54 protein-coding genes are annotated in these 55492 nt (G+C 73.1%); 31 read left to right on the forward strand and 23 right to left on the reverse strand.

The window, feature by feature from the left end:
- Positions 1-158 precede the first annotated feature (158 nt).
- Positions 159-587, reverse strand: coding sequence for a type II toxin-antitoxin system Rv0910 family toxin (locus ACZ3X1_RS35570; protein ID WP_467283470.1), 429 nt, complete (start codon positions 585-587; stop codon positions 159-161).
- 182 nt (positions 588-769) lie between these two features.
- Between ACZ3X1_RS35570 and ACZ3X1_RS35575 the strand changes: the two genes are divergently transcribed.
- Together ACZ3X1_RS35575 and ACZ3X1_RS35580 are read left to right on the forward strand one after the other, a co-directional pair.
- Complete coding sequence (locus tag ACZ3X1_RS35575) at positions 770-1726, forward strand: EamA family transporter (RefSeq protein ID WP_362630096.1); 957 nt, start codon at positions 770-772, stop codon at positions 1724-1726.
- A 158-nt stretch (positions 1727-1884) separates the two neighbouring features.
- Entirely contained in the window at positions 1885-2895 is a 1011-nt protein-coding gene (locus tag ACZ3X1_RS35580) for a DMT family transporter (RefSeq protein ID WP_467283473.1), read from the forward strand.
- Here the strand turns inward: ACZ3X1_RS35580 and ACZ3X1_RS35585 are convergent.
- Positions 2877-3575, reverse strand: coding sequence for a pyridoxamine 5'-phosphate oxidase family protein (locus tag ACZ3X1_RS35585; RefSeq protein ID WP_356814114.1), 699 nt, complete (start codon positions 3573-3575; stop codon positions 2877-2879). The two genes, ACZ3X1_RS35580 and ACZ3X1_RS35585, sit on opposite strands and share 19 nt — an antisense overlap.
- 37 nt (positions 3576-3612) lie before the next feature.
- On the opposite strand from ACZ3X1_RS35585, the gene ACZ3X1_RS35590 reads away from it, so the two are divergent.
- A complete protein-coding gene (locus tag ACZ3X1_RS35590) occupies positions 3613-4947 on the forward strand; it encodes an aminotransferase class I/II-fold pyridoxal phosphate-dependent enzyme (protein ID WP_467283475.1) in 1335 nt (444 codons plus the stop codon).
- Positions 4948-5624: 677 nt separating this feature from the next.
- Here the strand turns inward: ACZ3X1_RS35590 and ACZ3X1_RS35595 are convergent.
- Positions 5625-6629 (reverse strand): DMT family transporter, encoded by a 1005-nt coding sequence (locus ACZ3X1_RS35595; protein ID WP_467283477.1) that lies wholly within the window; start codon positions 6627-6629, stop codon positions 5625-5627.
- Positions 6630-6703: 74 nt separating this feature from the next.
- Between ACZ3X1_RS35595 and ACZ3X1_RS35600 the strand changes: the two genes are divergently transcribed.
- Entirely contained in the window at positions 6704-7612 is a 909-nt protein-coding gene (locus ACZ3X1_RS35600) for a LysR family transcriptional regulator (protein WP_467283480.1), read from the forward strand.
- A 130-nt stretch (positions 7613-7742) separates the two neighbouring features.
- Here ACZ3X1_RS35600 and ACZ3X1_RS35605 read toward each other — a convergent pair whose 3' ends face one another.
- Positions 7743-8201 carry a pyridoxamine 5'-phosphate oxidase family protein gene (locus ACZ3X1_RS35605; RefSeq protein ID WP_356814119.1) on the reverse strand — a complete coding sequence of 153 codons (459 nt, stop codon included), beginning with the start codon at positions 8199-8201 and terminating at the stop codon, positions 7743-7745.
- A gap of 76 nt (positions 8202-8277) precedes the next feature.
- Here ACZ3X1_RS35605 and ACZ3X1_RS35610 point away from each other — a divergent pair, with 76 nt between their 5' ends.
- Both ACZ3X1_RS35610 and ACZ3X1_RS35615 read left to right on the forward strand, forming a co-directional pair.
- Complete coding sequence (locus ACZ3X1_RS35610) at positions 8278-8892, forward strand: cysteine hydrolase family protein (RefSeq protein ID WP_356814120.1); 615 nt, start codon at positions 8278-8280, stop codon at positions 8890-8892.
- Positions 8893-9200: 308 nt separating this feature from the next.
- Positions 9201-9629, forward strand: a complete 429-nt coding sequence (locus ACZ3X1_RS35615) for a subtilase-type protease inhibitor (protein ID WP_356814121.1) — start codon at positions 9201-9203, stop codon at positions 9627-9629.
- A gap of 53 nt (positions 9630-9682) precedes the next feature.
- Here the strand turns inward: ACZ3X1_RS35615 and ACZ3X1_RS35620 are convergent, their stop codons facing one another.
- Both ACZ3X1_RS35620 and ACZ3X1_RS35625 read right to left on the reverse strand, forming a co-directional pair.
- A complete protein-coding gene (locus ACZ3X1_RS35620; protein WP_467283486.1) occupies positions 9683-11113 on the reverse strand; it encodes a DUF2252 domain-containing protein in 1431 nt (476 codons plus the stop codon).
- 171 nt (positions 11114-11284) lie between these two features.
- Positions 11285-11623, reverse strand: a complete 339-nt coding sequence (locus tag ACZ3X1_RS35625) for a carboxymuconolactone decarboxylase family protein (protein WP_467283488.1) — start codon at positions 11621-11623, stop codon at positions 11285-11287.
- 314 nt (positions 11624-11937) lie between these two features.
- Between ACZ3X1_RS35625 and ACZ3X1_RS35630 the strand changes: the two genes are divergently transcribed.
- The 9 genes from ACZ3X1_RS35630 (at position 11938) to ACZ3X1_RS35670 (ending at position 20735) form a co-directional block, all read left to right on the forward strand.
- A complete protein-coding gene (locus tag ACZ3X1_RS35630; protein WP_467283490.1) occupies positions 11938-12909 on the forward strand; it encodes a hypothetical protein in 972 nt (323 codons plus the stop codon).
- A gap of 52 nt (positions 12910-12961) precedes the next feature.
- Positions 12962-14596, forward strand: a complete 1635-nt coding sequence (locus ACZ3X1_RS35635) for an MFS transporter (RefSeq protein WP_467283492.1) — start codon at positions 12962-12964, stop codon at positions 14594-14596.
- Positions 14597-14681: 85 nt separating this feature from the next.
- Positions 14682-15530 (forward strand): HipA family kinase, encoded by an 849-nt coding sequence (locus ACZ3X1_RS35640; RefSeq protein WP_467283495.1) that lies wholly within the window; start codon positions 14682-14684, stop codon positions 15528-15530.
- Positions 15527-15910 carry a DUF3037 domain-containing protein gene (locus ACZ3X1_RS35645; RefSeq protein ID WP_467283497.1) on the forward strand — a complete coding sequence of 128 codons (384 nt, stop codon included), beginning with the start codon at positions 15527-15529 and terminating at the stop codon, positions 15908-15910. The genes ACZ3X1_RS35640 and ACZ3X1_RS35645 overlap by 4 nt, the downstream gene beginning before the upstream one ends.
- Positions 15911-16031: 121 nt before the next feature.
- Positions 16032-16793: a 3-oxoacyl-ACP reductase FabG gene (fabG, locus tag ACZ3X1_RS35650; RefSeq protein ID WP_467283499.1), complete on the forward strand. Its 762-nt coding sequence runs from the start codon at positions 16032-16034 to the stop codon at positions 16791-16793.
- A 28-nt stretch (positions 16794-16821) separates the two neighbouring features.
- A complete protein-coding gene (locus ACZ3X1_RS35655; RefSeq protein WP_356814127.1) occupies positions 16822-17583 on the forward strand; it encodes an SDR family oxidoreductase in 762 nt (253 codons plus the stop codon).
- A 152-nt stretch (positions 17584-17735) separates the two neighbouring features.
- Complete coding sequence (locus tag ACZ3X1_RS35660) at positions 17736-19319, forward strand: ABC transporter substrate-binding protein (RefSeq protein WP_467283501.1); 1584 nt, start codon at positions 17736-17738, stop codon at positions 19317-19319.
- A 110-nt stretch (positions 19320-19429) separates the two neighbouring features.
- Positions 19430-20098 carry a uracil-DNA glycosylase gene (locus tag ACZ3X1_RS35665; RefSeq protein ID WP_356814131.1) on the forward strand — a complete coding sequence of 223 codons (669 nt, stop codon included), beginning with the start codon at positions 19430-19432 and terminating at the stop codon, positions 20096-20098.
- Between the two features lie 94 nt (positions 20099-20192).
- A complete protein-coding gene (locus ACZ3X1_RS35670) occupies positions 20193-20735 on the forward strand; it encodes a hypothetical protein (protein WP_467283502.1) in 543 nt (180 codons plus the stop codon).
- A 420-nt stretch (positions 20736-21155) separates the two neighbouring features.
- On the opposite strand, the gene ACZ3X1_RS35675 is transcribed toward ACZ3X1_RS35670, so the two are convergent.
- Together ACZ3X1_RS35675 and ACZ3X1_RS35680 are read right to left on the reverse strand one after the other, a co-directional pair.
- Positions 21156-21695, reverse strand: a complete 540-nt coding sequence (locus tag ACZ3X1_RS35675; protein WP_467283504.1) for a hypothetical protein — start codon at positions 21693-21695, stop codon at positions 21156-21158.
- Positions 21696-21816: 121 nt separating this feature from the next.
- Positions 21817-22341 (reverse strand): DinB family protein, encoded by a 525-nt coding sequence (locus ACZ3X1_RS35680; RefSeq protein WP_356814680.1) that lies wholly within the window; start codon positions 22339-22341, stop codon positions 21817-21819.
- Between the two features lie 83 nt (positions 22342-22424).
- Here ACZ3X1_RS35680 and ACZ3X1_RS35685 point away from each other — a divergent pair, with 83 nt between their 5' ends.
- Positions 22425-23330, forward strand: coding sequence for a Gfo/Idh/MocA family protein (locus ACZ3X1_RS35685; protein ID WP_356814682.1), 906 nt, complete (start codon positions 22425-22427; stop codon positions 23328-23330).
- On the opposite strand, the gene lnt is transcribed toward ACZ3X1_RS35685, so the two are convergent.
- The 5 genes from lnt to ACZ3X1_RS35710 form a co-directional block, all read right to left on the reverse strand.
- Positions 23275-24840 carry an apolipoprotein N-acyltransferase gene (gene lnt, locus ACZ3X1_RS35690; protein ID WP_467283506.1) on the reverse strand — a complete coding sequence of 522 codons (1566 nt, stop codon included), beginning with the start codon at positions 24838-24840 and terminating at the stop codon, positions 23275-23277. The two genes, ACZ3X1_RS35685 and lnt, sit on opposite strands and share 56 nt — an antisense overlap.
- Positions 24841-24963: 123 nt before the next feature.
- Positions 24964-25431: a nuclear transport factor 2 family protein gene (locus ACZ3X1_RS35695; RefSeq protein WP_356814678.1), complete on the reverse strand. Its 468-nt coding sequence runs from the start codon at positions 25429-25431 to the stop codon at positions 24964-24966.
- Between the two features lie 69 nt (positions 25432-25500).
- Positions 25501-25668 (reverse strand): hypothetical protein, encoded by a 168-nt coding sequence (locus ACZ3X1_RS35700; protein WP_362630404.1) that lies wholly within the window; start codon positions 25666-25668, stop codon positions 25501-25503.
- Positions 25669-25783: 115 nt separating this feature from the next.
- Positions 25784-26662, reverse strand: coding sequence for an undecaprenyl-diphosphate phosphatase (locus tag ACZ3X1_RS35705; protein ID WP_356814676.1), 879 nt, complete (start codon positions 26660-26662; stop codon positions 25784-25786).
- A gap of 48 nt (positions 26663-26710) precedes the next feature.
- A complete protein-coding gene (locus ACZ3X1_RS35710) occupies positions 26711-27439 on the reverse strand; it encodes a TVP38/TMEM64 family protein (protein WP_356814675.1) in 729 nt (242 codons plus the stop codon).
- Between the two features lie 49 nt (positions 27440-27488).
- Between ACZ3X1_RS35710 and ACZ3X1_RS35715 the strand changes: the two genes are divergently transcribed.
- The 4 genes from ACZ3X1_RS35715 to ACZ3X1_RS35730 all read left to right on the forward strand — a co-directional run bounded on the left by ACZ3X1_RS35715 (position 27489) and on the right by ACZ3X1_RS35730 (position 31472).
- The gene (locus tag ACZ3X1_RS35715) at positions 27489-28205 is read left to right on the forward strand and encodes a DNA alkylation repair protein (protein ID WP_467283510.1); all 717 of its coding nucleotides are present in this window, start codon (positions 27489-27491) and stop codon (positions 28203-28205) included.
- 264 nt (positions 28206-28469) lie between these two features.
- Positions 28470-29651, forward strand: a complete 1182-nt coding sequence (gene tuf, locus ACZ3X1_RS35720; protein WP_356814673.1) for an elongation factor Tu — start codon at positions 28470-28472, stop codon at positions 29649-29651.
- 91 nt (positions 29652-29742) lie between these two features.
- The gene (locus ACZ3X1_RS35725) at positions 29743-30600 is read left to right on the forward strand and encodes a patatin-like phospholipase family protein (protein ID WP_467283512.1); all 858 of its coding nucleotides are present in this window, start codon (positions 29743-29745) and stop codon (positions 30598-30600) included.
- An 80-nt stretch (positions 30601-30680) separates the two neighbouring features.
- The gene (locus ACZ3X1_RS35730) at positions 30681-31472 is read left to right on the forward strand and encodes a spermidine synthase (protein WP_356814681.1); all 792 of its coding nucleotides are present in this window, start codon (positions 30681-30683) and stop codon (positions 31470-31472) included.
- Here the strand turns inward: ACZ3X1_RS35730 and ACZ3X1_RS35735 are convergent.
- Entirely contained in the window at positions 31459-32832 is a 1374-nt protein-coding gene (locus ACZ3X1_RS35735; RefSeq protein WP_467283514.1) for an MFS transporter, read from the reverse strand. The two genes, ACZ3X1_RS35730 and ACZ3X1_RS35735, sit on opposite strands and share 14 nt — an antisense overlap.
- Positions 32833-32909: 77 nt before the next feature.
- Positions 32910-33950, reverse strand: coding sequence for a DUF8017 domain-containing protein (locus tag ACZ3X1_RS35740; protein ID WP_467283516.1), 1041 nt, complete (start codon positions 33948-33950; stop codon positions 32910-32912).
- Positions 33951-34046: 96 nt separating this feature from the next.
- Here ACZ3X1_RS35740 and ACZ3X1_RS35745 point away from each other — a divergent pair, with 96 nt between their 5' ends.
- The 4 genes from ACZ3X1_RS35745 (at position 34047) to ACZ3X1_RS35760 (ending at position 38284) form a co-directional block, all read left to right on the forward strand.
- Positions 34047-34499, forward strand: coding sequence for a DUF4442 domain-containing protein (locus tag ACZ3X1_RS35745; RefSeq protein WP_467283517.1), 453 nt, complete (start codon positions 34047-34049; stop codon positions 34497-34499).
- Between the two features lie 200 nt (positions 34500-34699).
- Positions 34700-34900: a type II toxin-antitoxin system VapB family antitoxin gene (locus ACZ3X1_RS35750; protein ID WP_356814668.1), complete on the forward strand. Its 201-nt coding sequence runs from the start codon at positions 34700-34702 to the stop codon at positions 34898-34900.
- A gap of 116 nt (positions 34901-35016) precedes the next feature.
- A complete protein-coding gene (locus ACZ3X1_RS35755) occupies positions 35017-37554 on the forward strand; it encodes a glycoside hydrolase family 3 C-terminal domain-containing protein (RefSeq protein ID WP_467283518.1) in 2538 nt (845 codons plus the stop codon).
- A gap of 58 nt (positions 37555-37612) precedes the next feature.
- The gene (locus tag ACZ3X1_RS35760; RefSeq protein WP_467283520.1) at positions 37613-38284 is read left to right on the forward strand and encodes a DedA family protein; all 672 of its coding nucleotides are present in this window, start codon (positions 37613-37615) and stop codon (positions 38282-38284) included.
- 131 nt (positions 38285-38415) lie between these two features.
- Here the strand turns inward: ACZ3X1_RS35760 and ACZ3X1_RS35765 are convergent, their stop codons facing one another.
- A complete protein-coding gene (locus tag ACZ3X1_RS35765; protein ID WP_467283522.1) occupies positions 38416-38961 on the reverse strand; it encodes a gamma carbonic anhydrase family protein in 546 nt (181 codons plus the stop codon).
- Between the two features lie 138 nt (positions 38962-39099).
- On the opposite strand from ACZ3X1_RS35765, the gene ACZ3X1_RS35770 reads away from it, so the two are divergent.
- Positions 39100-39918, forward strand: coding sequence for an acyltransferase (locus ACZ3X1_RS35770; RefSeq protein ID WP_467283524.1), 819 nt, complete (start codon positions 39100-39102; stop codon positions 39916-39918).
- 11 nt (positions 39919-39929) lie between these two features.
- Here the strand turns inward: ACZ3X1_RS35770 and ACZ3X1_RS35775 are convergent, their stop codons facing one another.
- A complete protein-coding gene (locus ACZ3X1_RS35775; RefSeq protein WP_467283526.1) occupies positions 39930-40796 on the reverse strand; it encodes an EamA family transporter in 867 nt (288 codons plus the stop codon).
- A 106-nt stretch (positions 40797-40902) separates the two neighbouring features.
- On the opposite strand from ACZ3X1_RS35775, the gene ACZ3X1_RS35780 reads away from it, so the two are divergent.
- Positions 40903-41547 (forward strand): helix-turn-helix domain-containing protein, encoded by a 645-nt coding sequence (locus ACZ3X1_RS35780; protein WP_356814662.1) that lies wholly within the window; start codon positions 40903-40905, stop codon positions 41545-41547.
- Here ACZ3X1_RS35780 and ACZ3X1_RS35785 read toward each other — a convergent pair.
- Positions 41544-41948 carry a CoA-binding protein gene (locus ACZ3X1_RS35785; RefSeq protein ID WP_356814661.1) on the reverse strand — a complete coding sequence of 135 codons (405 nt, stop codon included), beginning with the start codon at positions 41946-41948 and terminating at the stop codon, positions 41544-41546. The genes ACZ3X1_RS35780 and ACZ3X1_RS35785 overlap by 4 nt on opposite strands.
- Before the next feature lie 248 nt (positions 41949-42196).
- On the opposite strand from ACZ3X1_RS35785, the gene ACZ3X1_RS35790 reads away from it, so the two are divergent.
- The 3 genes from ACZ3X1_RS35790 (at position 42197) to ACZ3X1_RS35800 (ending at position 47086) form a co-directional block, all read left to right on the forward strand.
- A complete protein-coding gene (locus tag ACZ3X1_RS35790; RefSeq protein WP_467283528.1) occupies positions 42197-42823 on the forward strand; it encodes a YigZ family protein in 627 nt (208 codons plus the stop codon).
- Positions 42824-42908: 85 nt separating this feature from the next.
- Positions 42909-44078 (forward strand): exonuclease SbcCD subunit D, encoded by a 1170-nt coding sequence (locus tag ACZ3X1_RS35795; RefSeq protein WP_356814659.1) that lies wholly within the window; start codon positions 42909-42911, stop codon positions 44076-44078.
- Positions 44075-47086 (forward strand): AAA family ATPase, encoded by a 3012-nt coding sequence (locus ACZ3X1_RS35800; protein ID WP_467283530.1) that lies wholly within the window; start codon positions 44075-44077, stop codon positions 47084-47086. The genes ACZ3X1_RS35795 and ACZ3X1_RS35800 overlap by 4 nt, the downstream gene beginning before the upstream one ends.
- On the opposite strand, the gene ACZ3X1_RS35805 is transcribed toward ACZ3X1_RS35800, so the two are convergent.
- Positions 47076-47522, reverse strand: a complete 447-nt coding sequence (locus ACZ3X1_RS35805; protein WP_356814657.1) for an Lrp/AsnC family transcriptional regulator — start codon at positions 47520-47522, stop codon at positions 47076-47078. The genes ACZ3X1_RS35800 and ACZ3X1_RS35805 overlap by 11 nt on opposite strands.
- A gap of 94 nt (positions 47523-47616) precedes the next feature.
- On the opposite strand from ACZ3X1_RS35805, the gene ACZ3X1_RS35810 reads away from it, so the two are divergent.
- Positions 47617-48132, forward strand: coding sequence for a rhodanese-like domain-containing protein (locus ACZ3X1_RS35810; RefSeq protein WP_356814656.1), 516 nt, complete (start codon positions 47617-47619; stop codon positions 48130-48132).
- 89 nt (positions 48133-48221) lie between these two features.
- Here the strand turns inward: ACZ3X1_RS35810 and ACZ3X1_RS35815 are convergent, their stop codons facing one another.
- The 4 genes from ACZ3X1_RS35815 to ACZ3X1_RS35830 all read right to left on the reverse strand — a co-directional run bounded on the left by ACZ3X1_RS35815 (position 48222) and on the right by ACZ3X1_RS35830 (position 54405).
- Positions 48222-49925 (reverse strand): DUF885 domain-containing protein, encoded by a 1704-nt coding sequence (locus ACZ3X1_RS35815; RefSeq protein WP_467283532.1) that lies wholly within the window; start codon positions 49923-49925, stop codon positions 48222-48224.
- A gap of 306 nt (positions 49926-50231) precedes the next feature.
- Positions 50232-51671: a GNAT family N-acetyltransferase gene (locus ACZ3X1_RS35820; RefSeq protein ID WP_467283534.1), complete on the reverse strand. Its 1440-nt coding sequence runs from the start codon at positions 51669-51671 to the stop codon at positions 50232-50234.
- A 111-nt stretch (positions 51672-51782) separates the two neighbouring features.
- Positions 51783-53366 carry an alkaline phosphatase D family protein gene (locus tag ACZ3X1_RS35825; protein WP_467283536.1) on the reverse strand — a complete coding sequence of 528 codons (1584 nt, stop codon included), beginning with the start codon at positions 53364-53366 and terminating at the stop codon, positions 51783-51785.
- A gap of 163 nt (positions 53367-53529) precedes the next feature.
- Positions 53530-54405 carry an alpha/beta fold hydrolase gene (locus ACZ3X1_RS35830; RefSeq protein WP_467283538.1) on the reverse strand — a complete coding sequence of 292 codons (876 nt, stop codon included), beginning with the start codon at positions 54403-54405 and terminating at the stop codon, positions 53530-53532.
- Positions 54406-54692: 287 nt separating this feature from the next.
- On the opposite strand from ACZ3X1_RS35830, the gene ACZ3X1_RS35835 reads away from it, so the two are divergent.
- The gene (locus ACZ3X1_RS35835; RefSeq protein ID WP_362630199.1) at positions 54693-55460 is read left to right on the forward strand and encodes a GntR family transcriptional regulator; all 768 of its coding nucleotides are present in this window, start codon (positions 54693-54695) and stop codon (positions 55458-55460) included.
- The last annotated feature ends 32 nt before the right edge of the window (positions 55461-55492 follow it).

The following is a 55492-nucleotide window of genomic DNA, read 5'->3' on the forward strand; positions in this document are numbered from 1 at the left end:
AGGGCCCCGGCGGTGAACACCCCCGCCCCAAACAGCCGAAACCATCGCCGGCCCCCCCCCACCTCCCCCCGCCGGCCCGGGCGGGGGGGGGGGCCCCCCCCGCGCCCCCCCCCCGGGGGGGCCCGCCGCCCTTCGGGTACGGGTGACCGGGGGCGGGGTCAGGCGACCAGGCCGGCGAGCTTGCGCAGTGACTCGTTCAGCGCGGCGGTGGCCGAGTCCTTCAGCTTGCCCGCCATCAGGGAGACGGCCGCCCCGGTGAACTCACCGTCGATGCGGACGGTGGTGGCCCCGCCGTCGGGCGTCAGCGTGTAGCGGGTCAGGACTGCGACGCCCATCGGGCCCTTGCCGGTGATGGCGAAGAGGCGTTCGTCCTCCAGCTCGGAGACGGTCCAGAGGACCTCGGCCGGGAAGCCCATCATCTTCATGTTCTCGGCGAAGGTGGATCCGACGGCCAGGGTCTGGGGGCCGCCCTGCGGGAAGTTCGTGTGGGTCATGCTCCACTGCCCGTAGGCGTCCCAGTCCGTCAGCCGGGACCAGAGCTTCGCGGCGGGCGCCTCGATGCGTGATTCCGCGGTGACTTCAGCCATGCGACCACCCCTTCTCGTCGGATGCGTGCGCGGAAGGTAGCCCTGGCGACCGGAACATTCAATACTGACGACCTGTCAGATCGGGTGGTGTCCGGGCCTGCCCCGCGGGACGTGATCTCAGGTGTGTCTCAACAGGTGTCACCGCAGTGACGCTCCTGACCCGCCCCTGTCATGATGGCGGGATGCAAGCGTCAGGGAAAAACGCCGGACTGGGCCTCGCCCTCGTCTCGGCGTTCGCGTTCGGTGGTTCCGGAGTGGCGGCGAAGCCGCTGATCGAGGCGGGTCTGGACCCCCTCCACATGGTCTGGCTCAGGGTGGCCGGCGCAGCGCTCGTGCTGTCCCCGCTGGCCTGGCGCCACCGCGACCTCCTCCTGCGCAGGCCCGCGCTGCTCGCCGGCTTCGGCCTGGTGGCCGTCGCCGGTGTGCAGGCCTTCTACTTCGCCTCCCTGTCCCGGATCCCGGTCGGCGTGGCCCTGCTGCTGGAGTACCTGGGTCCGGCGCTGCTGCTCGGCTACATCCGCTTCGTACAGCGCAAGCCGGTGACGCGGGGGGCCGCCGCGGGCGCGGCCGTGGCCGTCGTCGGCCTGGCCTGCGTGGTCGAGATCTGGGCCGGACTCAGCCTGGACCTGCTCGGTGTGCTCTTCGGCCTCGCCGCGGCCTGCTGCCAGGCCTTCTACTTCGTCTTCGCCGACCAGGGCGCCGACGGCGAGGACGCTCCCGACCCGCTCGGCGTGATCGCCTACGGAATGCTCATCGGTGCCCTGGTGATGACGGCGATCGCCCGGCCGTGGGAGATCGACTGGCATGTGCTGGGCGGCGAGGCCTCCGTGGGCGGCACCATGGTGGCCGCGCCGGTGCTGCTCGGCTGGGTCGTGCTCGTCGCGACCGTCTTCGCGTACGTGACCGGCGTGGTCTCGGTACGCAGGCTCTCGCCCCAGGTCGCGGGCGTGGTGGCCTTCCTCGAGGCCGTCGTGGCCACCGTGCTGGCCTGGATCCTGCTCGGCGAGCACCTCTCGACCTGGCAGATCGCCGGCGGAGCCCTGGTACTGGGCGGTGCGTTCATCGCGCAGTCCTCCCGGCCGGCCCCGAAGCCCGCGGCGGAACCGGCCCCAATGGACCGCGAACCCACGAGGGCCTAGTGTGACCGGCATGCATTCGACCGTGCTTCCGCCTCCCGCGTCCTAGCGGGCGGCGCCCCACGATGACGGCCAGGCCCGGGCAGTGCTCGGGCGGGCCGGTGCTGCCCGCGAAGCGATGACCGGATCTCTCATCCTTCACGCACGCACGGAGAACACACGTGTCGAACCATTCGCCCGCTGCCGGGCGCAGTCTGCTGTACCTCGTCGTCGCCGGAGCCGCCTGGGGCACCGCCGGGGCGGCCGCTTCCCTCCTCTTCCTGGCCAGTGACCTCGGCCCGCTCGCCCTGTCGTTCTGGCGGTGCGCGGGCGGGCTCGTGGTGCTGCTCGGGGTGCTCGCCCTACGGCGGAGCCGTCCCGGGTGGGCGCGGGCGCGGGCTTCCGCGGTCTCGCAATCCGCGGGCTCCCTCATCGTGACCGGGCTGTTGTTCACCGTCTTCCAGGCCGCCTACTTCGCCGCCGTGCGCGAGACCGGGCTGGCCGTGGGCACCGTGGTCACCCTCGGCGCCGGGCCCGTTCTCATCGCGCTCGGAGCGCGCTCCCGGATGGGTGAACGCCTCGGCCGCGGCGGCGCGGTCGCCGTCGTGGGCGCGCTCGCCGGACTCGCCGTCCTGGTCCTGGGCAGCGGGGGCGCCGAGGTGCGCCCGCTCGGTGTCGGCTGGGCGCTGCTGTCGGCGTCGGGGTACGCGGGGATGACCCTGCGGGCCCGCCGGCTCGGGCGGCTGGGGGCGGGCGGGGACCCGCTGGTGACCACCGCCTGGTCCGTCGCGGTGGGCGCGGTGTGCCTGCTGCCGCTCGCCGCGGCGGAAGGGCTGCTGCCGCACACCGCCGAGTTGGGGCGGGTGCTCTGGCTGCTGCTGTACGTCGCCACCGTGCCGACGGCGCTGGCGTACGCGCTCTACTTCACAGGCGCCGCGGCCGTGCGTGCCGCGACCGTGTCGGTGATCATGCTGATCGAGCCGGTGAGTGCGGCGGCGATCGCCGTCCTCGTGCTCGGGGAGCGGCTGACCGGAGCCGTGGTGCTGGGCACCGTACTGCTGCTGGCGGCGGTCGGTGCGCTGATCGTGGCGGAGTCCCGCCGCCCGGCGGGCCGGCCCGCGGAGCCGGCCGAGCCCGCCGAGCCCGCCGGGCCCGCCGCCGGGCGGCCGGTTGCTCAGAGCGCGGTGAGGTAGTCGGGGACGGCGATGCCGGGGTCCAGGTCCTCGGCGGGCACGGGGGTCCCGTACACCCTGCTGACCGGGACCACGCCCGCCCAGTACGGCAGGCCCAGGTCCTCGGCATCGTCGTTCGACGGTCCCGTCCGGAGCTTCGCCGACACCTCGTCCAGGTCCACCCGGATCACCGCGGTGGCCGCGAGTTCCCTGGCGTTGGCCGGCCGTACGTCCCCGGAGCGGCCCGGGGCGACGGCGTCGATCATGGCGTCCAGCGCCGTCCGGCACTCGTCCTCGTCGGTCACCTGGTGGGCGGTGCCGTGGACGACCACCGAGCGGTAGTTGAGCGAGTGGTGGAAGGCCGAGCGGGCCAGCACCAGGCCGTCGACGTGGGTGACGGTGACGCAGACGGGCAGGCCCGGGTCGGTGCGGCCGGCCGCGAGCAGGGGGCGGGACCCGGTGGAACCGTGCATGTAGAGCGATTCTCCGACCCGGGCGAACAGCGTCGGCAGGACCACCGGCGCGCCGTCGCGGACGAAGCCGAGGTGGCAGATGTAGGCCTCGTCGAGTATCGAGTGCACCGTGTCGCGGTCGTAGCGCGCCCGGTCGCGGGAGCGGGTGGGGACCGTGCGGTCGGTGGGCTCGTACGCACCGGTCGTCCCGGTGCTCTGCGTCGTCTCCGTGGCAGACGTGGCGGTCATGGTGCGGACTCCATTGCACTAGTGCATAATGTCGTTTGTGCTAGGAGAGTATCGGATTACAGGGCGCCGCACATCTGAAATCGCGGCCAGCGTCGAAGCGGGCGTGGCATCCGGGGCGCTGCCGCCCGGATCGCTGCTGCCGCCGATGCGGGAACTGGCGGGTGTGCTGGGCGTCAACCCCAACACCGTGGCGGCCGCCTACAGGACACTGCGCGAGCGCGGGGTCATCGAAACGGACGGGCGCCGCGGAAGCCGCGTGCGCTCGCGCCCGTCGAGCACCCCGCGGGACGCGCTGCGGATGGCGGTGCCGCCCGGCGTAAGGGACATCGCGCAGGGCAATCCGGACGTGTCGCTGCTCCCGTCGCTGGACGGGCCGCTGGCGGCCGCCGCCCGCCGCTACGGGCGGGCGCCCACCCTCTACGGGGAGGACCCGGTCGCGCCCGACCTGGCGCGGATCGCCCGCGCCGACTTCGACGCGGACGGAGTGCCGTCCGGGCCGGTGGCGGTGACCTCGGGTGCGCTGGACGCGATCGAACGGGTCCTTACCGCCCACCTGAGGCCCGGGGACGCGGTGGCGGTCGAGGACCCGGGCTGGGGCGGCGCGCTCGACCTCGTCCCCGCGCTCGGGCTGCGGACACTGCCGGTGGCGGTGGACGACGACGGGCCCCGGGCCGACGCGGTGGCCCGGGCCCTCGCGGCCGGAGCGCGGGCCCTGATGGTGACCTCCCGGGCGCAGAACCCGACCGGCGCGGCGGTGAGCGCGGAACGGGCGGGCGAGCTGCGCGAACTGCTCGCGCGGCACCCCGGCGTGCTGCTGATCGAGGACGACCACGGAAACGGGATCGTCGACCTGCCGTTGCACCCGCTGGGCGGGGTGACCCGGCACTGGGTGCTGATCCGGTCCACGGCCAAGGCGTACGGGCCGGACCTGCGGCTCGCCGTGCTGACGGGCGACGAGGTGACCCTGGACCGGGTGCGGGGACGCCAGCGGCTGGGCCCGGGGTGGGTGAGCCGGCTGCTCCAGGACGCGGTGGCGGAGCTGTGGACCTCGCACGCCGTGGACCGGGCCGCGGTCGCGCGGGCCTACGCGGAGCGGCGGGACGCGCTGGTGGAGGCCCTGCGGGAGCGGGGGGTACGGGCGCACGGCCGGAGCGGGCTGAACGTGTGGGTGCCGGTGGCCGACGAGACGGTGGTCGTCACGAGGCTGCTCGCCGCGGGGTGGGGGGTGGCCGCCGGGGCCGTCTTCCGGGTCGAGGCGGGACCGGGGGTGCGGCTGACGGTGTCCCAGCTGGAGGTCGCGGAGGTGCCGGTGCTGGCGGACGCCGTGGCCGCGGCGGTCCGGCCGGGCGTGGCGGGCGGACGCGGCGACTGACTGCTGGTCGCGTCCGTCGGTGCGCCGGTCGCGCCCCGGGGACCCGCGCGATGCCCGCCCGGTGGTCCTGCCGACAGGACCACCGGGCGGGCATCGCGGTCCTGCCGGCGGCGCGGGGCGAACCGGTCAGGCGGTGAGCTCCAGCAGGCCCTTCCTGGGGAGGACGAGACCACAGAGGGCCACCGCCGCGCCCAGGCCGCGGAACACCGTGCGGGACAGCGGCGACGGGCGCGTCATGAGGGTCGGCGCCGGCTCCGGGCTGCCGCGGTCGAGCCGTCCCGGAGCGCGTCGGCATCGTCGGCCCGCCGTTCCAGCGCCATCGCCGAGCCGCGGACGTCGGGCGCGACAAGGACGCCACCTGCCGTCGGCATCAGGCCGCAGGCCGGGGACAAGACGCCGATGCCCGTGTAGGGCTCCCGCAGGACGTGCGATCGCCACCAGGGGGGTGTTTCGTCGATCAGGCCGGGCTCGCGCGCCCCGGCACCGCGCCTCGCCGCGTCGTTCTCGGTCGACGCCGCTCCGCGTCGCCTCCCCCGTCCGCCTTGCGATGCTTCCCCTCGGCCCTGCGGGGCTGGGGAGGCCCCATGGCACCGGCCCCAGCTCCCGATCGGCCCGATCGGGAGCGCAGACACCGCTGAGGTCCGGCCGGGAGACTACGCGACGCTCCCCGGCCTTCCTCAGGCAGGCTTGCGGGAGGCGGCGCGGGTCTGGGCGAGGGCGGCGCCCGCCAGGACGATCGCGGCGCCGACCGGGGTGTTCCAGTGCAGCTGCTCGCCGAGGACCAGCACGCCCGCCGTGGTCGCGATGACGGGGATGAAGTAGGTGACCATCTGGGCGGTGGTCGGGCCGACCTCCGTCACCAGGCCGTACTGCATCTGCAGGGCCATGCCGGTGCCGAGGGCGCCCAACGCGACCACCGACAGGGTCGGCCAGAGCGGGAACGAGGCCGGGGTGGAGGTGAACAGTGCGCTGACCAGTGCGAGCTGGAGGGTGGAAACCATGAGCTGGCCGCCGGTCAGGGCCACCGGAGAGCCGGGGGTACCGGCCAGCGTACGGCGGACGTAGATCCAGCCGACGGGGTAGCAGAGCGAGGCCAGCAGGGCGAACGCGGTGCCCTTGCCGTCGACGCCGGAGAAGCCGTTCCAGGCGCCGAGCACGGTCAGCACGCCGAGGAAGCCGAGGCCCAGGCCGGCGAAGCGGCGGCGCGTCGGGCGGTCCTCGGAGAGGGCGATCAGCGACAGCGCCATGCCCCACAGGGGGGACGTGGCGTTGCAGATGCCGGCCAGGCTGGAGGGGATGCTCAGCTCCGCGTACGCGAAGAGCGAGAAGGGCGCGGTGTTGAGCAGGAGCGCCGCCACGGTGAGGTGGGCCCAGGTGCGCAGGCCCCGGGGGAGCGGCTCACGGCGGACCAGGAGCACGGCGAGGAGGGCGAGCGCCCCGAACAGGACCCGGCCCAGTGCCACCTGGAAGGGCGCGAACGCCTCGGTGCCCACCTTGATCAGCAGGAAGCTGAAGCCCCAGATCACCGAGAGGATCGCGAACCGCATCCGCCAGTCGAGGAGGCCGCGCCGACGGGTGGCCGTGGCCGGAGCCGTCGCGGCCGCCGTCCCGGTCACGGTGGCGGTGGCGGCCACCGGGGAAGAGGTCGGAAGGGTGGGCCGAGGGGCCGCGGGTGCGCTCATACGCCTTACTGTGCTCGTATCAACTTCGTAGGACAAGCGAGAGTTTCTCGGGATGACGACGTAGCATTGCTTACATGTTGAACCTGGAGCGCCTGCGCACCCTCGACGCCCTCGCCCGCCACGGTTCGGTCAGCGGTGCGGCCGACGGACTCCACGTCACCACCTCCGCCGTGTCCCAGCAGATGGCCAAGCTGGAGCGCGAGGTCGGCCAGCCCCTGCTGGCCAGGAACGGCCGCGGCGTCCGCCTCACCGACGCCGGACGGCTGCTCGCCGAGCACGCGGCCCGGATCATCTCCCAGGTGGAGCAGGCCCAGGCCGATGTCGAGGCCCAGCGCGGGTGCGCCGTCGGCGAGCTGCGCATCGGCGCCTTCCCGACCGCCATGCGCGGGCTGCTGCCGCGAGCCCTGACCGCGCTGCGCGCCGGCCACCCGGACCTGCGGGTGCGGGTGCGCGAGCAGGAACCCGAGGAGAGCATGGCGGCCGTCGTGCGCGGCGACCTCGACATGGCTCTCGCGATCGACTGGCACAACAAGCGGATGCCGGTCCCAGCGGAGCTCACCCGCACGCACCTGCTGGACGACTCCGTCGACATCGCGGTCCCGTCCCGGCACCGGCTGGCGGACCGCAGCACGATCTCCCTCGCCGAGTTCGCGGACGACGAGTGGATCTCCTGGAACGAGGGCCAGTTCTGCCACGAGTGGCTGGTCTTCACGCTGCGCGGTACGGGCATCGAACCGCGCATCGCGCACATCGCCGAGGAGCACCACACCCAGCTCGCCTTCGTGGAGGCCGGACTCGGGGTCTGCGTCGCGCCGAAGCTGGGACGCGGGCCGGTGCCGTCGGGAGTGCGGCTGCTGCCCGTCTGCGACGCCGTACGCCGCCACGTGTACGCCGTATGGCGCGCGGACGCCGACCGCCGACCCTCCATCCGGGCCGCGGTCGACGCCCTCCGGGCGACGGCCGCCGAGCTCCAGCACGCCTGAGGGCCTGTCCCGTGATCCCCGGCGGGCTTCCGAGTACGTCCAGTACGCGGCGGGGTCCTCCGCCTCGCGCAGCACGGCACCCGACAGCGCCGGCGCGGCCGGCAAGATCCGAAAGAGACGACCTGCAGCGTCAGATCTTGCGGAAGTCCCAGGAGACCACCGTGTCGGGGGTGAGGCGGATCCAGGCGTGCCGTCCGTCGTGCGGCATCTCCTCGATCCCGAAGTTCTTGACCGGGAAGATCCGCTCGGGCTCCGCCAGTTCGGGGCACGGCTCGCCCGTGCGCGGGGCCTCTCCCACGAACACCGCGCTGCCGGACAGCTCCACGCCGCGCAGCTCGTGGTAGGACTCGCCCGCGTCCACGACCACCGAGATCCGCGGGTCCTTGCGCAGGTCCGCCCAGCGGCGGCTGCGGGTGATCGAGTACAGCCACAGCGAGGTGCCGTCCCACGCGAACCACAGGGCGCCCACGTGCGGGCGGCCGTCCGGCGACACCGTCGCCACCCGGCAGGTCCGCTGTTCCCGCAGGAACGCGTCCACTTCCGCCCCGCTCATCATGATGCGGCGCCCCCGCCGCTGAGTCTCGTCCATCGGTCCCGCACCCCTTCACATCTGACTATGTGTCAGGAATCATGAAGGCTCTTCCGACGCCACGCCAGGGGGAGTCATGCCGGATCTCGATCCCGCCACCACCGCGCTGCTCACCGTCGAGTGCCAGAACGGTGTCGTGGGCGAGGAGTCCGCGCTGCCCGAACTCGCCAAGGCGGCACGGGACTCCGGGATGCTGGGGCGGGTGGCCGCGCTGGTCGACGCGGCGCGCGGGGCCGGCGTGCAGGTGCTGCACGCGGTGGCCGAGCGGCGCCCGGACGGGCTCGGGGCCAACGGCAACGCACGGCTCTTCCGGGCCGCAGGGAAACTGCCCGTGCGGCAGCTGACCGGCACTCGCGCGGTGGAGGTGGCCGCGCCCATCACCGTGGCCGACCGGGACCTCGTCGTACGCCGGCTGCACGGGCTCTCGCCCATGGCCGGCACGGACCTCGACGCGCTGCTGCGCAACCTCGGGACGCGGACCCTCGTCGTCACGGGAGTCTCCTCCAACATCGCCATCCCGAACACCGTCTTCGACGCCGTGAACCTCGGCTACCAGGTCGTGGTCCCGGCCGACGCCATCGCCGGAGTGCCCGCCTCCTGTACCGCCGAGGTGATCCGCAACTCGCTCGCGCTGGTGGCGGCCGTCACCACGACCGAGGCGCTGCTGGACGCGTGGGCCCGCGCGAGCTGACCGGAGCGCACACATCCGGACAAGCTGGGTAGCCGTCCGGTGAACCCCGGGCGCCCAGCGGCGGTGCGGCGTCCGCAACGTCGCACGTCATCGCCGGGTTCCTGCGGCGGTCGCTGCGCGTGACGGCTCGGTCGCACCCCGTCTGAGCTGCTCGAACGACCATTCGGCAACCGGTATGCGAACAGGGTGTCCGTAAATCGGTCGTCGATGTGCAATGCCCCTTCGGCTCAGCAAGGATTCGATGCAACAAGACGCGATTACGTAAGTGTCCATCGCGTTCAACCATCGAATCGAAAGTGAGTCTTCTCGTGCGTCACCGTCGCTCAGCCGCCGTCTCCGCCGCCGCGCTCCTCTGTCTCGCCGGTGCCACCGGCATCGCGCAGGCGCAGCCCGACAGCCTCTACGCCCCCTCGGCCATGGTCTTCAGCGTCGCCCAGGGGGACGACGTTTCCGCGCCCACCGTCGTCCGCGCCACCACGGTCAGCTGCGCACCGGGCGCCCAGGGGACGCACCCCGACCCCAAGGCCGCGTGCGCGGCCCTGAAGTCCACCGGCGGCTCGTTCGACCGGCTGCTGTCCGCGCCGAACCCCGACCGGGCGTGCCCGATGCACTACGCCCCCGTCACCGTGTCCGCGGTCGGCGTGTGGGAGGGCCGCCGCGTGGCCTGGGACCACACGTTCTCCAACTCCTGCACCATGGCGGCGACCCTGAACGGCAACGCGGTCTTCGCGTTCTGATCGGGCGCCTCCCAGGACGGCGCCACGGGAGGGGGTGCCGTCCGGACGCGCGGTCAGGCCGCCGGAAGTTCCCGTACGGGCAGGCGGCCCGCCCGCACCGCGTCGACCAGGGCTTGGTGATCGCGTTCGTTCTGGTCGGCGTACGCCTCGGCGAACTCCGCGAGCGCCCGGTCGAAGACGTCGCCGCGGCCGAGGTAGGCGGCGACAGCCACCCGGTCGCCGGACCGGGCGTGCGCGCGGGCCAGGGTCATCCCGCAGGCGTTGCCGAAGGTCTCCAGCTGCCCGGGTGACATGGTCTCCGGCATCGCGACGCCCTTCCAGTCGCGCAACTGGCGGACGTAGAAGTCCCGCTTCCTGCCGTCGATGCCGTCCACCCGCTCCCAGCCGAGGAAGATGTCGCTCGCCGCCTGCATCAACCGCTGTCCCGAGACCACGCGTTCGCCCTGGTTCCGGTACAGGCTGGCGCCGACGTGGTCGGCGAGCACGGAGGTGTCGGCCTCCTTGGCCTGGAGGAAGAGCGGGTCGCGGCCGTCCCTGCCGAGCAGGAGCAGGATCCAGCACCGGGTGCCGACGCTGCCGACGCCCACCACCTTGCGGGCGACGTCGACCAGGCGGTAGTCCTCCAGCAGCGCGCGCCGGTTGCTCTCCAGTGTGCGGCCGTAGCGGCCGACCAGTGAACTCATCCGGTCCACGAGCTCGTCGCGCTCCTCATCCGGCAGCAGGTCGCCGAGGGGCACCAGCAGCGGGGGGTCCGCCGCGATCCGCGGGCTGCCGTCGACCACCTCGGTGAGCTTGTCGAAGACCTGCAGGCTGTCGCGCGACCGGGCCTTCGCCATCGCCGCGGCCAGCTTCTTGCGGCCGTGCTTGTCGAGCTGTTCGGTGACGAGGGCCTCCAGGCCCTCGGCGTCGATCTTCGCGTACCAGACGTCGAGATTGCCCATCCCGGCGAAGCGGATCATCGCCTCGCGGTACGAGCGCACCGCGGAGTTCACGATGCGGGCACGCTCGGCTTCGTCGAAGCCGTTCGCCCGGGCGGCGATGACCAGACTCGCGGACAGTCGTTTGACGTCCCACTCCCAGGGTCCGGGCAGCGTCTCGTCGAAGTCGTTGATGTCGAACATCAGCCGCCGCTCCGGCGAGGCCAGCAGGCGGAAGTTCAGCAGGTGCGCGTCACCGCAGAGCTGTACCGCGATCCCCGAGTCGGGGCTGCCGGCCAGGTCGGACGCCATGATCGCGGCGGCTCCCCGGTAGAAGCGGAACGGGGACTCCGTCATCCGCGCGTAGCGGATCGGGACCAGCTCGGGCACCCGCGTCGCGGACTGCGCCTCCAGGATCGCCAAGGGATCCGGCCTCGCGGGAGGGGGCTGGTACACGGCATGCCCTGACCGGGGGCAGCGGCTGCGGGCCTCCTTGCCGATGGCCGCGCGCTCCTCGGGCGTGGCCTCGGGCACCGCGCGCATCGCGGTGATCGCACTCCGGGGCATGGAGGCCTCCTGACTGACTGCCTCGCTGACTGACTGACGGGCCTGACCGATCCGCCTGCGCGCCCGACCACCCGACCGCCCGACCGTCCGCGTCGTACGCACGCCGCCCGCACCCCCGGGAACGGCTGCCGGGCCGGGCCCCGGGGCGCCTCTGGGCCGCTGCCCCACGTGTCAGCCCATGGCGTCCATCTCCGCCTGGGCCTCGGCCTCGGCGACGGCGATGGCCACGCCGAGCGCCCTGGTGATGTTGCCCGCGGCCGTCATGACGCGGGCGGTGCCGACGATGGGGGCGATGGCGACCAGGACGTCCTGCAACTGCTCCGCCGTCAGCCCGGCCTTGAGCGCCGGGTCGATGTGCGCGAGGTAGGAGATCGGGGGAGCGTCCGAGGCGGCGAGGGCCGCGATCCGGATCAGGAGCAGCATGTTCGGGTCCATCCCGCAACGCTCGAGCGAATCGCCCGTCATGGCGGCGAGGGTGTCCAGAACCGGGGTTTCAGATGCAGTGGACATGTCGCATGCCCTCCTGGGGTTTGGCGCGCGCCCTGGCGCGGGGACTGGGGCCAAAGGGGCGGCCGCCCCGAGTCCCGGCACGCCGCCTCGCCCTCAACTCTAGGTCTGCCCACCGCGGTGCGCGCGAGGGCGCTCAGCGGCCACCGTACGGGGCGGGCCCGGTACGCACGGACACCGTCCTGAGGGGTGCGCCGCCGGGCCCCGGTCCCGCCGCCCCGGTCTGCGGCAGACCCGTGCGGCCCACGGGGATGCGGGGGCGGAGCGTGCTGCGCAGCATGGAAGCAGCCTCGTCCGACCGGAGCCGGGAGCCTTCCGTGAAGAGACCGAGCCGCGCACCGGTGGCCCTCCTGACGGCCGCCCTCACCGTCCTCGCCGCGCTCACCGCCCTGCCGGGCGGCCCGGCGGCCGCGTTCACGGGGGACAACCACGAGGACATCACCCGGCGCGCCCTGCCGTGGCAGCCCGCCACGCTGACCGCCATGGCCGACGCCCGCGACGGGGCGGTCAACGCCGACGACAAGCGCCCGTACTTCGACCTCGGACCCCTGCACTGCGACAACGCCGACTACCTGCCGCCGCGCTACGCCCCCGACTACCCGCGCAGCCGGGACGAGGCCACCACCGAGCTCGTCGCCTGCGTCGGTACGTCCGTCGCGCGGTTCCGCAACGCCGTAAGGGCGGCCGACGGCCTCGTCGACGCCGACGGGCGGGTGCGCGCGGACCAGACCGACCTGTCGGTGCCCTGCACCTGGGACGAGCGGCCCGGACCGGCCAAGTGCGCCGTCCTCGAACAGCTCGGCCGCGGCTGGCACCCGCTGGAGGACTTCTACTCGCACTCCAACTGGGCCGACCGGGCCGCCCCCGGCGCGCTCGGGATCGCCAACCCGCCGGGGCTGGGCCGTACCCAGGTCGCCCCGTTCTTCGACATCCGCCGCTACAGCGGGATGAAGGACGCCGACTGGACGCGGGAGGTCCGGGACCTCGTCCCCGAGGACCTGGCGACCGGCTGCTACCCGGACTTCGACTCCACCGGGGTCAAACCCGCGAGCTGCGACGGCCGCGTCGCCCACAACCGGGACCTGAACAAGGACACGCCCGCGTCCGCCCGCGCGAAGACGGGCGACAACTTCCGCCGGGCCACCGCGGGGGCGACCGCGGAGATCACCCGCCAGTGGAAGTCCTTCGAGGACGAACTCCGCTCCGCCTACCCCGAAGGCCGGCGCGGCGCACAGATGGTCTGCGCCCTCGTCCACGACGACCCGGTGGCCGACTGCCCGTCCGGCTGACTTCCGGGCGGGTCGTCCGGCCCGTCCTGACGTCGGCTGGAAGCATGCACGCATGGCATCCAGGGCAGGGACGGCGACCGGGAACCCGGCGAAGGCGCGACTCGTCCTGATGACACTGGCGGCGGGCCAGTTCCTGATGGCGCTCGACAGCTCCGTCATGAACGTCTCCATCGCCACGGTCGCCGACGACATCGGCACGACCGTCACCGGGATCCAGGGCGCCATCACGGCCTACACCCTCGTGATGGCCATGCTCATGATCCCCGGCGGCAAGGTCGGGGTGCTGATCGGCCGCAAACGCGCCTTCCTCATCGGCTGCGTCATCTACGGCTGCGGCTCCCTCGTCACCTCGCTCGCACCCAACCTCACGGTGCTGCTGATCGGCTGGTCCTTCCTGGAGGGGCTCGGGGCCGCGCTCATCCTGCCCGCGATCGTCGCGCTCGTCGCCGGCAACTTCCCCGTCGAACGCCGCCCCGGCGCCTACGGCCTCGTCGCGGCGGCCGGCGCGATCGCCATCGCGCTCGGGCCCCTCATCGGCGGGATCGCCACGACCTACTTCTCCTGGCGGTGGGTCTTCGCCGGCGAGGTGCTGGTGGTGGCCGGCATCCTCCTGCTCGCCCGCCCCATCGCGGACGCCGTGGGCGAGGAACGTCCCCGCATCGACCTCGTCGGCGCCGTCCTGTCGGCGCTCGGGCTCGGGACCTTCGTCTACGGGGTGCTCCGCTCCGACGAGTGGGGCTGGTTCAGGCCGAAGGCGGGCGGGCCCGCCTGGCTCGGGGTCTCCCTGACCGTCTGGCTGATGCTCCTGGGGATCTTCCTGATCTGGCTCTTCCTCCGCTGGGAGCACCGTCTCGTGAGGCGGCGCCGGGAGCCCCTGGTCGACCCGGCCATGCTGGAGAACAAGCAGCTCGCCGGCGGGCTGACCATGTTCTTCTTCCAGTACCTCGTGATGATGGGCGTCTTCTTCGTCGTCCCGCTCTACCTGTCGGTGGCCCTCGGGCTGTCGGCACTGGCCACCGGCGCCCGGCTGCTGCCGCTGTCGGTGACGCTGCTGGCCGCCGCCGTCCTGATCCCGCGGTTCCTCCCGGACGTGTCGCCGCGCCGCGTGGTCCGGCTCGGGACCCTGGGCCTGCTCCTCGGAGCGGTGATCCTCATGGCGGCGCTCGACGCGGACGCGGGGGCGGAGGTGCTCACCGTCCCCCTGCTGCTGATCGGCTTCGGGATGGGCGCGCTGGCGTCCCAGCTCGGATCGGTCACCGTGTCGGCGGTGCCGCAGTCGCAGTCCGCGGAGGTCGGAGGCGTCCAGAACGCCGTCACCAACCTCGGCTCCTCCATCGGCACGGCCCTCGCCGGGTCGATCATGATCGCGGCGCTCACGTCCTCCTTCCTGACCAGCGTCCAGGCGAACCCGGCCGTCCCGAGCACCGTCAAGAGCCAGGCGACGGTGCAGCTCGCGAGCGGCGCGCCCTTCCTGTCGGACGCCCAGCTGCAGAGTGCGCTCGCCGAGGCAGGTGTCAGCCCGGATGTGACCGAGGCCGCGCTGCGGGCGAACGAGGAGGCGAGGCTGGACGGGTTGCGGGCGGCCCTCGCCATCCTCTCCTTCGCCGCGCTCATCGCGCTGTTCTTCACCCAGCGCATCCCGACGGCCCAGCCCTCCTCGACGGAGGCGGACCACCCGTCGGCGTGAGCATCGGACCGCCCGGATCCGCAGGATCCGCCCGGGGCGAAAAAACCTTTGATCGTCCACGTTGTCCGCCCTATAGCCTGGGAAAATGCTCACAGAAGTGATCGCGACCCGCTATGTGACGCCCCTGCGTGAGGGCGGCTCGCTCCCGGGGATCGTCGAGGCCGACGACCTCGGGACCTACGTCATGAAGTTCACCGGAGCCGGCCAGGGCCGCAAGACCCTGGTCGCCGAGGTCATCTGCGGCCGCCTGGCCCAGCGGCTGGGGCTGAGGGTCCCCACGCTGGTGCAGATGCAGCTCGACCCCGTGATCGGGCTCGCCGAGCCCGACCAAGAGGTCCAGGAGCTGCTCAAGGCCAGCGGCGGACTCAACCTCGGCATGGACTACCTGCCGGGCTCCATCGGCTTCGACCCGCTCGCGTACCGGGTGGACCCGGCCGAGGCGGGGCGCGTGATCTGGTTCGACGCCCTGATCAACAACGTCGACCGGTCGTGGCGCAACCCGAACATGCTGGTCTGGCACGGGGACCTGTGGCTCATCGACCACGGCGCCACCATGATCTGGCACCACAACTGGCCCACGGCGCAGGCCGCCGCCGCCAAGCCGTACAACGCCTCCGACCACGTCCTCGCCCCGGTGGGTCCGGACATCGAGGGCGCGGCAGCCGCGCTCGCGCCCCTGGTCACGGAGGAACTGCTCACAGAGGTCACCGCCGAGGTCCCGGACGAGTGGCTGGTCGACGAGCCGGGATTCGACACCACCGACGCGCTGCGCCGGGCCTACGTGGAGGCGTTGCTGCCGCGCGCGGCCACGATCCACGAGAGGATCTCGCTGGAGGCCGAGGTCAAGGCACCGGCCGGCCCTCCCGGCTGGCTCACCGACCACCTGCCGGAATGGCCCCACAAGACCCACACGAAGAAGAGCGGCGACGAGTGACCAAGCGGGACGTGTTCGAGTACGCGCTGGTGCGCGTGGTGCCCCGGATGGAACGCGGCGAGTGTTTCAACGCCGGCGTGATCGTCTACTGCCGGGCGCATTCCTACGTCGCCGCGCGCACCCACCTCGACGAGGCGAAGCTCCTCGCGCTGGACCCGGCGGCCGACGTGGCCGGCGTACGGGCCGCGCTGCGCGGGGTCGAGGGCGTGTGCGCCGGCGGGGAAGCGGCGGGGCAGGCTGCGGGTGACGACGCGGGGCGGCGGTTCCGCTGGCTGATCGCCCCGCGCAGCACGGTCGTGCAGCCGGGGCCGGTGCACACGGGCCTGACGGCCGACCCCGCGGCGGAGGTGGAGCGGCTGCTGGATCTCCTCGTCCGCTAGCCGGTGTCGAACCGGCGGCCGTTGACACGGGGTGCCAGGGCTCCTAGCGTCTCCTCAGCTGAAGCTACTAAGCGGTTGCTCACCTCTGGGCGGCCGCCTCTCTAGGGCGAGGAGAACCAGCATGTCCACCACCGAGCAGCGCGTCGCGATCGTGACCGGGGCGGCCCGGGGCATCGGCGCGGCCACCGCCGTACGCCTGGCCGCCGAGGGCCGCGCCGTCGCAGTACTCGACCTCGACGAGGCGGCCTGCGAGGACACTGTGGAGGCCATCGCGGCGGCCGGCGGCCGGGCCCTGGCGGTCGGATGCGACGTCTCGGACGGCGCCCAGGTGGAGGCGGCCGTCGAGCGCGTCGCCGCCGAACTCGGCGCCCCCACCATCCTGGTCAACAACGCCGGTGTGCTGCGCGACAACCTGCTCTTCAAGATGAGCGAGACCGATTGGGACACGGTCATGAACGTGCACCTGCGCGGCGCCTTCCTGATGTCGAAGGCGTGTCAGAAGTACATGGTGGAGGCCAAGTTCGGCCGCATCGTGAACCTCTCCAGCAGCTCGGCGCTCGGCAACCGCGGCCAGGTCAACTACTCCGCGGCCAAGGCCGGTCTGCAGGGCTTCACCAAGACCCTGGCCATCGAGCTCGGCAAGTTCGGCGTCACCGCCAACGCCGTCGCCCCCGGCTTCATCGTCACCGAGATGACCGCCCAGACGGCCGCCCGCGTCGGCATGGGCTTCGAGGACTTCCAGGCCGCCGCGGCCACCCAGATCCCCGTCCAGCGCGTCGGCCGCCCGGACGACATCGCCAACGCCATCGCGTTCTTCACCGGCGAGGCCGCCGGCTTCGTCTCCGGCCAGGTCATGTACGTGGCCGGCGGCCCCCTCAACTGACGCAACGACGAGAGGCAGGGCGTACGTCATGACGTACAGCGGTACCGACAGCGGCAAGGTCGCGCTGATCACCGGGGCGAGCCGGGGCATCGGCTACGGCATCGCCGAGGCGCTGGTCGCCCGGGGCGACCGGATCTGCATCACCGGGCGCAATGAGGAGGCCCTCAAGGAGGCTGTGGAGCTCCTCGGGGCGGACCGGGTGATCGGAGTGGCCGGCAAGGCGCACGACGAGGCCCACCAGGCCCTCGCCGTCGAGCGCACGATGGAGGCCTTCGGCCGGGTCGACTTCCTCGTGAACAACGCCGGCACCAATCCGGTCTTCGGCCCGATCGCGGACCTGGACCTCGGGGTGGCACGGAAGGTCTTCGAGACCAACGTGATCTCGGCGCTCGGATTCGCCCAGCGGACCTGGCACGCCTGGCAGAAGGAGAACGGCGGCGCGATCGTGAACATCGCCTCCATCGCCGGCGTCTCCGCCTCGCCCTTCATCGGCGCGTACGGGATGAGCAAGGCCGCCATGGTCAACCTCACCCTCCAGCTCGCCCACGAGATGGCGCCGGGGGTCCGGGTCAACGCGATCGCCCCGGCGGTGGTCAAGACGAAGTTCGCCCAGGCGCTCTACGAGGGCCGGGAGCAGGAGGCCGCGGCGGCCTATCCGCTCGGCCGGCTCGGGCTCCCGGAGGACATCGGCGGGGCCGCGGCGTTTCTTACATCTGCACAAGCGGAATGGATCACCGGGCAAACTCTGGTCGTCGACGGTGGGATGTTCCTCAATGCCGGGGTCCACTGACCGATAATCGGACACATTTGCCTCCGAAAGGGAGGTAAATGTGTATCGAATATGCACGGAACCGGTCAAGTGCCTCACGAAACCGACCCATTGGATTCGTGGGGCACTGCGGTAGGGTCTGCCGCACCCCTGGCTGATCGAGGAGCGTGCACGTGTTCAACCGGACCAGATGCCTGCAGATCACTGCGGCCCTTGCGTCCATATCCCTGCTCGCCGGTTGCGGCCTGCTGTCGGATGACGACGGCGACGAAGCGAAGCGGATCGTCGTCGGGACCACGAGCGCGCCGAGCACCCTCGACCCCGCCGCTGCGTGGGACGGCTCCTGGGAGCTGTACCGGAACGTCTACCAGACCCTCCTGGCCTTCCCCACGGGCTCCACCAAGCCCCAGCCGGACGCCGCCCAGAACTGCGAGTTCACGGACGGCGCGAGCCAGGCGTACCGGTGCACCCTGCGCAAGGGCCTGAAGTTCTCCAACGGCGAGCCCCTCGACGCCAAGGCCGTCAAGCACTCCCTCGACCGGATCAGGACGATCGGCTCCAAGGTCGGCCCGAAGGACCTCTTCGGCAGCCTCGACAAGATCGAGACCCCGGACGCGCTGACGGTGGTCTTCCACCTGAAGACCTCGGACGCCACCTTCCCGTACGTCCTCGGCTCCCCGGCGGCCTCGCTGGTCGCCCCCAAGGACTACCCGGCCGACAAGGTGCGCGAGGACGGCAAGATCACCGGCTCCGGCCCCTACGTGCTGGAGTCGTACAAGGAGGGCGGCCAGGCCGTCCTCAGCGAGAACAAGGGATACGCCGGCTTCGCGAAGCGCCAGAACAAGGCCGTGACCATCCGCTACTTCGCGGACTCCGAGAAGATGGTCGCCGCCCTGAAGGCCAAGGAGCTGGACGCCACCTACCGAGGCCTGTCCGCCCCGCAGATCACCGACCTGCAGAACCCCGCCGCGCACGCGCAGGGCGTCCAGGTCGTCGAGAACGTGGGCGCCGAGATCCGCTACCTGGTCTTCAACCCGAAGGACCCGGCGGTCAACAAGCTCGCGGTCCGCCAGGCCATCGCCCAGGTCATCGACCGCGGCACGCTCGTCTCCAAGGTCTACCAGGGCACCGCCGAGCCGCTGTACTCGATGGTTCCCAAGGGCGTCGTCGGCCACAAGACGCCCTTCTACGACAAGTACGGCGCCGCGGACGTCGGCAAGGCCAAGAAGATCCTCAAGGAGGCCGGCATCAACCAGCAGGTCGACCTGACCTTCTGGTACACCACCGACCGGTACGGCTCCTCCACCGCCGAGGAGTTCACCGAGATCAAGCGCCAGCTGGACGAGAGCGGCCTCTTCAACATCACCCTGCGCAGCCAGCCCTGGAAGGCCTTCCAGGAGGGCTACAAGGGCCAGGAGTACCCGGTCTTCGGCCGAGGCTGGTTCCCCGACTTCCCGGACCCCGACAACTTCATCGCACCGTTCGTCGGCAAGGAGAACGCGGTCGGCACCCCGTACGAGCAGAACGAGATCCTGACCGAGCTGCTGCCCAAGTCCCGCCGCGAGGGCGACCGCTCCACCGGGGTCCAGCAGTTCGAGAAGGCCCAGCAGATCTTCGCCGAGGACGTCCGGCTGCTGCCCCTGTGGCAGGGCAAGCTGTACGTCGCCGCACGCGAGGACATCGCGGGCGCCGAGCGGGCCCTCGACCCGCAGACCGCCATGCAGATGTGGGAGCTGTACCGCAAGACCAGCTGGTAGCCGCCGCCCGCCCGGGCGACCGTCCCGGGCGGCCGACGCGTTGTCAGTGGCCCCCGGTAGGTTCTGAGCAGTTGCACGAACTTGTACCGGAGGTTGTCGCCGTGACCCAGATGCTGCCCGAGTCCTGGCTCCCCGTCCTCGGCGGGGAGCTGGACCAGCCCTACTTCAAGGAACTCACCGAGTTCGTCGAGAAGGAGCGGGCCAACGGGCCGGTCTACCCGCCCCGCGAGCAGGTCTTCGCAGCCCTGGACGCCACACCCTTCGACCAGGTGAAGGTCCTCGTCCTCGGCCAGGACCCGTACCACGGCGCCGGCCAGGGCCACGGCCTGTGCTTCTCCGTGCGGCCCGGGGTCAAGACCCCGCCCTCGCTGCGCAACATCTACAAGGAGATGAAGGAGGAGCTCGGCCTGGAGGTCCCGGACAACGGGTACCTGATGCCGTGGGCCCGGCAGGGCGTCCTGCTGCTCAACGCGGTGCTCACCGTCCGCGAGGCCGAGCCGAACTCGCACAAGGGCAAGGGCTGGGAGAGGTTCACCGACGCCGTGATCCGCGCGGTGTCCGAGCGTCCCGACCCGGCCGTGTTCGTCCTGTGGGGCGCCTACGCCCAGAAGAAGATCCCGCTCATCGACGAAGAGCGGCACGTGATCGTCAAGGGCGCCCACCCCTCGCCGCTGTCGGCGAAGAAGTTCTTCGGATCCCGGCCCTTCACCCAGATCAACGAGGCCATCGCCGCGCAGGGGCATGAGCCGATCGACTGGCGGATCCCGGACCTCGGCTGACGTCCCACCGCGCCTCGGCGCCTTCACCGGTACCTCCGGCTAACTTCTTGACGACCGGACCGGAACGGGTCCGGCAGAGCAAGCCGGAGGCGCCGTGACCGAGCAGCAGGAGGCGTCGGAGGACGCCGTCATGACGAGGATCGGCCAGGCGGTCATCCTGCTGCACGCCGGTGACCGCGAGGAGGCCCGCAACCGGCTCGGCGCCATCTGGCAGGAGATCGGCGAGAAGGGGGACTGCTTGCACCGGTGCACCCTCGCCCACTACATGGCCGACGCCCAGGACGACCCCGCAGACGAGCTGGCCTGGGACCTGCGGGCCCTGACCGCCGCCGACGCCCTGGGCGACGGGCGCGGGGACGGGGACGACGGGCCCGGGACCGGGCGGCCGGCGCTGTGGGAGCCGCGTCCCGCGATGCGCGTGTTCTACCCCTCCCTGCACCTCAGCCTGGCCACCGACTACCTGAAGCTCCGGCGGCCACAGGCCGCCCGGATCCACCTGGCGCGTGCGCGCGCGGCCGCCGCGGCACTGGCCGACGACGGCTACGGCAACGGCGTACGGGCCGCCATCGCACGGCTGGAGCGCCGCCTCGCCGCGGAACCGGGCGCGGGGCCGCAGCCCTTTCCCGAACAGTCCTGAGGGCTGTCCCGTCATCCCCGGCGGGCGCACGACGACAGCTACGGCACCCCGCTGCGTTGTCGGAACTCCCGGATACGCCCGGTATCAGGACGCTTTCCGCCGTGCGATGCACCGCCTCTGACGCCGCGCGCTGATCCACCGGGGATTTCGGGACAGCCCTTGGGCCGCGTCCGCAAAGTCCCGCCTGCTCCGCGGCGCCTGCCGCCGCACCTCGCTGCGTTGTCGCGCCCGCCCGGATGCGCCCCGTCTCAGGACGCTCCTCCGCCTTGCGGTGCACGGCACCAGACGGCCGCGGGGCCCGGCTTCGGGCGGCCGGCGCTACCTTGCGCACCCGTCCGGGGATGGTTTTGCCGATCATGCCGGCTCGCGGCGCCCGGCATGATCGGCAAGGCACCCCTGGCAGGACGCGCCCCCGACGCCTCAGCCGCCGTGGACGCCCGCGCAGATCCGGGCTTCGGGGCTGTCTGGGTGCCAGCGGCCGTGGCGCCGGCCCAGCGCGCAGACGTCGGCCGGGCGCACCGGCAGCTTCCGCACCAGCTCACGCTCCGCCTCGGCGCCGGGCCGGGCGTGCCGCCGGGAGCTGTCAGGACGCCCCGCAGAGGGCACGGCGGCCCGCCGGGGCTCCGGGATGTCGGGGACCGGCGGAGCGCCCGGTACGGGCCCGCCCGGGGCGCTCCGGGCCGGGCTGTCGGCGGCCCGCGGGGCCGGAGTCGCGGACGTCGGCCGCGCGGCCTGCTCCGGGGCCGCCTCCACGGCCTCCAGCGCCTCCAGGGCGGGTGCGCGGACGGCCACGGGCTCGGCCCCCGGCCCGCCGCGCGGCTCGTGCCGGGGCGGGGCCCCGGCGGCGGGGGCCGCCGCGGGCTGCACGGGTCCGGGGCTCACATTGACGCAGCCGGAAACCGCCGAAACGGCGCAGGCGACTCCGAGCAGCAGCTTTGTCGTGGTTCGCGTTGGATGCACCCGCGCAACTCTGCTGTGCGAGGACCCCGTTGTGAAAACCGGGAGCCCATATTCACCCCGCACGGGTGACGGGCGGAGGGGTGACCGGCGGATCGCGGGCCACCCCCGGGCCGCCCCCTGCTCATTCGCCGGTGGCGCCGTCTATCTGCTCGCGCAGCAGGTCCGCGTGGCCGTTGTGGCGCGCGTACTCCTCGATCATGTGGGTGTAGACCCAGCGCAGGCTGAACACTTCGCCGCGGTGGTGGCTGTCGGCCTTCGACAACAGGTCCAGCGATCGGCCCGCCGTGGCCTGCCGAGCCAGTTCGACCTCCGTGCGCCACACCTGCTCGGCCTCGGCCCAGGTGGCCGCCTCGGTGAAGTGGAAGTCGCCGTCCCGGTCCTCGTCCGTGACGTACAGCTCGGGCAGGTCCTCGCCCAGCATGATCTCCCGGAACCAGTACCGCTCCACCTCCGCCATGTGCCGTACGAGGCCCAGGAGGCTCAACTCGGAAGGCGCGAGCGAGGTCCTGCGCAGCTCTTCGTCCTGCAGCCCCTCGCACTTCCACAGGAGGGTGGCACGGTGGTAGTCGAGCCAGCCGTCCAGCATCTCCCGCTCGTCGGCGGTGGTGGAGGGCTCGTCGCGGTGTGATCCTGAACTGGTGGTCATGAGGATCATCCTCGATGAACGGGGCCCCGACCACCAGGGATTAAGCTGCCAAGATCCCACAAGGACCGAATTTGGAGGCCCCGGTGAAGGTCGGCTGCATCGGACTCGGCGACATCGCGCAGAAGGCGTACCTGCCCGTCCTCACCGCCCGCGCGGACGTCGAACTGCACCTGCAGACGCGCACCCCCGCCACCCTGCAGCGGGTGGGCGACACCCACCACGTCCCGGCCGCGCGGCGGCACACCGATCTCGACGCCCTGCTCGCCCAGGACCTGGACGCGGCCTTCGTGCACGCCCCGACCGGAGCCCACCCCGAGATCCTCACGCACCTGCTGGAAGCCGGCGTACCCACCTACGTCGACAAGCCGCTCGCCTACGAGTTCGCCGCGTCACGGCGGCTGGTGGAACTGGCCGAGAAGCGCGAAGTGTCCCTCGCCGTCGGCTTCAACCGCCGCTTCGCGCCCGGCTACACGCAGTGCGCCGACCACCCGCGCGACCTGATCGTCATGCAGAAGAACCGGGTCGGCCTGCCCGAGGACCCGCGCACGCTGGTGCTCGACGACTTCATCCACGTCGTCGACACCCTGCGCTTCCTGCTGCCCGGCGAGGCCGACCGCACCGACGTCCGCGCCGTGGTGCGCGACGGGCTGATGCACCAGGTGGTGCTGCACCTCTCCGGCCCCGGATTCAGCGCGCTCGGCATCATGAACCGGCTCTCCGGCTCCAACGAGGAGGTCCTGGAGGTCTCCGGCAAGGACACCAAGCGGCAGGTCCTCAACCTCGCCGAGGTCATCGACCACAAGGGCCAGCCCACCGTGCGCCGCCGCGGGGACTGGGTGTCCGTCGCCCGCCAGCGCGGCATCGAACAGGTCGTGGACCACTTCCTGGAAGCGGTCGCGGCGGGCCGGACCCTCAGCGCGCGCGACGCGCTGCTCACCCACGGGCTGTGCGAGACGGTGGTGGAATCGGCTCTGGAGCAGGCCTCCTGAGCGACCGCGCACCCACCACCGCACAGTGGGCGGCCAGTACGGCGAGGGCCGCGGCCACCGGCCAGGCACCGAAGCGCACGAAGAGCGTCGAGCCCCGGGCGAGCGGCACCTCGTACACCTCCGCGGTCCGCGCGGACGTGGGCAGGGCGGGGCCGATCCGCTCGCCCGACGGGCCGTGCACCACGCTGACCCCGGTGAGGGTGGCGTGCACCATCGGGCGGCCGTTCTCGGCCGCCCGCAGGGCCGCCAGGGACGCGTGCTGGGCGGGGGCCCAGCTGTCCTGGAAGGTGGAGGTCGCCGACTGGGCGACGAGCAGGGAGGCCCCGTCGAGGGTGAGGCGCCTGCTCATGTCGGGGAAGGCCGACTCGAAACAGACCAACGGCCCCACCCGGACACCGGCGCGCCCGTCGGGCCGCCCGGGCAGGTCCATGACCACGGGCGAGTCCCCGCGCATACGGTCCTCGCCGGCCGCCCGCCCGACCGAGGTGGCCCATCCGAGCAGCGTCCGGGCCGGAACGTACTCGCCGAACGGCACCAGCCGCATCTTGTCGTACCGGTCACCCGTGGGGCCCGCGGGACCGACCATGACGGCGCTCTTGTAGATGCCCGGCCGGTCCGCCCGCCGCGCGTCGACGTTCACCAGCAGCGGCGCCCCGACCTCCGCCGACAGCGCGGCCAGCCGCCGGGCCAGGTCCGGACGGGCCGACAGGTCCTCGCCGACACTGCTCTCGCCCCACACCACGAGGTCCACGCCCTGCCCGGCCAGCGGCCGCGTCAGCCGCTCCCCGGCCGCGAACCGCCGCTCCGCACTGTCCGGGCCGTCCGGCACCAGCCCCGGCTGAACGACGGCCACGCGCAGGCCTCCCGACTCCGCGGGCCGGGCCGCCCACAACCACACCACGCCCGTCAGCAGCGCACAGCCCGTGAGCCCGGCCACCGCCGGGACCCGCGCCCCCGGCACCGCGAACAGCAGCACCAGGGCGCAGTTGACCGCCACCAGTAGCAGACTGACCAGCCACACCCCGCCCACCGAGGCCAGCCGCAGCGCCGCCGGGACCTGCCACTGGCTGGCCCCCAGCAGCCCCCACGGCCCGCCCAGCCCCTGCCAGGACCGGACCACCTCCGACAGCAGCCACCCCGCAGGTACGACGACCAGCGCCCAGGCGGCCCGGCCCGCCGAGGGGCGCCCGCCGAGCAGCTGCCGCACCAGCAGCGCCCAGGGGATCGACAGCAGGCCCACCAGCGCGGCCACCGGCATCAGGAACACGTGCAGGCTCGGCAGCAGCCAGTGGTGCACGGCCACGACGTATCCGGCGCCGCCGAGCCAGCCCTCCAGGCCGGCCCGCCGGCCGGTCGGGGCCGACCGCAGCAGCAGCATCCAGGGCACCAGTGCGACGCAGGCGAACCACCAGAGGGCGGGGCCGGGGAAGGCGAGCGCGGGCAGGGCGCCGGCCGCGAGCGCCGCCGGCGCCCGCCACCGGCGCGACCACCCGCTGTGCGTCGGGACCATGGCGCCTCCGCTTCCAGTGTGGGCAGTGCCGGGCGGACCTGCCCCTCCGGCCGGGCGGACCCGCCCCGGCGCGCCCGGCGGGCAGAGCGGCGCCCGCGGGCCGCGGGGCGGGGCGGAGCGGGTTCACACGGCCATGTGGCGCCACTTCTCGTGCACGGTCACACGGGTGAGCCGCCAGCCGTCCCGGGTGCGGGCCAGGGCGAAGGTGTAGCGCCCGGCGGCGACGAAGTTGGGGGAGGCGGCCGTGCCGTCGGCCTCCGGCCCCTCCAGCCGCATCGGATTGAGGAAGTCGGCGCGGACCTCGGCGCTGTCGCCGGGCGAGCCGCCGACGTCCTCCAGCCGGACCAGCCGGTTGACGATCAGGTGCTGACGCACGGGAAAGAGCTTCATGGTCTGCGCGAGCCAGTCCGCCACCTGCGCCACCGGACCTTCGATCCCGCCCGCCGAGCTGTAGTCGGCCCGCCCGCCGGCGGCGAAGAGGGCCCGGTAGGCGGCCCAGTCGCCGTCGTCCACGGCCACCGCGTAGCCCGTGACCACGTCGTCGATCGCCAGCCGGTCCATCACCGTCGCGAGATCCACACGCTGCGTCATCGGGTCAGTGTGGGGCTGCGCGGGCACGAGGCCAAGGGGCGTGCGCCGACGGGATCCCCGCGCGGCCCGTCAGTGACCGGAACGCGCCTCCCGCTGCCGGACCACGACGAGGAACGCGTCGCTCGCCAGATCCATGACCACCTCGGCCGGCACGCCCTCGCGCATCCGCTGCGCCGCGTACTCCTCGGCGGGCCAGCTCCCCCGCGGACTTCCGGCCGGAAAACGCTTCAGCACCACTCGACCCATGGGACACCCCCTGCTTCTTGCCTTTCAGTCTCTTCGTGGACAACGACGCGGAGGCCCCCCGGGAACGTTCCCGAGGGGCCTCCGATTCACGCGAAGTGGTGCCGCGCTACGAGCCGGACTCGCCCGCGTGCGGGCTCAGCACGTCCGTGCCGATCAGCACGAACAGCAGGATGCCCAGCACGATGCGGTAGATCACGAAGGGCATGAAGCTCTTGGTGGTGATGAACTTCATGAACCACGCGATCACGGCGTAGCCGACGAAGAAGGCGATGACCGTCGCGAAGACCGTCGGACCCCAGGAGATGTGGCCCGGTTCCTCGATCACGTCCTTGATCTCGAAGGCGCCGGAAGCCAGCACGGCCGGGATGGCGAGGAGGAAGGAGTACCGGGCCGCCGCCTCGCGGGTGAAGCCCAGCAGCAGACCGCCGGAGATCGTGGCGCCGGAGCGCGAGACACCCGGGATCAGGGCCATCGCCTGGCAGAAGCCGAAGATCAGACCGTCCTTGACGCCCAGCTGCTGGAGCGTCTTGCGCTCGCGGATCGCCCGGTGCCGGCCGCCCTCCTCGTCGCGGGCGGCCAGCCGGTCGGCGACGCCCAGCACGATGCCCATCACGATGAGGGTGGTGGCCGTCAACCGCAGGTCGCGCGCCGGACCGACGATCGCGTCCTTGAACACGAGGCCGAGGATGCCGATCGGGAGCGAGCCCACGATCACCAGCCAGCCCATCTTGGCGTCCTGTTCGGAGCGCAAGGCCTTCGTGTACAGGGAACGGAACCAGGTGGAGACGATCCGCGCGATGTCCTTGCGGAAGTAGATCAGAACGGCGGCCTCGGTGCCGATCTGGGTGATGGCCGTGAAGGCCGCTCCTGGGTCGTGCCAGCCGGCGAATGCCGCGGTCAGCCGCAGGTGGGCGCTGGAGGAGATCGGGAGGAACTCCGTAAGCCCCTGGACGAGACCGAGGATTAGGGATTCGAACCAGCTCATGTCGGGGTGCGCTCGTCCTTGTGATCGTCGGGCAGTTCGCCCCCGATGCTAGGGCCCGTGCGAAGCGGCGCTGACCACAGGGGGGTGCTGGGACGTCAGTTCACACGCCGGATCGCCCGTTCGAAGGGGTGCCAGGCGGTGCCTTTTGCGCCAGCCGACGACTCCGGCGGCCACCACCGAGACCACGATGAAGCCGAACGAGACGAGGAAGGCGGGGGATCCGGGGGAGGAGGCGCTGGCCCCCGCGATCACGTACGCCGTGGTGTTCGGGACCACGCCGAGCGCCGTGGCCAGCAGGAAGGGCGCCCAGCCGCAGCGGGACACCGCCGCGCAGTAGTTGGCCACCACGAAGGGCACCCCGGGGAAGAGCCGCACCGCGAGCATCGAGCGGAAGCCGTGCCGGCTGAGCTGGCCGTCGGCCGCTTCCAGCAGCCGCCCGCGCAGGAACGGACGCAAAGCCTCCTGGCCCATGACCCGGCCGAGCCCGAAGGCGATGCCGGCGCCCAGCACGGTGCCCCCGACCGCCGTGACGAGGCCGAACTGCGTGCCGAAGACGGCTCCCGCGGCCAGGTTCAGCAGGGGACGCGGCACGAACGCAGCCGAGCACACGCCGTACACGGCTGCGAACGACAGGACGGCCGCGCCCACCGGGAGGCCGGGGGGCCAGCCCTCAGAGAGGATCCGCTGGGGTTCGTAGACCAGCACGCACACGCCGGCCGCGGCGAGCAGCACGACGAGCAGCGCCAGCCGGGTCCACGGCGCGAGGAGGAGGGACATCCCGGGAGACTAGCCGAGGTTTGCGGCACCGCGCCGTAATCTGGGCCTCATGCTGTCGAACGGCGAACGGCCCCCCGGGGTTCCCCGCAGCGCCCTCGCGGACACCTTGCTGGAGCGGCTGACCGGGACGTACGCGGCTGCGGCCGATCCCGCGCGGGCCGAGGCCATGGCCGCGTACATGAGGCACGTCGCCCCCTTCCTCGGCATCCCCACACCGCTGCGCCGGGAACTGTCCAGGGCAGTGACCGAGAACACGCCGCGGCCGTCGGAAGCGGACTGCGCGGCGCTCGCGCTGCGCTGCTGGCGGCTTCCCGAGCGGGAGTACCACTACTTCGCGGTGGACTACCTGCGCCGCCACGTCGACCGCTGCTCCTCGGGACTCCTGCCGGTCGTGCGGCACCTGATCACCACCGTCCCCTGGTGGGACACCGTCGACCTGCTCGCCGTGCACACCGTCGGCCCGCTGGTGGCCGCCGACCCCGGCCTCGCCGCCGTGATGGACGAATGGATCGCGGGCGAGGACCTGTGGCTCGCCCGTGCCGCCCTCCTCCACCAACTCCGCCACAAGGACGCCACCGACACCGGGCGGCTCTTCGCCCACTGCCGCCGCCGGGCCGACCACCCGGACTTCTTCCTCCGCAAGGCCATCGGCTGGGCCCTGCGCGAGTACGCCAAGACGGATCCCGACGCGGTGCGCGCCTTCGTCGACGCCGAACGCGCCGCCCTGTCCCCGCTGTCCGTGCGCGAAGCACTCAAAAACCTCTGAGCGGCCGCCGGTTCGCCCGGTAATTCATTCGACGGACGCGGCACGGTCCGGCAGGATCGGGGACATGTCCCGGTACGCCTTCCCCGCAGCGCCGTCCGCAGTCGCGGACGCGCCGAAGGCTGCCGAATTCGCGGGCGCACCCGCCTTCGCCGCATTCGACGGCGCACGAAGCTGACCCTTCCCGGATCGTCCGGCGGACCCCGCAGGGGGAGGGTCGGCTCGGTCCAGGGGTTCCGTCCACGCTTCGAGCAACGGGAAGAGATCATGGCCAAGACGGCCTTCGTGCGGACCAAGCCGCACCTCAACATCGGCACCATGGGTCACGTCGACCACGGCAAGACCACCCTCACCGCCGCCATCACCAAGGTCCTCGCCGAGCGCGGCGGCGCCTCCTTCGTGCCCTTCGACCGCATCGACCGGGCCCCCGAGGAGGCCCGCCGGGGCATCACCATCAACCTCACGCACGTCGAGTACGAGACCGACACCCGCCACTACGCCCACGTCGACATGCCCGGTCACGCGGACTACATCAAGAACATGGTCACGGGGGCCGCGCAGCTCGACGGCGCGATCCTCGTCGTCTCCGCGCTCGACGGGGTCATGCCACAAACCGCCGAGCACGTGCTCCTCGCCCGCCAGGTCGGCGTCGACCACATCGTGGTCGCGCTCAACAAGGCCGACGCGGGGGACCCCGAGCTGACCGACCTGGTCGAGCTGGAGGTCCGCGAACTGCTCACCGCGCACGGCTACGGCGGTGACGGCGCGCCCGTCGTACGGGTCTCCGGGCTCGGGGCGCTGGAGGGCGACCCCAGGTGGACCGGGGCGATCGAGGCCCTGCTGGACGCGGTGGACACGTACGTGCCGACGCCGGTGCGGTACACCGGGGCGCCGTTCCTGCTGCCCGTGGAGAACGTGCTCACCATCACCGGGCGCGGGACGGTCGTGACCGGGGCCGTCGAGCGCGGCAGCGTACGCCTCGGCGACCGCGTCGCCGTCCTGGGCGGCGACGGCGAGCCGGTCGAGACGGTCGTCACCGGCCTGGAGACCTTCGGCAAGCCGATGGAGTCCGCCGAGGCCGGGGACAACGTCGCGCTGCTGCTGCGCGGTGTGCCGCGCGACGGCGTGCGCCGCGGGCACGTGGTGGCCGCCCCCGGCAGCGTGACGCCCAAGCGCCGCTTCAGCGCGCAGGTGTATGTGCTCTCCGGGCGAGAGGGCGGCCGTACGACACCGGTCGCCAGCGGCTACCGGCCGCAGTTCTACATCCGCACCGCCGACGTGGTGGGGGACGTGGACCTGGGGCTCGCGGGGGTCGCCCGGCCCGGTGAGACGGTCACGATGACCGTCGAGCTCGGACGGGACGTCCCGCTGGAGGCGGGCCTCGGCTTCGCGATCCGTGAGGGCGGACGGACCGTCGGCGCCGGGACGGTGACAGCCGTCCTGGGCTGACCCGTCCGAGATCGGGACCCCCCTGTGGTGACGGCAGGAAGGCTGCGCCAGACTGCCGTCACCACAGGCATGAGCAGAGGGGGCGGCGGAGATGGGCGGCGACACGGCACTGGTGCTCGGCGGCGGCGGACTGACCGGCGTCGGCTGGGAGTGCGGGATCCTCTACGGGCTCGCCCGCGCGGGCGTGGACCTCACCACCGCGGACCTGGTCGTCGGCACCTCGGCCGGGTCGGTGGTCGGCGCCCAGCTCACCTCGGGACGGTTCAGCGCGCAGGAGCTGTACGAGCGCCAGCTGGGCGATGCCGTCGGGGAGACCGCCGCCAGGCTGGGCGCGGGCGTCATCGCCCGGTACGCGCTGGCGATGGCGCGCTCGCGCCGCGACGCGGCCGCGTACCGCCGGCGGGTGGGAGCGATGGCCCTGGCCGCGGACACCGGCCCAGAGGCGGAACGCCGCAAGGTACTGGCGGCCCGGCTGGTCTCCCACGAGTGGCCCGAGCGGCGCCTCGTGGTCACCGCGGTCGACGCGCTCAGCGGTGAGCTCCGGGCCTTCGACCGGGACAGCGGCAGCGGGTTGGTCGACGCGGTCGCGGCGAGCTGTGCGGTGCCCGGGGTGTGGCCCCCGGTGACCGTCGGCGGGCGCCGCTTCATCGACGGCGGCATCCGTTCCGCCACCAACGCCGACCTCGCCGCCGGTTACGCGCGCGTGGTGATCATCGCCCCGATCGCGCTCGGCTCCGGGCTCGTCCCCTCACCGGCCGCGCAGGCGGCCCGGCTGCGCGAGGCGGGGGCGCGGGTGCTGCTCATCACCCCGTCGGACACGGCCCGAAAGGCCTTCGGGCGCAACGTCCTGGACCCGGCCCGGCGCGACCCGGCCGCCCGCGCCGGCCTGGCGCAGGCCCCGCAGCACGCCGCCGAGGCGGCGGCCGTCTGGTCGGACGGGGCGACGTAGGGGTTGTGGCGGAGAATGGAGCGGTGAGCGACGAACGGATCCCGGTGACACGGGACGTGGGCCAGGGCACCGCCAAGCTGATGCCGGACGTCGACGGGGAACGGGCCTGGCTGCTGACCGTCGACGGTGCCCCTCAGTCCTATGTGGACCTGGACGATCCGCAGCACCTGGAATTCGAGTACGTACGCCGCCTCGGGCACGTCCTGGACTGCGCGGCGGACCCCGGCCTCCCGCTGGACCTGCTGCACCTGGGCGGCGGCGCGCTCACCCTGCCCCGCTACGCCGCGGCCACCCGGCCCGGATCCCGGCAGGCGGTGGTCGAGTTCGACGCCGGCCTGGTGGAAATGGTCACCGAGCACCTGCCGCTGCCGGAGGGGTCCGGGATCACCGTGCACACCGCCGACGCCCGGGCCTGGCTGGCGGCCGCGCCCGCGGGGAGCGCGGACGTGGTGGTCGCCGACGTGTTCGGCGGCTCGCGGGTGCCGGCGCAGCTGACCTCGCTGGAGTACGCGCGGGAGGCAGCGCGAGTGCTGCGGCCCGGCGGGCTGTACGCGGCGAACCTGGCGGACGGGGCGCCCTTCGACTTCCTGCGGAGCCAACTGGCCAACTTCGCCACGGCTTTCACGGAGCTCGCGCTCGTCGCCGAGCCGTCGGTGCTCAGGGGGCGGCGCTTCGGGAACGCGGTGCTGCTGGCCTCCGACACCCCGCTGGACGTGGGGGCGCTGGCCCGGCGGTGCGCGTCCGACGCCTTTCCCGCCCGGGTCGAGTACGGCGACGGCCTGGCCCGCCTCGTCAGGGGCGCGGCTCCGGTCTCCGACGCGGACGCAGCTCCCTCGCCGGCTCCGCCGGAGGGCGCGTTCAGCCTGGGGTGAGGCTGGACGAGCAAGGCGAGGTAGGCGAGGAAGGCGGGGCGGGCGGGGCGGGCGAGGAGGCCGGCGCGGCGTCGGAGGCGGCGGGACCCCCGGTCTTGTGGAGGGACGGCCTGCGCGTCATGCGGCGCACGTCCGGGACCAGCAGGACCAGAGCGGTGACCAGGACGACCAGCGTCGCGCAGCCCCACAGGGCCTCGGTGCGGCCGAAGGCCGATTCGACCGGCCCGGCCAGGGCCGTGGCCAGCGGGAGCATCGAGACCGAGCCGAACCAGTCGTAGGCGGAGACCCGGGAGAACTTCTCCTCGGGGATCTCCTGGTGCATCGTCGTCATCCAGTTCACACCGAAGACCTCGATCGCGGCCCCGCTGACGAACATCACCGTGCACAGCCCCCACACCGGCAGCGGGACGGCCAGGCCCGCCGAAGGCAGCGCCAGCGGAAACACGCACAGCGTGCCGACCAGAAGCAGCCGCCGCGGTTTCCACACCATCATCAGGACGGCCCCTGCGATGGTGCCGACCCCGAACAGCGCCAGGGCCAGTCCCCAGGGCGCCGGTCCGCCCAGCCGGTCCCGGGCGACCAGCGGACCGTAGACCGCCTCCGCGGCGCCGACGACGGCGACGACGACGGAGAACTGGAGCACGATGCTCCACAGCCAGGGCCGGGTGTGGAACTCTGTCCACCCTTCCCGCAGATCGGCCAGCAGGCCGCCGCCGGGGGCCCGGTCCGGCGCACGGCTGACGTCGAGGAAGGCGCGCAGCGCGCCGGCGATCGCGAACGCCGCGGCGTCCACGGCCAGTACCCAGCCCGGGCCCATCGCGGCGATCATCGCCCCGCCGAGCGCCGCTCCGCCGATGCCGGCGCCGTTCATGGCCATGCGGAAGAGCGCGAAGGCCCGGTTGGCGTGTTCGCCGGAGACCGTGGAGAGGAGCATGCCCTCGGCCGCGGGGTTGAAGAAGGCCGTACCGGTGCCGCACAGGGCGGTCAGCAGCATCATCTGCCACAGCTGCGGGTCGCCGGTGAGGACGAGCAGCGCGAAGACGGCCTGCGAGAGGCAGTTCAGGGCGTTGGCGGCGACCATCACGCGGTGGCGCGGCAGCCGGTCGGCGACGGCGCCGCCGACGAGCAGGAAGAGGACGAGCGGCAGGGTCCGGGCGGCCGCGACCAGGCCCACGTCGCCGCCGGATCCGCCGGCTTCCAGGACGGCGAAGGCGGAGGCGATGAGCGCGCCGTGGCTGCCGAGATTGGTGACCACCGCCGCACCCGTGAGCAGGGTGTAGTTGCGGCCGGCCCACTCCGGTCGGCTGCGGCTGCGGCGGGGCTCGGGCGTACGGTGCGGGGCGTCGGGGGGAGAACTCACCCCCGGACTATCCCCGCCCCGGGCCGGGAATCCAAACGGACTCCCGGCGCCGGGGCGGGGACGGGTTCAGCCGGAGATCATCCGGTGGAGAGCCGGATGGAGCTGAGGATCTTGTCGGAGATCTCGGTGGGGACCTCTTCCTTCACGCCGGCCGCGGTGACCAGCGCGAAGCTGGCGAAGTCACCGGCGGCGTTCCTGAAGGCGAAGCCGACCGCCTTGCCGTCGGTGGAGCACTTGTGCTCCTTCTTCACGTTCGGTGCGGTCGCGACCACCATGTGGCCCTTGATCCCGGAGGCGGTCGTGAACTCCTTGGGGTCGGTCACCTTGACCGTTCCCCTGGGCTCCTTCTGCGCGAAGCCCGCCCACACCCAGGTGCCGGTGTTGTCGGTCGCCGCCTGGGCGGTGTCCTTGGCGCCCTGGGCCCCCTTGACGCCGCTGTCCGCGATCGAGAACTTTTCGAGGTTGCCGTCGGCGTCCTTGTCGACGGTGCACCACTCCCGCTTGAGGGTGGCGGTGCCGGACATCGTGATGACCGGCTTGCCGTCGTTCTTGACCTCGTCGTCGTAGAAGAGGGAGACGCCGGGGTCGTTGACGTTCCACTCCGGGGGGACGTCGTAGGCGACGTTGTACTTCGTGTTGGTGACGACCTTCCAGCCCGGGATGACCGGCTGCATCGCGCCGCCGGCCCGCGGGTTCGGGCTGCTGCCGGCCGGGGCGGGAGAGTCGGCCGGGGCGGAGGAGCTCGCGGCCGGCGGCTTGTCGTTGGCCTCGGTGTTCTTGTCGTCCCGGGTCAGGACGTACGCGCCGGTCGCGGCTGCCGCGACGACGACCGCCGCGGCCGCGACGATGGCCACGGTCTTGGTCGAGTACGGGCTCCCGCCGGAGGGCTGGGGCTGCTGGGCCGCCTGGGGCTGGCTCCACTGCTGGCCCGGAACGGTCGGGGGCTGCTGGTGTCCCGGTTGCTGCGGGTAGCCGGGCTGCTGCGGGTATCCGTAGCCGGGCTGCTGCTGGTACGGGTTCGGCTGCGCCGGCTGTCCCGGCGACTGCGCGTACGGGTTCTGATGCGCGTCCTGGGGGTTCTGCTCGCCCCCGGGCGGCTGCTGCTGTCCTGGCCACATGGCCGGTAACGATAGTGGGAGCGGTCCCCGGGAGCCACGGCCGCCCCCCGGAGAGCTCTGGCCAATCCTCTCTACTCGTGGGTAACATCGCGTTCCATGAGCGCAGATCAGATGAACGTGGGCGAACTGCTCGCCGCGACCGTGCCGATGGCCCGGACCCTGAACCTCGAGTTCCTGGAGACCGCCCCCGAGCGCGCGGTCGTCCGGCTCCCGGACCAGCCCGACTACCACAACCACGTCGGCGGCCCGCACGCCGGCGCCATGTTCACCCTCGCCGAGTCCGCGAGCGGCGCCATCGTCCTGGCCGCCTTCGGCGACCAGCTCTCCCGGGCCGTGCCCCTCGCCGTGAAGGCCGAGATCGGCTACAAGAAGCTCGCCAAGGGCGTCGTCACCGCCACCGCCACCCTCGGCCGCCCGGCCGCGGAGGTCGTGGCCGAACTCGACGCGGGCGGCCGCCCCGAGTTCCCCGTCACCATCTCCATCCAGCGCGAGGACGAGGCCGTCACGGGCGAGATGGTTGTCGTCTGGACGCTGCGCCCGAACGCGTAACGCCTGCCGGGTACGTGCCCGCCGCTCTGGGGGTGTCTTGCCGATCATGCCGGGCTCGCGGCCGGACGGATCGACAAGGCACCCACGGGTGGCGGGCACGTACTGCTTTCCGGCGTCCTGGTGCGCGGACCGTGCCGTCGGGCGGGCAGGCGTCCTGCCGGACGGTCTAGAGTCCTGCCACGACGATGGAGGGGGTACCCGTGGCCAAGGTCAACATCAGCCTCGACGCCGAACTCGTGGTGGAGGTGATGGTGCTCGCCGGGGTCGGCTCGCCACAGGACGCGGTCGAGGCCGTCGTACGGGACTACATCGCCCGCGGACACCGCACCGAGGCGCGCATCCAGAGTCAGGACGAGCCCCGGCGCACCACCGACGGCCTGCCGCCCCTGCCGGAGGGCTGAACCCGGGCGCCCGCGGTGGCGCGTCTCGGCCGGGCCCGCGGACACACGGAGCACAGTGGCCCGGGGAGCGGTCCGGCGCGGGCCGCTCCCGCCGACCCGCGCCGCAGGGAGCACCCATGAGCGAGGACCTGTCCAGACGTTCGGCGATGCGGATGATCGCGGCGGCGGGCGGGGTGGGCGCGGCTCTCGGAGCCGGCGGCTGCGCCCCGGCCGTGCCTGAGCCCGGCGCAGGCCGGAGCGGGCCGGCCACCGGCGCCGCGGGCGCACCCGCCACCGGGAGCGGCACCGGGACCGGTACGGGGGGCGCCGCCCGGATCGACGCCCTGCTGGAGCGGCTCACCCTCCAGGAGAAGACCACCCTGCTGCACGGGGCCCCCGATCCCGCCGGCCGCGGCCAGGCCGGCTACGTGCCCGGCGTACCGCGCCTGGGCATCCCGGCCCTGCGGCTCGCCGACGGGCCCGCCGGGGTACGGGTGTCCCGGCCGGCCACCGCACTGCCCGCGCCGGTCCTGCTCGCCTCCGCCTTCGACCCGGCGCTGGCGCGCGAGTACGGACGGGTCATCGGCCGCGAAGGCCGGGCCCTCGGCCAGGACGTCGTGCTGGCCCCCATGGTCAACCTCATCCGCACCCCCTACGCCGGCCGGAACTTCGAGACCTTCTCCGAGGACCCGCGGCTGACCGCCGACCTGGTCGGCGAGCTGGTCCGCGGGATCCAGGACGAGGGACTCATCGCCACCGTCAAGCACTTCGCCCTCAACAACCAGGAACATGGCCGCGACACCGTCGACGTGTCCGTCGGCGAGCAGACCCTGCGCGAGACCGAGCTACGGGGCTTCGAGGCCGCCGTGGCCGCCGGCGCGGGCGCCGTGATGGGCTCCTACAACAAGGTCAACGGGGTCCACGCCTGCGAGAGCAGGCCGCTGCTCGACGAACTGCTGCGCGGGAGCTGGGGGTTCGACGGCTGGGTCGTCTCCGACTGGGGCGCGGCCCACAGCACCGTCGCCGCCATCCGCGCCGGCCTCGACATGGAGATGCCCGGCGGCACCCACTTCGGCGAACCGCTGCGCGAGGCGGTGCACGGGGGCTCCGTGCCGGAGGCCGCCGTCGACCAGGCCGTGCACCGGATCCTGTCCACCATGGACCGCTTCGGACTGCTGGCGGCCCGGCAGCCCGCCCGGCCCCCGCGCGACGCCCCGGCCGGGGCCCGGGTCGCCCGCAAGGTGGCCACCGCCGGCGCGGTGCTGCTGCGCAACGAGCACGCCACCCTGCCGCTGACGGGGGCCGCGGCCCGCTCGATCGCGGTGATCGGCCCCACCGCCCAAGTGCCGTTCGTCGGCGGCGGGGGCAGCTCACACGTGGTCCCCGACGGCGCGGACGCCCCGCTCACCGCCATCCGGCGACGGGTCGGGAACGCCGGCGCCGTGCGCCACGCCCTCGGCGAGGACCTCTACGGGCGGCCGCTCCCGGCGAAGCTGCTGACTCCGGCCGCAGATCTGGAGCACCGCGAGGTGGGCCCCGGGCAGGTGTGGACCCACGAAGGCACCTTCCGCCTCGCGGCCGACGACGAGTGGACCCTGCTGGTCCACTACACCGGCAAGCGGCCGGGCGTACGCCTCGACGGGGAGGAGCTGTTCCCCGTCCGGCAGGGCGTGGCCGAGCACTACGCGGGCGCACTCCTCGGCGCCGCACCGGACGGGATGGCCGTGCGCCGCCGCACCCTCGCCCTCAAGGCGGGCACCCACCGGCTCGCCGTCACCGCCACCGGCGGGGACAAGGGCCAGCGCCTGCGCCTGCGGCACATCACCGGGGCGATCCGGGCCGAGGACCTCGCCGAGGCGGTACGCACAGCGAAGGCGGCCCGCAGCGTGGTCCTGTTCGCCTACGAGGACGCCACCGAGGGCAGGGACCGGACCTCGCTGGCGCTCCCGGGCGGGCAGGAACGGCTGATCGAGGCGGTCGCCGCCGCGAACCCCCGTACGACGGTCGTGCTCAACACCCCCTCCGGTACGACCATGCCGTGGCTCTCCCGTACCGGCGCGGTCCTCCAGATGTACTACCCGGGGCAGGAGGGCGCCGCGGCCACCGCCGACGTCCTCTTCGGCGACGTGGACCCCGGGGGCCGCCTCACCCAGACCTTCCCGGCCGACGAGCGGACGACCCCGGTCGGCGCGGACCCCGCGCGCTACCCGGGAGTGGGCGGCCGGCAGGAGTACTCCGAGGGCGTCCACGTCGGCCACCGCTGGTACGACGCCAAGCGGGCGACCCCGCTCTTCCCCTTCGGGCACGGCCTGTCGTACACGACCTGGCAGTACGAGAAGCTCACGGTCCGCCCGCAGCACGGCGGACTGCGGGTGGAGTTCACCGTCCGCAACACCGGCCGGCGCAAGGGCACCGAGGTCGCCCAGGTGTACGTGGGCCCGTCCGAGGAGCTCCGGCTCGACCAGCCGGTGCGCGCACTCGCCGGATACCGGCGGATCACCCTGCCGCCGGGCGCGGCGCAGCGCGTCACCGTCGACATCGACGCCCGGACGCTGTCGTCGTGGGACCCGGAACAGCACGCCTGGGTGCTGGGCTCCGGACGCCGCGAGGTGTTCGCGGGACGTTCCTCACGCGAACTGCCTCTGAGGGCGAAGGTCGCTCCGGCGAGCCGATAGGCTGCCCGTTCGGCGTGTCACAGGGGACGCGCCGGGGACGACTCGGGAGGACGTACCGGTGGACATCCAGGAATGGCTGGAGACGATTCCGGCGGTCAGCATCTATCTCCTGGTGGGTCTGGTCATCGGCCTGGAGAGCCTCGGCATCCCGCTGCCCGGCGAGATCATCCTGGTCAGCTCGGCGCTGCTGGCCTCGCAGCACGGGGAGATCGACCCCGTCGTACTCGGGCTGTGCGCGATCACCGGCGCGATCGTGGGCGACTCGATCGGCTACGCCATCGGACGCCGGGGCGGCAAGCCGCTGCTGGAGCGGCTGGGCCGGCGCTTCCCCAAGCACTTCGGGCCCCAGCAGGTCGCTCTGGCGGAACGCTCCTTCGAGAAGTGGGGCATGTGGGCCGTCTTCTTCGGCCGTTTCGTCGCGCTGCTGCGGATCTTCGCGGGGCCGCTCGCGGGCGTGCTGCACATGCCGTACTGGCGGTTCCTCGTCGCCAATGTCTTCGGCGGGATCCTCTGGGCGGGCGGGACCACCGCCGTCATCTACTCGGTCGGCATCGTCGCGGAGCCCTGGCTGAAGCGGTTCTCCTGGCTGGCCCTGGGCCTCGCGGTGGTGTTCGGGCTCGTCGTGACCCTGGTGGTGCGCAGCCGGATGAAGAAGGCGGCCGAGGCCGCCGGGGCGGCCGGCGCGGAGATCCCCGCGCGGCCGACGGCCCGCGCCACGGTCGGGGAGTGACGGCGGCGGAGCGTCACCCGCGACCAGGCGTGCCCGGTGGACCGGGTCCTGCCTGATCCACAAGGCACGGAGGTCGTCTCCTTCGGATCTTGCCCGGCGACGCGGGCCCGGCACGATCCGAAGGAGACTGCCTAGCCCTCGGGGGTCACCGAGGCGCGGTGCTGCTTGGCCAGTTCCACGTACATCTGGGCGTTGACCTTGATGCCCTCGCGCTCCTCGTCGGTCAGCTCACGGCGCACCTTCGCGGGGACGCCCGCGACCAGCGAACCGGGCGGGACCACCATGCCCTGCGGCACCAGCGCCTGCGCGGCCACCAGGGAGCCGGCCCCGATCACCGCGCCGTTCAGGACGGTGGCGCCCATGCCGATGAGGCAGTCGTCCTCGACGGTGCAGCCGTGTACGACGGCGTTGTGGCCGATGGAGACGCGCTCGCCGATGGACACGGGGAAGCCAGGGTCGACGTGGAGCGTGCAGTTGTCCTGCACGTTGCTGTCGGCGCCGAGCGTGATCGGGCCGCAGTCGGCGCGCAGCACCGCCGAGTACCAGATGCTGGTGCCAGCGGCGAGGGTGACCTCTCCGAGCACGACCGAGGTGGGCGCGGTGAACGCGGTGGGGTCGATGTCCGGGTGCTTTCCGCCGACACCCGCCACGAGTGCCTGGGCCGTCTGCTGCGTCATGTTCGCTTCCCTCTGGTCGGTCGTCCGGTTGCCGCGCCAACAGCACCGTAGGCCACGCCGCCCGCCGTCCCGGCGATGGGGTGAAGATCACAGGACCGTGGTCCGGACGACCGCCGCCGGGCGCACTACCGTGGCCGGGTGCCGAAGAAAAAGAACACGTTCTCATCCGTGGCGGTCTGGCGCCGGCGGCTGGCGAGCCGTGTGGTCCACACCGGCTGGCGCTGGATGCAGCAGGCCGGCGCGGTGACCGCGCAGACCCCGGGCCGGCTGCGCTTCGGTGCGATCGGGGACGGTACCCGGCTCGCCTTCCCGCAGGGCACGGTCTTCGGCGAGCGGTGGATCCGGCTCGGCGGCCACTGCATCATCGGCGAGCAGGTCACCCTCACCGCCGGCATGATGCCGGACCTCGACCTAGGCGCGGAGCCGATGCTGGTGCTCGGCGACGGGGTCGTCATCGGGCGGGACAGCCACGTCATCGCCGACGCGCGCATTGAGATCGGCTCGAACACCTTCTGCGGGCCCGGTGTCTACATCACCTCCACGAACCACAGCTACGACGACCCGCACGAGCCCGTCGGCCGGCAGTGGCCGCGCAGCGCGCCGGTGGAGATCGGCCCCGGATGCTGGCTCGGCACGGGCGCGGTGATCCTGCCGGGCGCGCGGCTCGGCCGCAACGTGGTGGTGGCCGCCGGTGCGGTCGTGAGGGGCGAGGTGCCCGACCACGCCGTGGTGGCGGGGGCGCCGGCCCGCATCGTACGGCGCTGGACACCGGAGACGGGGTGGCAGCCGCCGCTGCGGACCCCGGCGCCGGTACCGATCCCGGACGGCGTGACGCCGGAGCAGCTGCGGGGGCTGGCCGAGCTCACCGAGGCCGAGCTGGCCGAGGTCGAACTGGCGGAGGCGGGGCTCGCGGAGGCGGGTATGGCGGAGGCCGGGCTCGCCGAGGCCGAGAAGTAGCGCCCCGCCGTTCAGCCCGCGGCCAGCAGGACCGTTCCCGCCAGGGCCAGTCCGGCGCCCGCCGCCTGCACGGTGCGCAGCCGCTCCTTGAGGACGGCGAAGGCGGCGAGCGCGGTGATCACCGGGTAGAGCGAGGACAGTACGGCGGCCATGGTGACCGGGCCGTTCTGGGCGGCTACGGAATACGTGCCGTTCGCCGCGACGTCCGCCAGGCCGACGAAGGCCAGGGCCGGCAGCAGCCCCCACAGGATCCGCGGGCCGGTGCCTTCCGGAAGGGCGGGGACGCCGCGCCGGGACTGCGCCCACAGGGCGGCGCCGCCGACGGTGACGTTGGTGACCCGCTGGACGAACAGTGCGAGGAAGAGACCGGTGACGGTGGTCGAGGCCTCCGCGATCAGGGCCATCACCGCGCCGAAGCCGAAGGCCGCGACCAGCGTGAGGACCACGGCCTGCCGCCGGACGGGGGCGCCGCGCAGCTCGGGGCCGCCGGCGAGGACGATGCCGACGACGGCGACCGCGATTCCCGCGAACTGGCCGAGGCCGGGGCGCTCGCCGAGCATCAGCCCGGCGGTGACCGGCACGACCACGCCGAGGGAGCCGAGCGGTGAGACCACGCCCATCGGCCCGAGGGCCAGCGCCTTGTAGAAGCTGAGCATGGCGACCGGCCCCACCAGGCCCGCGGCGACCGCGAACCACAGCTGTGGACCGGCCTCGTGCCAGGCGCGGGTGCCGAGGACCACGGCGCCGAGCACGACGACGGCGACGATCTGCGAGACGACCACCACCGTGAGCGCCGGTATCCGGCGCGTCAGCAGTCCGCCTCCGAAGTCGGCGAGGCCCCACAGGACGGCTGTGGCCAGGGCGAAGAAGGCGGTCATCGGGGGCCTCGCAGTACAGTGCAGTGAACGCCGGAGTGCAGCATCTAATACAGAACACGGTAGTGCACTCTGTTGGACCGTGTCATCCAGGATATTGGACGGAATGGTGTCGGATCTCGAACAGCTCACCCAGGCGCTCGCCCGGAACCTCAAGAGGTGGCGCGGGGAGCGCGGCTTCACGCTGGACTCCCTCGCGGCCCGCGCCGGTGTGAGCCGCGGGATGATCATCCAGATCGAGCAGGCCCGTACGAATCCCAGCGTGGGCACCACGGTGAGGCTGGCCGACGCGCTCGGCGTCAGCATCTCCGCACTCCTCGACTACGACCGCGGCCCGCAGGTCCGGGTCGTCCCGCCGGAACAGGTGGTGCGGATCTGGTCGAGCGAGGCGGGCAGCTCGACGACCATGCTGATCGGGACCGACGAGCGCGGGCCCATGGAGCTGTGGACCTGGCACCTGGTGCCGGGTGAGGGCACGGACTCCGTCCCTCACCCCTCCGGCACCATCGAGATGCTGCACGTCACGGCCGGGGAGCTGACCCTGGTGGTCGGCGAGGAGCAGTTCCGCGTCCCCGCCGGGGCCGCGGCCACCTTCGAGGCCAACCTCCCGCACTCCTACCGCAACGAAGGCTCCGTACCGATGGAGATGACCCTCGCGGTGTCGGTCCCCCCGGTGTCCGCACCGGTGGCCGCGGCCACCACGCACGCGCACGGTGCAGCGGCCGCGGCTGCGGCCGCGGCCAGGGAAGGCTAGAGAGCAGGGATCTCGATCGCCGGGCAGCGGTCCATGACCATGGTCAGCCCGGCCTCGCGGGTCCGGTCGAAGGCGGCTTCGTCGATCACGCCGAGCTGGAACCAGACGGCCTCGGCGCCGACGGCGGTCGCCTGGTCGGCCACCGCCCCGGCCAGTTCGCTGTTCACGAAGACGTCCACCACGTCCACCTTGAACGGGATCGCCTCCAGCGAGGCGTACCCGGGCTCGCCGTGCACGGTCTCGGCCTTGGGGTGCACGGGGACCACGCGCTTGCCGTACTGCTGGAGCACGCGCGCCACCCCGTAGGCCGCCCGGTCCCTGTTGTTCGAGAGGCCCACCACGGCCCAGGTGTCACCGAGCTCGGTGAGGATCTTGCGAATGGTTGCCGGATCGCCGTACACGCGCGCCGCCTCCTGCTGATGTCGTCTGTCGTCGTCTGCCGCCACTGCTCAGCCGCATCAACCGAAAAGCCCGACGCCCGATTCCCCGCGGACGCCCGGGCCCGGTCCGCCTTCCACGACCCGGTCTTCAGCGCCCCGTCGGCGGGCGAGGTGCTCAAGGCGAGGTGCTCAACGTCACTCGCCGGCTCGGCGGGGAGCCGCCGGTCGTGGCCGCCGGGCCGGGGGTGGCCACGGCTTAGGGTGGAGCGGTGAAGCAAGACCAGTACGTGACGGTGGCCCGTGAGGGCGCGCACGAGTCGGAGATCAACCGCTCGCGCTTCCTGTGTTCGCTCGCGCCCGCCGCGACCGAGCAGGAGGCGCAGGAGTTCATCGCGCGCATCCGCAAGGAGCACCCCACCGCCTCGCACAACTGCTACGCCTACGTCATCGGCGCCGACGCCGCCGTCCAGAAGGCCGGCGACGACGGGGAGCCCGGCGGCACCGCCGGGGTGCCCATGCTGCAGATGCTCATGCGCCGGGACGTGCGCTACGCCGTGGCCGTCGTCACCCGCTACTACGGCGGCGTGAAGCTCGGCGCCGGCGGGCTGATCCGCGCCTACGGCGGCGTCGTCGGCGAGGCCCTCGACGAGGTCGGCACCGTCACCCGGCGGCGCTACCGGCTGGCCACCGTCACCGTCGACCACCAGCGGGCCGGCAAGACGCAGAACGACCTGCGCTCCACCGGCAGGACCGTGGTGGACCTGCGCTACGGGACCGCCGTGGAGATCGAGGTCGCCCTCCCCGAGGCCGATCTGCCCGCCTTCCAGGCCTGGCTCGCCGACAGCACGGCCGGTACGGCCCGTCTCACCCTGGGCGGGGAGACGTACGCGCCCTGAGCGCCCCCGGGGACGGGTTAGCGTAGGGGGGTTCAGCGAGCGGGAGACGACCAGGGGGAGACGGCATGTGCGGCGGGGCCGGCGAGTGAAGTTCCTGCACACCTCCGACTGGCACCTCGGCCGGGCCTTCCACCGGGTGAACCTGCTCGGCGCCCAGGCGGCCTTCGTGGACCACCTCGTCGAGACGGTCCGCACGCACGAGGTCGACGCCGTCCTCGTCGCCGGCGACGTCTACGACCGCGCCGTGCCCCCGCTGCCCGCCGTCGAGCTGTACGACCGGGCCCTGCACCGGCTCGCGGAGCTCGGCGTGCCCACCGTCATGATCTCCGGCAACCACGACTCCGCGCGCCGCCTCGGGGTCGGAGCCGGGCTGATCGGCCGCGCCGGGATCCACCTGCGGACCGACCCGGCCGGCTGCGCCGACCCCGTCGTACTGGCCGACGCCCACGGTGACGTGGCGCTCTACGGGCTGCCGTACTTGGAGCCCGCCCTGGTCAAGGACGAGTTCAGCGCGCGGAAGGTCAGCCACGAGGCGGTCCTGGGCGCGGCCATGGACCGGATCCGGGCCGACCTCGCCAGCCGCCCGCCCGGCACCCGCTCCGTCGTCCTGGCGCACGCCTTCGTCACCGGCGGGCAGGCCAGCGACAGCGAGCGCGACATCAGCGTCGGCGGCGTCGAGGCCGTGCCCGCCTCCGTCTTCGACGGGGTGGACTACACCGCCCTCGGCCACCTCCACGGCTGCCAGACGATCAACGACCGGGTCCGCTACTCCGGTTCCCCGCTCGCCTACTCCTTCTCCGAAGCCGGCCACCGCAAGACCATGTGGCTGATCGAACTGGGCGCGGGAGGAGAGATCAGCGGCGCCGAGCGCATCGACACCCCCGTGCCGCGCCCCCTCGCGAGGCTGCGCGGACGGATCGACGACCTCCTCGACGACCCCGCGTACGCCGTGCACGAGGACGCCTGGGTGGAGGCCACCCTCACCGACCCGGTCCGCCCCGACGACCCCATGGCCCGCCTCGCCACCCGCTTCCCGCACACCCTCACCCTCGCCTTCGACCCCGAGGGCCGCCGGGAGGAGACCGGCGCCTCCTACGCCCAGCGCCTGCGCGGCCGCACCGACCAGCAGATCGCCGAGGACTTCGTCGCCCACGTGCGCGGCGGCGGCCACCCGGACGAGGCCGAACGGGCCGTCCTCCAGGGCGCCTTCGACGACGTACGAGCCGACGACAGCTGCCGGGAGACCCGCCGATGAGGCTGCACAGGCTGGCCGTCACCGCCTTCGGACCGTTCGCCGAGCCCCAGGAGATCGACTTCGACGCCCTGTCCGGCGCCGGGATCTTCCTGCTGCACGGCCCCACCGGCGCCGGGAAGACCTCCGTGCTCGACGCCGTCTGCTACGCCCTCTACGGATCCGTGCCCGGCCCCCGCCAGGCCCCCGGCACGAGCCTGCGCAGCGACCACGCCGGCGCCGGCACCCCCACCGAGGTCACCCTCGAACTCACCGCGGGCGGCCGCCGCCTGGAGATCACCAGGCGCCCCGAACAGGAGCGTCCGAAGAAGCGGGGCACGGGCACCACCAAGGACAAGGCGCAGAGCCGGCTGCGCGAGCACACCGGCGAGGGCTGGGAGGCGCTCAGCCGCTCCCACCAGGAGATCGGCGAGGAGATCGAGCAGCTGCTCGGCATGAGCCGTGAGCAGTTCTGCCAGGTCGTGCTGCTGCCGCAGGGGGAGTTCGCACGCTTCCTGCGCGCCGACGAGGCGGCGCGCGGCCGGCTACTCGGCCGGCTCTTCGACACCCGCCGCTTCGCCGCCGTCGAGGCCCTGCTCGGTGAACGTCGCCGGGCCGCCGAGGCCAGGGTCCGGGCCGGCGACGAGAAGGTGCTCCACACCGCTCAGCGGCTCGCCCAGGCCGCCGGGGACAGCGCCGACCTGCGCGCCTGGCCGCTGCCCGGACACCAGCCGGGAGATCCCGGGCTGGCCGAAGCGGTCCGCGCCTGGGCGGCCGTCGCCCGCTGCTCCGCCCGCGAACGGCTCGACGTCGCCGAATACGCGCTCGCCGCCGTCGAGAGCCGGCACGCCGCCGCCCGCCGGGCCGCCGAGGACGCGCGGGAACTCGACCGGCTCCAGCGCCGGCACGCGGAGACCGCCCGCCGGGCCGCGCTGCTCGCCGAGGCGGAGCCCGAACGCGAGCGGGTGCGCGGCCTGCTGGACGGGGCCCGGCGCGGAGCCCTGGTGGCCCCCGCCCTGGAGCTGCGCGGCGCGGCCTCCGCCGCGCACCTCGCCGCCGCGCACGCCGAGACGGCGGCCCGGGCGGAACTCCCGCCGCCGCTGCGCGAGGCGGGCACCGAGCAGCTGGCCACCGTCGAGCAGCGGCTGCGCGAGGAACTCGGCGCGCTCGGCGCCGCCCACCGCGCCGAGCAGCGCAGCGCCGAGATCGGCCGCGAACGGGCCGACCTGGAACGGGAGTCCCGGGCCGCCGAGGAGCAGCACCAGGAGTCCGCCGAGTGGCTGGAGCGCTGGGAGGAGACCCGGGCCGCCCTCCAGGAGCGGCTGGACGCCGCCCAGCAGGCCGCCACCCTGGCCGAGCAGCTCGCGGGGAGGCTGGAACCGGCCCGGATGAACCTGAACGCCGCCCGCAGGCGGGACGAGTTCGCCGCCGACGCCGAGCGCGCCGAAAGCGAACTGCTCGACCTGCGCGAGGAGTCGGCCGCCGCGCGCGAACGCTGGCTGGAGCTCAAGGAGGCCCGGCTGCGCGGCATCGCCGCCGAACTCGCCGAAGCCCTGGTGGCCGGAGAGGCCTGCACCGTGTGCGGATCGGCGGAGCACCCGGCGCCGGCCCGTCCCGCCCCCGGCCACGTCGACCGGGCCGCCGAGGATGCCGCCCACGCCGCCTTCGAACAGGCCGAGCAGGCCCGGGCCGCCGTCGAACGCCGGCTCGCCGCCGCCCAGGAGGCGCGCGCCGAGGCCGCGTCCGCCGCGGGGGAGTCCACCACCGCCGAACTCCTGGCTCTGACCACCGACCTGACCACCCGGCACGCCGCCGCCCATGCCGCGGCCGCCGGCCTGCACGCCGCCCGGGAGCAGCTCGCCCGGGCCGAGCGGGAACACGCCGCGCGCAGCGCCGACCGGCTCGACGCCGAGACCCGGGCCGCCGCCCGGGCCTCGCGCCGTGAGGCCCTGGACCGGGAACAGGCCTCGCTGGAGGCCGAACTCGCCCTCGTGCGGCGCGACGCACCCACCGTCGCGGCCCGCGCCCGGACCCTGGAGGACCGGGTCAGGATGGTCGCCGCGGCCGCCGCCTGCCTGCGCCGCGCCGAGACGGCCGCCGCCCGGCTGAAGGAGGCCGACGACCAGCTCGCCGACGCCGCCTTCAAGGCGGGCTTCGACACCATCGAGGCCGCCGCCGAAGCCGTTCTCCCCGAGTACGAACGCACCGCGCTCCAGCACCGGATGGACGCCTGGCAGGCCGAGGAGGCCCTCCTGGCGGACCGCCTCGGCGAGACCGATGCCGCCGAGGCCGCGGCGCTGCCTCCGGCCGCACCGGACGCAGCCGAGGCGTACGCGGTCCAGGCCGCGGCGAAGCTCCGTACGGCAGGCTCCGCCTGCGACGCGGCCCGCGTCCGCTGCGCCGAACTGGACCGGCTCTCCCGGCAGACGGAGCAGGAACTGCGCGCGCTCGGCCCGCTGCGCGAGGCCTACGACCGGGTGGCCCGGCTGGCCGGACTGACCGCCGGCACCTCCGCCGACAACGAGCGCAAGATGCGCCTGGAGGCCTACGTGCTCGCCGCCCGCCTGGAGCAGGTGGCCGCCGCCGCGACGGCGCGGCTGCTGCGCATGTCCGGCGGCCGCTACACCCTGGTGCACTCCGACGCGAGGGCGAGCGGACGGGGGCGCTCCGGCCTCGGACTGCACGTGGTCGACGCGTGGACCGGCATCGAGCGGGACACCGCCACCCTGTCGGGCGGCGAGACCTTCTTCGCCTCGCTCGCCCTCGCGCTGGGCCTCGCGGACGTGGTCACCGACGAGGCGGGCGGCACGCGCCTCGACACCCTCTTCATCGACGAGGGTTTCGGCAGCCTCGACGACCAGGCGCTGGACGAGGTGCTCGACGTCCTGGACTCACTGCGCGAGCGGGACCGCAGCGTCGGCATCGTCAGTCACGTCGCCGACCTGCGGACCCGGGTCCAGGCCCAGCTGGAGATCGTCAAGCAGCGCGGCGGCTCCGTCGTGCGCCACCGGACGGCGGCGCTCACGGACTGAGCGGGCGGCGGGGCAGCGGCGAGGAGTAGACGATGCTCGTCGTCACCGGGCCGAGGCCCGCGATCCGGCCGGTGACCTCCTCCAGGTGTCCCATCGAGCGCGTCGCCACCTTGAGGACGAAGCAGTCGTCGCCCGTGACGTGGTGCGCCTCCAGGATCTCCGGGGTGGCTTCCAGGAAGTCGCGGAACGGCTTGTAGTTGCCGTGCGGATAGCGCAGTCGCACCAGGGCGAGGATCGACTTGCCGAGCTTCTCCGGGTCCACGACGGCCGTGTAGCCGGTGATCACACCCGCCTCCTCCAGCCTGCGGACCCGCTCGGTGACGGCGCTCGCGGACATGGACACCGAGCGGGCGAGCTCGGTGAAGCTGGCGCGGCCGTCCCGCTGAAGCGCCTCAAGGATCCGCCAGTCGGTGGCGTCAGGGGAATAGTCGGTCATGGGGCAGGTCTAGCAGGGGATTCCCCGGCCGGACAAGGAGAAGGCCGAGGAAAGCCACTTCCGAGGAAGATCAACAGATCGTAGATTTCTGGCCATGACGACGACGCAGAACGCCTCCTCCGCCCCCGCTTCCAGCAACCCCGTGCTCCGGGTGCCGCCGGCCTCCCCGGCCGCGGCCGCAGCGTACTTCGCCGCGAGCCTGGCCTTCCACGCCGACGTCTCGGACGTCGCGAGCGCCTTCAAGGCCCATCGCGAGGCGGGCGCCGAGCTGGGCTTCCAGCTCGTCGACTCCCGCTCCACGCCCTCCTGGGACCAGGCGCACGTGCCCGGTGCGATCCACCTGCCCACCGCCCTCGTCCCCGAGCAGGCCGAGCGGCTCCTGGACAAGAACGTCCCGGTGGTGACGTACTGCTGGGGCCCCGGCTGCAACGGCGGCACGCGCTCGGCCCTCGCGCTTGCCGAACTCGGCTTCCAGGTCAAGGAGATGCTCGGCGGCATCGAGTACTGGATCCGCGAGGGCTTCGAGGTCGAGACCTGGCAGGGCACGCGGCAGCGCGGCGAGGCCGACCCGCTGACCGCGCCGACCGACTCGGACGACTGCGGCTGCTGATGTGGCCGCCCGACGCGGACGGGCCGCCCACCCCCGGGGGATGAGCGGCCCGTGCGCCGTGCGGCGGGCGGCCATGAGGCGCCGTGCCGTCAGAGCTTCGACAGCTCGTCCAGCAGGTCGTCCAGTCCCAGCGAACCCTGCGACAGCGCCGCCATGTGCCAGGCCTTGAGGTCGAAGGAATCACCGTGCGCGGCACGGGCGTTGTCCCGGCCCAGCAGCCAGGTGCGCTCGCCCAGCTTGTAGCCGATCGCCTGCCCCGGCATCGACAGGTAGCGGGTCACCTCGCTCTCCACGAACTCCGCCGGCCGGCCGCTGTGCAGGCCGAAGAACTCCTGCGCGAGGTCCACGGTCCACGTCTCGCCCGGGTGGAACGGCGAGTCCGCCGGGATCTCCAGGCCCAGGTGCATGCCGATGTCGACGATGACACGCGCCGCCCGCATCATCTGGCAGTCCAGGTAACCCAGGCGCTGCTCGGCGTCCTTGAGGTAGCCCAGCTCGTCCATCAGCCGCTCCGCGTACAGGGCCCAGCCCTCGCAGTTGGCGCTGACCCAGCCGACGGTGGCCTGGTAGCGGGAGAGCTGGTCCGCCACGTGCGTCCACTGCGCGAGCTGCAGGTGGTGGCCCGGCACGCCCTCGTGGTACCAGGTGGACACCAGGTCGTACACCGGGAAGCGGGTCTGGCCCATGGTGGGCAGCCAGGTGCGGCCGGGGCGGGAGAAGTCCTCCGAGGGGGAGGTGTAGTACGGGGCCGCGGCGCCGCCCGGAGGGGCGATCCGGGACTCCACCTTGCGGACCCGCTCTGCGAGTTCGAAGTGGGTGCCGTCGAGGTTCTCGATGGCCTCGTCCATGATCCCCTGGAGCCAGGCCTGGACCTCGTCCACCCCTTCGATGTGGGTGCCGTGCTCGTCCAGGTGCTTCAGGGCCTCCCAGGGACCGGCGCCCGGGAGGATCTTGGCCGCCTCGGTCTTCATCTCGGCGAGCAGCCGGTGGTATTCCGACCAGCCGTAGGCGTAGGCCTCGTCGAGGTCCAGGTCGGTGCCGTTGAAGTACCGCGACCAGCGGGCGTACCGCTCGCGGCCCACCGTGTCCGGGCGGCCCTCGACGGCGGGGGCGTACACGGCGGTCATCCAGTCGCGCAGTTCGACGACGGCGGCGGTCGCGCCGGCGGCCGCCGCGTCCAGCTCGGCGCGCAGGGACTGCGGGCCGTTCGAGGCGAAGTCCTCGAAGAAGGCCGCGGCGGTGCCGTCCTGGCCGGCCCACGTGGTCAGCTGGCCGATCATGGTCCCGGTGGCGCGAGGGCCGCCGTACAGACCGCGCTCCAGGCCGAGCCGGAGGCTCTCGCGGTAGCCGGCGAAGGCGGCCGGGACGGCGCGCAGCCGCTCGGCGATCGCCGCCCAGTCCTCGTCGGTGTCGGCCGGGGTCAGGGAGAAGACCTCGCGGACCGAGTGCACGGGGCTGTGGATGTTGCTGACCGCGCGCAGATCCTCTTCGGCGTCGTGGACCGCGAGTTCGGCGGTGAGCCGCTCGCGGAGCAGACGACCGCAGCGCCGCTCGGCGTCGGAGTCGGCGCCGGGCAGCGCCTCGGCGGCGTCGAGGCAGGCGAGGGTCTCACGGGCGAGTTCGGCGACGGCCGCGCGGCCCGCCGGGGAGAAGTCCGGGAGCTTGGCGGAGCTCTCGGCTACACCCAGGTAGGTGCCGGTGATCGGGTCGAGGGCGATGAGGCCGTCGACGTAATCGTCGGCCACCTGGCGGGGCAGCCGGGGGGCGCTGCCGGTGTGGAGGGTCTCTGACATGCGGCCATCTTCGTATGTGAGGCGTCCTCCCGTCATCACCGATTGTCGTCAGCCTCGTGACGCGGGCCGGAGCACGGCTGCCGGGTCCGCCCCGAGGTGATCAACGTGCCCTGTATACAAGCGATTTCGCTGTCGGGAGGGAGTGTGGTGGGCGGTGGCGCGGCCCGGAGTTTGGCCGGATCCGGACGGAGGCACACCGTCCGGACGGAGGCACACCGTCCGGGCGGGACACACCGTCCGGGCGGAGGCGCCCCGTCCGGACGGGGCGCCTCCGCCCGGAGCGCGAGCTGTGCGGTCGGGGCGGGCTCAGTGGGGGCGGCGCGGAGCCTGGTGCTCGTGCGGCAGGCCGAGGGGCACCTCGTGCGGCCGTCGCGAGCCGGCGGGGGCCGAGTCCAGCCGGGCCGTGATCACCAGGGTGCCCTCCTCGATCTGGTAGTCGAGGGGGAGGCCGAGGCCGCGCATGGCGGCGACCATGCCGGTGTTGGCCGCCTGGGTGACGGCGTACACGCTGTCGCACCGTGCCTCGACGGCCATGGCGATAAGGCGGCTGAGCAGCTCGGTGCCGATGCCCCGGCGCTGCCAGTCGTCCTCGATGAGCAGGGCGACCTCGGTCTCGTCGCCGTCCCACAGCAGGTGGCCGAGGGCGACGAGCTTCCCGGACGCGGTGGTGGCGGCGAGGGTGCGGCCGAAGCGGGGGCTGAGCAGGTGGCCGAGGTAGCGGTCGGCATCGGCGACGGGGCCGTGGTAGCGCAGCCCGAGGGTGCGCTCGGAGCAGCGGTCGTGCATGGCGCGGGCCGCGGCCAGGTCCGATCCGTCGGCGCGGCGGACGGTGATCTCGTTGCCCTCGGGGAGGGTCAGCACGTCCTGGCTGCGCGGGACGCGCGGGCCGAGGCGGGCGTCGAGCTCGACCAGGGCGCGGGCCCGGGCGAATTCGGTCGGCGTGAAGGGCAGGTAGGGCCGCTCGATGGTGATCGCGCCGCCCGAGGGGTCCCGCAGCCGCATGACGGTGGCCTCCAGCACGCCCTCGACCGGGGCGTCCGCGCCGGAGTTGGGGCGCCCGGAGAGGGTGGTCGCCGGGATCGAGTGGATCGTGCAGCGGCCGAGCAGCTGGCGCAGGGCGAGGGGGAGCTCGGCGGCGTCCAGGGCGGTGCGGGTGGCCAGGCCCAGCAGTCGCGTCGGGGTGTCGACGAGGTCGTGGGCGTCGGCGCGCTCGATCCAGGTGCTGTGTCCGCCGGCCCGGGAGACGGCGCGGGTGAGGTCGGCGGAGGGGAGTTGCTGCGGGGCGCGCAGCAGGAACTCGTCCACGGTGCCGCCCTCGGGCAGCGGGTGCGTCTGGAGGGTGAGGATGTCCACGCCGTTGCGGGCGAGGGCGGTGCAGAGGACGGCCAGCGAGCCGGGCTGGTCGCGTACGGTCGTGCGCATCCGCCACAGGGTGGTGGCGGTCGCGGTGGTTCCGGCGGCCGCGGTGGCGGCGGGCGCCGACGGTGCCGGTTGCTCGGCCGGCGGTGTGCTGGGCGGCGGCGCATGGCTGTGGCGCCGCGCCCACCAGGTGTGGAAGGCCGCGGTCACCAGCAGCGTGACGGCCGAGGCAACCAGCAGGATCGGACCCCTGGGGCCGTGCACCACGAGATTGGCGATGGCGTCGGCGACCGCGACGGCGCAGAACAGTGCGGCGAGTTCGACGACGTCGCGGCGCCAGTGGTGGCGGTGGGGACGCTGGGCGGGGGCGTGGATACGGTCAGTCATGCACACCACTGTTGCGCAAGGGTGTTGCGTGATCACGAACGAACTGTGACCGACTGGTTAAGTGTCCATCTGGCCGATTTCACCCGGTTTTCGGGGGCTTCCTCGGTCGCTCTACTGGCCCACACGACCGGGCTGGAGGGTCCTGGTGAAGAGTACGCCGCCCCCCTGGCGGCGCAACCGCACGGTGAGGTCCCCGCTGTCGCCGTCGATGTCGACCTCCCCGTAGTAGGGAGGGTTTTCGGACGGTGACATGTTGGCGAAGGGGGCCGACTGGACGAAGGCCGTCTCCGGGCCGAAGGTGGCGTCGAGCCGGCCGGCCGGGAAGCCGCCGGCTCCGACGGGACCGGAGACGAACTCCCAGAACGGCGCGAAGTCGGCGAAGGCGGCCCGTTCGGGCGCGTAGTGGTTCGCGGCGGTGTAGTGCACGTCGGCGGTGAGCCAGAGGGTGCCGGTGATGCGCCGGTGCTTGATGTGCCGCAGGAGTTCGGCGATCTGCAGCTCCCGGCCGAGCGGGGCGCCCGGGTCTGCCTGGGCGACCGCCTCGAAGTCCGCGGCTCCGTCGGGGACGACGATGCCCAGGGGCATGTCGGCGGCGATGACCTTCCAGGTGGCCCGGGAGCGGGAGAGCTCGCGCTTGATCCAGGCGAGCTGCTCGGCGCCGAGGATGCCGACGGGGTCCTCGGTCTGGCCTCCGGGGGAGTTGGCGTTGCGGTAGGTGCGCATGTCGAGCACGAAGACGTCGAGGAGCGGCCCGTAGCGCATCACTCGGTACATCCGGCCCTCGGCGCGGCCGCCGCGCAGGTCGGTGACCGGGAAGTACTCGCCGAAGGCGCGGCGGGCGCGGGCGGCGAGGGTGTCGGCCTCCTTGACGGTGTAGCGGGGGTCGTCGATCAGCTGGCCCGGGTACCAGTTGTTGCGCACCTCGTGGTCGTCCCACTGGGCGAGGACGGGGACCTGGGCGTTGAAGCCGAGGAGGTTGCGGTCGAGGAGGTTGTAGCGGAAGTTCCCGCGGAACTCGTCGAGGGTCTCGGCGACCTTCGACTTCTCCGCGGTGGTGATGTTGCGCCAGACGCTGCCGTCCCGCAGGGGCACGGCCGACTGGATCGGCCCGTCGGCGTAGACCGTGTCCCCGCTGAAGAGGAAGAAGTCGGGGTTGCGCCCGCGCATCTCGTCGAAGATGCGGTAGCCGCCGACATCGGGGTTGATGCCCCAGCCCTGGCCCGCCAAATCCCCGGACCACAGGAAGCGCACGTCGCGGCGGCGGGAGACCGGGGTGGTGCGGAAGGTGCCGAGGACCGGCTCGGCGGTGCGGCGGGGGTCGTGGGGGTCGGCCAGGACGACCCGGTAGTGGATCTGCTGTCCGGGCGGGAGGTCGCGCAGGACGGTGGTCCCGGTGAAGTCGCTCGACGGGCCGAGGAGCGGGCCGCGGTGGCGGCGTACGGCGTAGCGGAACGTCTCGCTCGGAGAGGTCTCGACGTACATGCGCGCGACGCGGTCGCAGCGGGTCCACACGGTGGCCGAATGCGCGGTGATCTCACCGGACTGGACGCCCCAGTGCGCGTTCGGCCGGCCGGAGCGGGCGAAGGCCGGGGCGGCGAGTGCGGGGGCGGCGAGTGCCGGAGCGGCGAGCAGCGCGGAGGACAGGGCCAGGGAACCGCCGATGAGGGAGCGTCGGGTGTGCGGGGTCGATGCCATCGATGCGTCTCCAGGGGGGAGAGAGGACGGGTCGGACCAGCGTGCCGCCGCGCACCGGCCCGGCCGCGTCGCCCACGCGAACCGCGGATGAACAGCCGTCAGCCGCTCATCCGTTCAGGCGTTCAACCCCCTTGACTCGAACCGGTCCCACTCACTCGCTCGCTCAGCCACGCGCGTACTCGGTCTGCCGCGACACGGCCGGCTCGGCGCTGCGTGCCGTGTCCAGCACCACCCGGGCGACGAGGGCCGGGTCGTCGCTCATCGGGACGTGGCCGCAGCCCGGGAGGCGGACCAGCCGTGCGCCGGGCAGGGTGTGCTTGGCCCGTACGCCCTGGCGGCGCAGCAGCAGCCGGTCGCGGGTGCCCCACGCGAGGGTGACGGGAAGGCCCGGCACGTCGTCGGTGAAGCGTACGGAACCACCCGCGGCCAGGGTGTCCTCGAATCCGGTGGCATGGCGCAGGGCGAGGGTCTCGGCGACCACGGCCTCGGGCGAACGGCGGGCCGGGCGGGCGTAGATGGTGCCGGTGAGCGCGGCGCGACCGACGGCGGTGCGCGAGAGCCGGTGGACGGCGGGGAGGGGCAGGGTCCTGGCGCCGGCCCGCATGGCCAGGAGCGCGGCGAAGGCGTAGCGGCGTTCGGCTTCGGTCCAGAACCCGGCGGGCGAGAGGGCCGTGACCGAGCGGACGAGATCGGTCCGGCCCATTTCGAGGGCGAGCAGACCGCCGAGGGAATTGCCCGCGACGTGCGGGCGCTCGACGCCGAGGGCCGTGCAGAGCGCTCCGAGTGCCGGGGCCACGCTGCCCAGGGAGTACGGGACGCCCTTGGGCAGCGGCTCCGAGGCACCGAAGCCGGGCAGGTCGACGGCGATCACGTCGTGCTCGGCGGCCAGGATGTCGGTCACCGGGTGCCAGGCCTGGAGATGATGGCCGATGCCGTGCAGCAGGAGGAGCGGTTCGCCCGAGCCTTTGCGCTCGTAGGCGACGGTGGTGGTCCGGGGGCCGAGCGGCGAATCGATCGTGAAGGAGACGGTGGCGGTCATGCTGCTCCTCATCGGTTGGACTGCTGCGAGACAGGCTGTCAGGAGTGCCCACCACCATGATTACCGTCGGGTAGCCCTTGACTACAAGCCCTCGGCGCATACGAGAACATCCCGTGACGGCTTGATACATATGCCCGATCTGCCCGGCAAAGGTACGAGCATTGGTCTTGACCAAGGGGGTGCGCGGTCCTATCGTCGCAGGGATAGTGCAAGAACCTTTAATAAACAAAGGCGCGGAACTGCCGCTGGAACACACGGCGGGTGCAGCGATGGCAGGAGGAGTCAGGGTGGGGACCACGCAGCTCGAAACGGTGCCGGAGCCGAAGTACTGGCACCTCAAGACCGTCCTCAGCGAGGCGCTCGACCAGGACTTCGCCGTCGGTGAGGTACTGCCCAACGAGCGTGAACTCGCGGCCCGCTTCGGAGTCGCTCGGGCGACCCTGCGTCAGGCGCTGGAGCAGCTGGAGCTCGAAGGCCGGCTGCAGCGCCGCCGGGGCGTCGGCACCACCGTCGCCCCGCCGCGCGTCGGGGTTGCCGTCGGCGGTGCGCAGCACAGCTGGCCCGGGGAGGGCGTGGACGGCTGGGAGCCGCAGGACGCCTCGGAGTCCCTGCCGCCGGCCGCCGTGGTGAAGCTCCTCGGTACCGGCGGGGCGTTCGCCGCCGACCAGCCGGTGCACACCGTACGCCGGACCAGGATGACGAACGGTCAGGCGGTCGCTGCCGAGCTGCTGTACGTGCCGGCCGCCTCGGTGCCCGGACTGCCCGCCATCGAGGCCCCGTCGGGTCCTGCCCGGGCGCGTGCCGTCCTGCGCGAGTTGCAGCGGCTGGTCCTCGACGGCCAGGACCGGTCGGTTGAGCTCGGCTCCGCCCGCGCCGACGACGCCAAGGAACTGGACCGGCTGCCCGGCGCACCGGTGCTCCTGGTCACCACGCGGTACTTCACCGCCGCGGGCACGGCCGCGGTCTCGGTGGCCACCTACCGGGCCGACACCTGCCGCCTCACCTTCGGTGACTCCGGCGGCGTCGAGATCACGCACGAGCCCGTCGCCTCCTGACACCTCCTGATACCTGATCGACCCGAGCCGGT

This window comes from Streptomyces sp. NPDC023541 (assembly GCF_055559995.1).

Excerpts from the sequence above, each read along its gene's own strand:
- ACZ3X1_RS35570 (WP_467283470.1), bottom strand. The coding sequence starts at position 587 with ATGGCTGAAGTCACCGCGGAATCACGCATCGAGGCGCCCGCCGCGAAG.
- ACZ3X1_RS35575 (WP_362630096.1), top strand. The coding sequence starts at position 770 with ATGCAAGCGTCAGGGAAAAACGCCGGACTGGGCCTCGCCCTCGTCTCG.
- ACZ3X1_RS35585 (WP_356814114.1), bottom strand. The coding sequence starts at position 3,575 with ATGACCGCCACGTCTGCCACGGAGACGACGCAGAGCACCGGGACGACC.
- ACZ3X1_RS35595 (WP_467283477.1), bottom strand. The coding sequence starts at position 6,629 with ATGAGCGCACCCGCGGCCCCTCGGCCCACCCTTCCGACCTCTTCCCCG.
- ACZ3X1_RS35600 (WP_467283480.1), top strand. The coding sequence starts at position 6,704 with ATGTTGAACCTGGAGCGCCTGCGCACCCTCGACGCCCTCGCCCGCCAC.
- ACZ3X1_RS35605 (WP_356814119.1), bottom strand. The coding sequence starts at position 8,201 with ATGGACGAGACTCAGCGGCGGGGGCGCCGCATCATGATGAGCGGGGCG.
- ACZ3X1_RS35610 (WP_356814120.1), top strand. The coding sequence starts at position 8,278 with ATGCCGGATCTCGATCCCGCCACCACCGCGCTGCTCACCGTCGAGTGC.
- ACZ3X1_RS35620 (WP_467283486.1), bottom strand. The coding sequence starts at position 11,113 with ATGCCCCGGAGTGCGATCACCGCGATGCGCGCGGTGCCCGAGGCCACG.
- ACZ3X1_RS35625 (WP_467283488.1), bottom strand. The coding sequence starts at position 11,623 with ATGTCCACTGCATCTGAAACCCCGGTTCTGGACACCCTCGCCGCCATG.
- ACZ3X1_RS35635 (WP_467283492.1), top strand. The coding sequence starts at position 12,962 with ATGGCATCCAGGGCAGGGACGGCGACCGGGAACCCGGCGAAGGCGCGA.
- ACZ3X1_RS35640 (WP_467283495.1), top strand. The coding sequence starts at position 14,682 with ATGCTCACAGAAGTGATCGCGACCCGCTATGTGACGCCCCTGCGTGAG.
- fabG (WP_467283499.1), top strand. The coding sequence starts at position 16,032 with ATGTCCACCACCGAGCAGCGCGTCGCGATCGTGACCGGGGCGGCCCGG.
- ACZ3X1_RS35655 (WP_356814127.1), top strand. The coding sequence starts at position 16,822 with ATGACGTACAGCGGTACCGACAGCGGCAAGGTCGCGCTGATCACCGGG.
- ACZ3X1_RS35665 (WP_356814131.1), top strand. The coding sequence starts at position 19,430 with ATGCTGCCCGAGTCCTGGCTCCCCGTCCTCGGCGGGGAGCTGGACCAG.
- ACZ3X1_RS35680 (WP_356814680.1), bottom strand. The coding sequence starts at position 22,341 with ATGACCACCAGTTCAGGATCACACCGCGACGAGCCCTCCACCACCGCC.
- lnt (WP_467283506.1), bottom strand. The coding sequence starts at position 24,840 with ATGGTCCCGACGCACAGCGGGTGGTCGCGCCGGTGGCGGGCGCCGGCG.
- ACZ3X1_RS35695 (WP_356814678.1), bottom strand. The coding sequence starts at position 25,431 with ATGACGCAGCGTGTGGATCTCGCGACGGTGATGGACCGGCTGGCGATC.
- ACZ3X1_RS35705 (WP_356814676.1), bottom strand. The coding sequence starts at position 26,662 with ATGAGCTGGTTCGAATCCCTAATCCTCGGTCTCGTCCAGGGGCTTACG.
- ACZ3X1_RS35710 (WP_356814675.1), bottom strand. The coding sequence starts at position 27,439 with ATGTCCCTCCTCCTCGCGCCGTGGACCCGGCTGGCGCTGCTCGTCGTG.
- ACZ3X1_RS35715 (WP_467283510.1), top strand. The coding sequence starts at position 27,489 with ATGCTGTCGAACGGCGAACGGCCCCCCGGGGTTCCCCGCAGCGCCCTC.
- tuf (WP_356814673.1), top strand. The coding sequence starts at position 28,470 with ATGGCCAAGACGGCCTTCGTGCGGACCAAGCCGCACCTCAACATCGGC.
- ACZ3X1_RS35725 (WP_467283512.1), top strand. The coding sequence starts at position 29,743 with ATGGGCGGCGACACGGCACTGGTGCTCGGCGGCGGCGGACTGACCGGC.
- ACZ3X1_RS35730 (WP_356814681.1), top strand. The coding sequence starts at position 30,681 with ATGCCGGACGTCGACGGGGAACGGGCCTGGCTGCTGACCGTCGACGGT.
- ACZ3X1_RS35740 (WP_467283516.1), bottom strand. The coding sequence starts at position 33,950 with ATGTGGCCAGGACAGCAGCAGCCGCCCGGGGGCGAGCAGAACCCCCAG.
- ACZ3X1_RS35745 (WP_467283517.1), top strand. The coding sequence starts at position 34,047 with ATGAGCGCAGATCAGATGAACGTGGGCGAACTGCTCGCCGCGACCGTG.
- ACZ3X1_RS35755 (WP_467283518.1), top strand. The coding sequence starts at position 35,017 with ATGAGCGAGGACCTGTCCAGACGTTCGGCGATGCGGATGATCGCGGCG.
- ACZ3X1_RS35765 (WP_467283522.1), bottom strand. The coding sequence starts at position 38,961 with ATGACGCAGCAGACGGCCCAGGCACTCGTGGCGGGTGTCGGCGGAAAG.
- ACZ3X1_RS35775 (WP_467283526.1), bottom strand. The coding sequence starts at position 40,796 with ATGACCGCCTTCTTCGCCCTGGCCACAGCCGTCCTGTGGGGCCTCGCC.
- ACZ3X1_RS35800 (WP_467283530.1), top strand. The coding sequence starts at position 44,075 with ATGAGGCTGCACAGGCTGGCCGTCACCGCCTTCGGACCGTTCGCCGAG.
- ACZ3X1_RS35805 (WP_356814657.1), bottom strand. The coding sequence starts at position 47,522 with ATGACCGACTATTCCCCTGACGCCACCGACTGGCGGATCCTTGAGGCG.
- ACZ3X1_RS35810 (WP_356814656.1), top strand. The coding sequence starts at position 47,617 with ATGACGACGACGCAGAACGCCTCCTCCGCCCCCGCTTCCAGCAACCCC.
- ACZ3X1_RS35815 (WP_467283532.1), bottom strand. The coding sequence starts at position 49,925 with ATGTCAGAGACCCTCCACACCGGCAGCGCCCCCCGGCTGCCCCGCCAG.
- ACZ3X1_RS35820 (WP_467283534.1), bottom strand. The coding sequence starts at position 51,671 with ATGACTGACCGTATCCACGCCCCCGCCCAGCGTCCCCACCGCCACCAC.
- ACZ3X1_RS35825 (WP_467283536.1), bottom strand. The coding sequence starts at position 53,366 with ATGGCATCGACCCCGCACACCCGACGCTCCCTCATCGGCGGTTCCCTG.
- ACZ3X1_RS35830 (WP_467283538.1), bottom strand. The coding sequence starts at position 54,405 with ATGACCGCCACCGTCTCCTTCACGATCGATTCGCCGCTCGGCCCCCGG.